Consider the following 44,937-nt stretch of genomic DNA (forward strand, 5'->3'; position numbering starts at 1 on the left):
CTTCTTGAAGGGCTCACCCAGAGGCGCAGGCTTGTTCCTATCGTCGGTCTAGCCAGATGCATTCTTTATCGGCGCTTGGGTGAAAGGAGGAGGGGCGAAATCTCCCACGGATCTGTACTGCGCTAACAGTCAGAATCGAGCCTTGTCCCTCCTCCTCCCTTCAAGTCCTAGCATACAAGCGAGCCTGCTCGCGATGGGGGCGACTCGGTCCTTGGGTTAACCGAAGCGGTAAATGTCCATGCCCAGCGCACCCATGGTGAACCCTTGGTGAGCAACGCTGAACTGCCCCCCGGCAGCGCGGGCAAAATACAACGGCAACAAGTGCTCATCACTCGGATGATTGCGTACAGCGTTTGGCGCCTGCGCGCGATAGTCGTGCAGCGCGGCTTCGTCATTCGCTGCGAGTTTCTCGATCATCCAGTCGCGAAATGCCTGGGCCCAGGGCTCAACGCTCTCGGGGCCGGCATGCCAGTCCAGTTCCCGCAGGTTGTGGGTTATGCTGCCGGAGCCGATCAGCAGGACGCCATGGTCGCGCAGGCTGGCCAGCGCGTGGCCAACACGGGTCTGCAGGGCGGGACCGCCACGGGTGGGCAGCGAAACCTGGACAATCGGGATGTCTGCTTGTGGGTACATCAGCGATAAAGGCACCCAGACGCCATGGTCGAAAGGCCGATTGCTGTCGATACGTGCTGGAAAGCCAGCGGTTTTCAATAACTCGACAACCTCTGCGGCGAGTCGTGGGTCGCCGGGAGCCGGGTACTGGACTTCGAACAGGGCTTTGGGAAAACCACCGAAGTCATGCCAGGTTTCCGGTTGTGGATTGCCGCTGACCAACAGCTCATTGCTTTCCCAGTGCGCAGACACAATCACGATGGCTTTTGGCTTCGGTATCTCGGCGGCCAGGCGGGCGAGTGCCGGCCCGCTGGCACCGGGTTCCAGGGCGAGCATGGGGGAGCCGTGGGATATGTACAGGCTGGGGAACATGAATGAGCTCCTGAGAGTTAAGATGCAACATCTTCAGTCAGATCATTAATCTAAATCTAATATAAGTTTTAGGGTGTTTTGATCGAATTTTCGGGGTTAATTATGCAGCCTGAGTTTTGGCACAAGAAATGGGCGGCGAACCAGATCGGCTTTCACCTGCCGCAGGTGAACCCTCATCTGAAGCGGTTCTGGCCAGCGTTAATCCTTGAAGAAGGCGCACGCGTGTTGGTGCCGTTATGTGGAAAAAGCCTGGATTTGCTATGGCTCGCCCATCAAGGCCATGAGGTCTTGGGGGTCGAACTGTCGGAAAAAGCCGTCGAGGAGTTTTTCAGCGAACATGGCTTTGATCCGGCCGTCAGCGAGCAGGGGCCGTTCAAGGTTTATCGGGCAGGTTCCATTGAACTGTGGTGCGGCGATTTCTTCGAGCTGACGGCAGGCGATGTGGCTGATTGTTCTGCACTTTATGATCGCGCGGCGTTGATCGCGCTGCCGGCGGAAATGCGAGAGCGCTACGCCGCCCATTTGAAGCGGATACTGCCGAGGGAGTCCCATGGCCTGGTAATTACCCTGGACTATGACCAGGCACAAATGCCCGGCCCGCCGTTTGCTGTACTCGATGATGAGGTGCGGCGGTTGTTCGGGGATTCATGGGCGCTGAAGATCCTGGAAGATCAGGATGTGTTGAGCGAGAGCGGGAAGTTTCTGGAGGCGGGTGTCACGCGGCTGGAGGAGCGGGTGTATCTGGTTTCCAGTCGGTAGGAACGGTTAGCTGCACTGGCCCCTTCGCGAGCAAGCTGCCCGCGAAGAGGCCCTAAAAAACACCGAAACATTCCAGCAGACAAAAAAGGCCCGCATCGCTGCGGGCCTTTTGCTTTGCTGTGGAGTGTATTAGCCCCGGCGACGAGCCAGAGCATCGATACGCTCTTCCAGCGGCGGGTGGCTCATGAACATGCGGGCAAACCCTTGCTTGATGCCACCGTTGATACCGAAGGCGTTCAGGGTGTCAGGCATGTGCACCGGCAGCCCTTGTTCTGCCCGCAGGCGTTGCAGGGCGCCAATCATCGCGGCGGTGCCGGCCAGGTTTGCGCCAGCTTCGTCGGCACGGAACTCGCGCTTGCGCGAGAACCACATGACGATGGCGCTGGCCAGGATGCCCAGAACCAGTTCGGCGAAGATGGTCGCTACGTAGTAGGCAATGCCCTGGCCTTCTTCGTTCTTGAAGATCACCTTGTCGACGAAATTGCCGATGATTCGTGCGAAGAACATCACGAAGGTGTTCACCACGCCCTGGATCAGCGCCAGGGTAACCATGTCGCCATTGGCTACGTGGCCGATTTCGTGGGCCAGGACGGCTTTCACTTCATCCGGCGAGAAGCGCTCGAGCAACCCTTGGCTGACCGCGACCAAAGCGTCGTTCTTGTTCCAGCCGGTGGCGAAAGCATTCGCCTCGTAGGCCGGGAAGATACCGACTTCGGGCATCTTGATCCCGGCTTCGCGGGACAGTTGCTCGACGGTTTGCAGCAGCCATTGCTCGTGACGGGTGCGTGGCTGGGTGATGATCTGGGTGCTGGTGCTCATCTTCGCCATCCACTTGGAGATGAACAGCGAGAACAGCGAACCGGCGAAACCAAAGACCGCACAGAAGATCAGCAGCTGATTGAGGTTGAGGTCAACCCCATTGGCCGCCATGAACCCGTTGAAGCCGAAAAGGCTCAGGGTGATGCTGGCAATCAGCACGACCGCCAGGTTAGTGGCCAAGAACAGCAGGATGCGCATCATGGTTGTAGAAATCTCCTCATGCTAAAGATGTAGCGTACTGCGGGGTATATAAGGTGCTGCACCGGGGTATTCAACTGGGTGACTATTTCAAACTGTGTCCTACGGCAACAGTCTAGCTGCTTGCAGGGCATTTCCGACGAGTATGCGGGAAGAGTTTGTCAGTCAATTCATGTCGAAGGCCCCGCCTTTGTTAGGCGCGAGCAGGCAAGACGCTGTCTGGTAGCGACAAAGCGACGGCCAGTGGCGCATTGCAAACAAATGTTGCGGGATGAATCATCGCGCGACGTTCGAGAACGTCGCACGGTGACGGATCGCTTACTGGCGGTAGGACTTGAGGAAGCCGCCGATGCGTCCGATGGCCATCTCCAGGTCATCGACACGGGGCAGGGTCACGACGCGGAAGTGGTCTGGCCATGGCCAGTTGAACGCGGTGCCTTGAACCACCAGCAGCTTTTCGGAGAGCAGCAGGTCGAGAACGAACTTTTCGTCGTTATGGATCGGACAGACCTTGGGGTCGATCCGCGGGAATGCATACAGTGCCCCCATCGGCTTGACGCAGCTCACGCCCGGAATGTCGTTGAGCAACTCCCAGGTGCGGTTGCGTTGCTCCAGCAAGCGGCCCTGCGGCAGCACCAGGTCATTGATGCTCTGATAGCCACCCAGGGCGGTCTGGATCGCATGCTGGCTCGGCACGTTGGCGCACAGGCGCATGTTCGCCAGCATGTCGATGCCTTCGATGTAGCTCTGGGCGTGGTGTTTCGGGCCGGAAATGGCGATCCAGCCGGAACGGAAACCGGCGACGCGATAGGACTTGGACAGACCGTTGAAAGTCAGGCACAGCAGGTCCGGCGCCAGGGAGGCGGTGCAGATGTGCACGGCGTCGTCGTAGAGGATCTTGTCGTAGATCTCGTCGGAGAACACCACCAGATTGTGCTGGCGGGCGAGTTCCAGCATGCCCAGCAGCACTTCCTTCGAATACACCGCGCCGGTCGGGTTGTTCGGGTTGATGATCACCAGGGCCTTGGTGTTCGGGGTGATCTTGGCCTTGATGTCGGCCAGGTCCGGCCACCAGTTGGCTTGCTCGTCGCACAGGTAATGCACCGGATTGCCGCCGGACAGGCTCACGGCAGCGGTCCACAGCGGATAGTCCGGCGCCGGCACCAGTACTTCGTCGCCATTGTTGAGCAGGGCCTGCATCGACATCACGATCAGTTCGGAAACGCCGTTGCCCAGGTAGATGTCTTCAATGCCGACGCCTTCTACCTGCTTTTGCTGGTAATACTGCATCACGGCCTTGCGCGCACTGAACAGACCCTTGGAGTCGCTATAGCCCTGGGCGGTCGGCAGGTTGCGGATCACGTCCTGGAGGATTTCATCCGGTGCTTCGAACCCAAAAGGCGCCGGGTTGCCGATGTTCAGCTTGAGGATGCGATGGCCTTCCTCTTCCAGGCGTTTGGCGTGCTTGAGCACCGGGCCGCGAATGTCGTAGCAGACGTTGGCGAGCTTGTTCGATTTGCTGACCTGCATGGCGATGTGTTCCCGAAAATGAACGATCCAGACGGCGTTTGGGCAACCGTGCTGGGAATCCTGCGTATTCACACAGGCCTGACGCCTTGAGATGCAGCACCCATATTTCCGTTTGAATGCGCGTGGTCTGGCTGCCAGACTGGCGTTTGACGAGGCGCAATCATACGTGCCGCCCGATCCGTGGAAAAGGTACAGATCGGGCTTTTTCAGCCGCTGAGGTGTGATCATGGAAAAGTTGGAAAAAACCCTGGAAGAATGGAAGGCGATGCTCGATCCAGAGCAGTACAACGTGTGCCGCCTCAAAGGCACCGAACGTCCGTTTTCCGGCAAATACAACGCCACCAAGACCGACGGTGTCTACCACTGCATCTGCTGTAACGAGCCGCTGTTCGACTCCAGGACCAAGTTCGATTCCGGCTGCGGCTGGCCGAGTTTCTATGCGCCGATCGGCGACAGCGCCATGACCGAAATCCGTGATGCCAGCCACGGCATGATCCGCACCGAAGTGGTCTGCGCCAAATGCGACGCGCATCTGGGGCATGTATTCCCTGATGGTCCGCCGCCGACGGGCCTGCGTTATTGCATCAATTCGGTGTGCCTGGACCTGGTACCGCGCGAGTAAGTCCCCGAAGCGATCCGATGATCGCTTTCCCGATATTTAAATTGCACACAATTCAATTGCTCGCTATTTTGTTATCTCTGCCATTCACTTGGAACCTCAAACATGAGCGACAACCTGCTGAGCATCCCTTGCACCACCATCAAGGGTGAGCAAAAGACCCTGGCGGATTTCGCCGGCAAAGCCGTGCTGGTGGTCAACACGGCCAGCAAATGCGGTTTCACTCCGCAGTACAAAGGCCTGGAAGAGCTGTGGCAGACCTACAAGGACCAGGGCCTGGTGGTGCTCGGTTTTCCCTGCAACCAGTTCGGCAAGCAAGAACCGGGCAACGAAGGGGCGATCTCCGAATTCTGCGAGCTGAACTTCGGTGTCAGCTTCCCGCTGTTCAAAAAGATCGACGTCAATGGTGCCGACGCCCATCCGTTGTTCGTGCAATTGAAAAAGCGCGCACCGGGGGTGCTGGGTTCCCAGGGCATCAAGTGGAATTTCACCAAGTTCCTGATTGGCAAGGACGGGCAACTGGTCAAGCGCTTCGCCCCGGCGACCAAGCCGCAGGACCTGACCCGCGAGATCGAAGCCCTGCTCAAATGAACACCTTGTCAGTCGATTCCCTGAAGCTCGACAGCCAGCTGTGTTTCAAGCTGTACGCGGCTTCCCGGGCGGTGATTCGCGCCTACAAGCCAATGCTCGATCAGTTGGGCCTGACTTACCCTCAGTACCTGGCGATGCTGGTGTTGTGGGAGTGGCAGGAAGCGGCCCCGGAGCAACCGACCGTCAAGGCATTGGGCGAGCGTTTGGCCCTGGATTCCGGCACGCTGACACCCTTGCTCAAGCGCCTCGAACAACTGCAACTGGTGCAACGTCAGCGTTCAGCGCGCGATGAGCGTGAAGTGCACCTGAGCCTGTCGCCAGCCGGCACGGCCTTGCGCGATCAGGTCGGGCCCCTCAAGGCGCGCCTGTTGTGCGACAGCGGGGTCGATCTGAATCGTCTCAACGACTTGCGCGATGGCCTCGATCATCTGTTGGGACAGATCAAGGCACTGTCGTAACGGGGATCCATAAGTCCAGCAGGGCGGCCAGTTCTTCGCGCCGGAAAGGTTTGGCCAGGTAGTCGCTCATGCCCGCGGCACGACAGCGTTCGCGCTCCTCCGACATGGCGTTGGCCGTCAGGGCGACGACGGGCAGTTGGGGCCAGCGTCCGCTACGGCGGATTTGCCGGCTGGCTTCATAGCCGTCCATCACCGGCATGTTGCAGTCCATCAGCACCAGGTCGAAATCCCGTTGCTCGAGTTGATCCAGGGCCTCTCCACCATGAGCCGCGGTGGTGACCTCGCAGCCGAGTTTGCCGAGCATGCCCTTGGCCACCAACTGGTTGACCGGATTATCTTCCACCAGCAGCACGCGCCCGCGGCGTTGCGGGCATTGCGTGTCGAGTCGGGCCTCGTTGATCGGGTGGGTTTGCGGTTGCAGGATTCGCCGCAACGTCTGAAGCAGCGTATTGCGGGCCAAAGGGCGGGCCTGTTGTTGCAAGGGGGCGAGGGCGTTGGCCTCTTCGCTGGGCATGAAATTGCCATAAGCGGTGATCAGCAGGATCGGCGCGCTGAGGGTGGGGCGCAAAATGAACAGGCATTCAGGGCAGTCGGTGATGAGCACGTCGGCTGCCAGGCCAAGCAGTGGGTCATCCATGGAGCGCCGTTCATAGTCCAGCCCCCAGCCAGGCAACAGACTGTTGAGCAGTTCGCCCAGCCCGCTGCTGGCGGCCGTGATGGCAATGACTTTGCCCTTGAGCGAAACAGCAGTTGCACGGGTATGGCTGGGCAATGGCAAATCCGCGCAGAACTGGCTGCCAAAACCCGGCTCGGAGCTGATCGTCAGGCGCCCTTGCATGGCCTCGCAAAGGTTGTAGGTCAGGGCCAGGCCCAGCCCGGTGCCGCCAAACTGGCGGGTAATACCGACACCGGCCTGGGTGAAGGGCTGCAAGATTTTGACCTGGGCATCCTGTGGGATGCCGATGCCGGTGTCGCACACTTCGATTCTGACGCCGTCGCCGAACGTCGACAGGCGCACGTCGACCCGCCCGAAACGGGTGAATTTGAGGGCGTTGGACAGCAGATTACTGACGATCTGCCGCACCCGGGTCGGGTCACCGAGCACCAGTGCCGGGAAATGCGGATCGATCAGGCAGGTCAGTTCGACGCTGGGGGCGGCGTTCTGCGACAACAGGTTGGCGGTGTCTTCGATCAGCGAACCGAGGTCGAAGGGGATGTGTTCGAGTTCGAGTTGGCCGGCATCGAACTTCGACAAGTCGAGAATATCGTTGAGCAGTTCCACCAGCACTTTGCCCGAGTCATGGGCGATCGACAGTTGCTGCTGTTGTTCGGCATTCAGCGGCCCGTCGAGGGACAACGCGATCATCCCGAGCAAGCCATTGAGGGGGGTGCGGATTTCATGGCTCATGTTGGCCAGGAACACCGAGCGGGCTTCGGCCATGTCGAGGGCGGTACTGCGGGCGGCTTCCAGTTCCTCGTTGGATTGGCTCAGTCGGGCATTGATCGCCTTGAGTTCGGCAGTGCGGGCCGAGACGATGTTTTCCAGTTGGCCGAGGTACTCGGTCAGGCGGTTTTCCGCGTTGCGCCGCTGCTGGATTTCGGTGGTGATGTTCTTGAATTGCTGGTTGGCAACCTTGACCAGCACTCCGATCTCATCGTTGGCGTGCCCGGTGGGACACTCCAGTGAGGTCGGCTCGGTGCTGCTCGGGTCGCGACCGCTGAGTTCACGGATGACCCGCACCAGGGGTTTGGTCAGCATCACATAGAACAGTGCCAGCAGGATGCCGGACAGCAGCAGGCTGCGGGCGAACCCATTGAGCAGGGTCACTTCGGCCCGGCGCAGGAACCGGTCGCCGAAGGCGTAAGTGTCGACGTTAAGCCGCAGCGTACCCAGGGATTCGTTGGGTAAATGATCCAGGTAAAGTCGGTCTTCGAACTGTCGATTGGCGCCGAACAGGAAGTCACTGAGCATCCGGTAACCGTTTTCCACACCGGGTCGCTTGACGTTGGCCAGCACAATGCCGTTGTTGTCGGTCAGTTTCGCGCCAATGATCGCTGGCGAGCGCAGCAGGCCCTGGGTCAGTTCCTTGGCGAGTTCGGCGTCGATGTTGTAGGCGATTCGCGAGGCCGGATTGTGGCTGATTTCCAGTAATGAAAGGATTTCACGATTGATGGAGGCGTCTTCACTGGCATAATCGATGCCTATTTGCAGCAGGCTGAGCAGCGTGCCCAGAATGAAACCGACCAGCACGGTAAGCCGGGCTTGCTTGAATGACAGCCGGTTGGTGAATTTGATATCCATGGGGGGGTGAACCACTTCTGTTTCCTTTCGCTGCTCAAGCATAGCCGATCATGCCTGCCTACTGATGTTCTCGCGAGGCCTGTACTGCGGGGGCAGCCGCTTGTCTGACGCTGTGTTTCGTCGCTGTATCACCATCATTACTGTGAACGTGCCCGAGGAGAAGTCGTGGATTCCCGATTGAATGCTTTTCTTGAACGCGCCGATGCCGTTCTGGCCCGCATCGAGCCGTTGCTGCCGGCACCGCGGCCAGCCATCGACTGGACGCAATGCCTGGCCGCGCGCTGGCAGCGTGAGTCGCGCGGCGGTTATCTGATGCCGCTGGAGGTCAGCCTCGACATGCGTTTATCGGACCTGATCGGCGTCGACCGGCAAGTCGAGCAGCTTGGGCGCAATACCCGGCAGTTCCTCGACGGCATGCCGGCCAACCACGCCTTGCTCTGGGGCTCGCGCGGCACCGGCAAGTCATCGCTGGTGCGCGCCTTGTTGGCCGAGCACGCTCAAGCCGGTTTACGCCTGATCGAGATTGAGCGTGATCACCTGGCAGACCTGCCGCGAGTGGTCGAACAGATCGGCAAACTGCCCCAGCGTTTCGTGCTGTTTTGCGACGACCTCTCGTTCGAGTCGGGCGAGGGTGATTACCGAGTGCTCAAAAGCGTCCTTGATGGCTCGCTGGAACAGGCGCCGGACAACGTTTTGCTGTACGCCACTTCCAACCGTCGCCACCTGGTGCCGGAAATGGAAAGTGACAACGAAAACTGGAAACGGGTCGACGGCGAACTGCATCCGAGCGAGGCGGTTGAAGACAAGATCGCGCTGTCGGACCGCTTCGGCCTGTGGCTGTCATTCTATCCGTTTACCCAGGAACATTTCCTCAACGTCGTCGAGCACTGGATCGGCCAGTTGGCCGGCAAGGCCGGACTGGCGTGGCAGCGCAACGAAGAACTGGACATTCTGGCGGTACGCTGGGCCACCGGCCGAGGCAATCGCAATGGACGTTGCGCCTATCAATTTGCCCGTTATTGGGTCGGGCTGAAGCTGTTGGAGCACAAGGCATGATCGATTTACAAAAAAGCGGCCAGGGCCTCGAAGGCTACGGCATGCTGCACGCGCAGCTTGAGTCCTTGTTGGCGGACGAGCGGGATTTTATCGCCAATGCCGCGCAGTTCTCAGCGTTTCTGTTCAATCAGCTCGATGACTTGAATTGGGCCGGTTTCTACCTCAACCGTAATGAAGAGCTGGTGCTGGGCCCGTTTCAGGGGCAGATCGCTTGCGTGCGAATTCCGTTCGGCCGTGGCGTATGCGGGACGGCGGCAGCCACCTTGCAGACCCAGCTAGTCGAAGATGTGCATGCGTTCCCTGGTCACATTGCCTGTGACAGCGCCTCGAACAGCGAACTGGTGGTGCCGCTGGTCAAGGACGGCCGATTGATCGGAGTGCTCGACCTCGACAGTCCGAAGCTCGCCCGCTTCACTGCGCAGGACCAGGCCGGAATCGAACAGCTGGCGGCGATTTTCCTGCGCCTGACTGACTGCTGATCAAGACGCCAGGCTGGCCTTGGCCAGCAAGCCCGATGTGGTGCATCGGGCGTTAGGGTGAAACAGGTGTAAACCTATTTCAGGACTAGACACGTTACCGCCCAGGGCAATGGCCTGCCAGTAGCTGATCCAGACATCGCGCTTGCGGGTTTCTCCATGACGGTCAACACACTACCGAGGGTCCGAGCATAGTTAAGGCTCTTTCACTTTGCCTTCGTCGTAATGCTCGATCTGACGTAGTAACGCGCCCTCCAGCTCAAGCATGGCGCGCTCCATGGAATTGCAGCATCCAGCTACTTTTTCGCGATCGAAATCCTCATGGCAGGCTGCTTCGAGCGCCTCGCAGCAGTCGATCAAGCGGGAGGCCTGCACTATCCGGGCTGCGCCCTTGATTTTGTGGGCAATGTCCTGCAACGCCTGCTTATCCCCGGAGCTGGATAGTGGCAACAGTGTTTGCAGATCCTGGCGGTTGCTACTCACCAACTCGTTGAGCAATCGCCGGTTCAACATCGGGTTGCCTCCGGTCATCAGTTTCAACCCGTGCAGGCTGAACGCCGGGGTTGCATGGGTGGGTTCAATGCCTTCCACCCATTGACTCAAGGCACCGAGGCTGAGGGGTTTGAACAGGCAGTCGTCCATTCCGGCCTGTTTGCAGCGTTGTATTTCTTCCGGTTGGGCGTTGGCGGTAAAGCCGAAAACGGTGCAGGGAGGACGATGGTTTTGTCGTTCATGCTGGCGAATGGCACGGGCCAGCTCGTAACCGTTCATGACCGGCATGTTGCAATCTGCGATCACCAGATCAAACGGTTGGTCTTTCCATGCCTGAAATCCCTCCTGCCCATCGGCCGCGACGGTAAATCGATGTCCAAGAAACTCCAGTTGCTGGCACGTGAGCAAACGATTGGCCGAGTGATCATCGACTACCAGAACATTCAATGGGGTTGTGGCGACGACGATTTGCGCCTCCGCCACCTGGGCTGACTGTTGCAGCGGCAACGTTTCCAGCTGCAGCAACACCTCCACCTGAGTGCCGACGCCCGGCTCGCTGCGCAATTGCAGACTGCCGCCCATCATCTCGCAGAGGTTGTGGCTGATCACCAGTCCCAGCCCTGCGCCCCCCCTGGCCGATTGTATGGCGTTGTCGGCCTGAGCGAAGGGTTCGAACAGGCGTTGTTGATCCTGTTCGCTGATCCCGATACCACTGTCGTGAACCTGCACCCGCATTTGTACGCGCTCAGGTTGCGTTGCCGGGTGCAGGTCGACAATGACCCGGACCTGGCCTTGCTCGGTAAACTTGATGGCATTGCTGACCAGATTGGACAGCACTTGCTTGAAGCGCAATGGGTCCAGCAACACATCGAAGGTCGGGTTGGCCGATGAAAACTCCAGCACCAGCTCGAGTTCTTTCTGTCGGGCCAGGCCTTCGAAAATCCGCACGACCGAGGCCACAAGTTCACCCGGATTAACGCGCTCCGGGCTCAGGCTCAAGCGTCCTGATTCGATTCTGGCAATGTCGAGAATATCGCCGATCAGTTCCAGCAAGCCTTTCGCCGAGTTGTACGCGACATCGATGGCCGGACGCTCCGGGTGCTGATGATCAAGACGCTTGAGTGCCAGTTCAAGCATGCCAATGATTGCATTCATCGGTGTGCGGATCTCATGGCTCATCGTGGCCAGAAACGTGCTTTTGGCCCGATTGGCGTTATCGGCGCGCTCTTTCGCGCAACGCAGATCATCGAGCAGTTGCCGCCGTTCGCTGATGTCGATCCAGCCACCGATAATGCCTTGCACTTTTGCGCTGGAATCCCGATAGGGAAGAATCCAGTGATAGATCGTCAGCCGCCGGCCACCAATGTGCAGCTCGCGATCGACAATCAACGGTCTGCCCTCGGCCACCACACGCTGGTAGTCAGCCTGGTACTCCCGGGCTTCGAACACATTGCTCATCGATCCCTGCATGACGCTTTTGCCAATGACATCTTCACGCCTGGCGCAGAACGCTTGCAGGTAACTGTCGTTGCAACTTTGCAGCAGCCCCTGGCGATCACGTACGTAGATCGGATGGGGCGTGCCATTGACCAGCGATCGCATGAACTCGAACTGATCGTTCAACGCACGCTCGGCGGCCTTGCGCTGCTTGATCTGGCGTCGCATGTAGTCGTTCCACGCAATGGAAATCAGCAATAGCACGCCTGCACCGATGACAATTTGGTAGAACAGCCTTTGATAGTTGCGCCAGGTACTTTGCGAGGACGCCGAATAGCCGCGCCAGCGACTGTTGATGATGCCCAGTTCCTCCGGCGAGATGCTCAATAACGCTTTGTCGAGAATCGCATTCAGCTCTTTGGCGCCCCGAGCGGTGGCAAGGGAAAACGCCGCCTGCTCGGTGCCGATGGTGGTGCTGATTTGCAATGTGTGCTCGAACAGCCGCGAGGAAATGAAGTAATTGGCAATGACCAGTGAGTTCACCGCGCCCTCGGCCTGGCCTTCGGCGAGTGACTCTACGGCGCTGAATGTGTCCGGGGTTTCGATCAACTTGATCCGGGGAAACTCTTTGCGCAGGTAGTCCATGAGTGGATTGCCGCGGGCAATGGCCAGACGCTTGTCCTGTAACTGCGCGAGGTTGGTCGGGCTGTCGGCGGCTTTGCGGGTCAGCAGGACGTAGGAATTTTCCAGAAAGGGGCGGGTAAAGTTCAGTTGGGTTTGACGTTGGGCGCTGGGAAGCAACGCGGCGATCACATCGGCCTTGTTGTCCTTGATCTGTTTGATCATTTCGTCATCGCTTCGACTGCGCCGGATGTCAAAGCGCAAGCCGGTGCGCAGCCTGATCAGCTCAAGCAAATCCGCGGTGACCCCGCGAAAGTTGCCATTGCTATCGAAAAACGTCAGTGGCGCAAAGGCTTCGTTGACGACGACGCGCACAATCGGGTGGTGTGCCAGCCAGCGTTCTTCCCGGTCAGTGAGTTGCAGCTTTTGATCGGTCAGCAGAATGTCGCTACCGGCGCTCCAGCGTTTGGCGATGTTTTCTCGTTCACTGGAAGGGATGGCCGTGATCATCGCGTTGATGATGCCGAGCAGTTCGGGGTTGTTCCTGTTAACGGCGAAGCTGAAACCATAGGCTTCATGTTTGCCGAAGTTGGCCATGCGGATGTTGTTCAAGTACCCCTTGTTGATCATGTAGTGAGTTGAAATGGTGTCACCGAGAAAAACGTCCGCCTGATCGAAAGCAACGGCATTGATCGCATTCTGGTAGGACGGATAGGACGTGATGATCGCCTTCGGGTACAACGCCCTGACTTCCGCCAGCGGCAAGTAGTGATACACCATGCTCAGGCGCAATCCGGCCAAGCCATTGGTGAGGGATCGGGTTTCCCCTTCGCGGGTCACCAATACGGGTTGGTCGACGGCATAGGGTATGGACAGTGCAATGTCGGTATTGTCAGCTTCGAATCCATTGGCGGTGCCAAGCAGATCGACTTCGCCGTTCTTCAGCGCAGCGATCGCGGCCCCTCGGGAATCGAAACGCTGAACCGTGACGGGCAAACCGGTTACTTTTCCCAGGAGACCAGCGTAATCGGCGGTAAACCCTTCATAGTCCTGACCACTGGTGGTCAGGTCGAAAGGGGGATAGTCCGGGGCCGACGTACCGAGCCTTAGTTGATTTTTATTTTTTAGCCATTGTCGCTGGGATTCATCCAGCCGAACCTCCAGTGACCCGGCGTTAGAGCGGCTGAGCAGCGTGTAGTGTTCATTGCCCAGTGCCCCGAACAACGAGGTGCTCACGCATAGACCTGCGGTCACTTGAATCAGATAGACCTTCAAACGGCTGGGCATCGAGGTTCTCACACTAGCGCGTTACGTTTTGCCATCTCGATCAGTTCAACCAGGGATTTGGCTTTGAGTTTCTGCATGAGGCGCTTTTTGTAGGTGCTCACGGTTTTGTTGCTCAGAAACATGCCCTTGGCAATTTCCTTGTTTGTGCGACCTTGGGCAAAAAGTTGCAAGACCATCAGCTCCCGGTCGTTTACCGATTTGAACAGTTCCAGTTCGATACAGCGTGTTTCATCTCCGCGGACGGGGTTCAAAGCCTCGCTCGGGAAATAGTTGTAACCTGCAAATACCGCTTTTATGGCGCTGACCAGTTCACTGATGTCCTCTTGTTTGCAGACATAGCCCGATGCACCGGATTGCATGCAACGAATACCGAAAAGTGTCGGGCATTGTGCTGTCAGTACCAGCGTTTTAAGGGGGGTACTCATTGCGTTGAATCGTGATAGCACTTCCAGGCCATCCAGTTTTGGAATGCTGATGTCGAGAATGACAAGGTCCGGCATGCATTCGCGAACCATCTGCATGGCGTCGACCCCATTGTCAGTTTCGCCGACGACTTTGTAACCTTCATGTTCCAGTAACATTCGAACGGCAAGGCGGATAACCGGGTGATCATCGACAATAAAAACGGAGTTCATAATCAAGTCCCATGCGAGCTCAAATAAAGCGCGCACCATAGCTCAGATACTTGAAGGGACGCATGAACTGACCGAGCTGTAGCGGCAATATAGGAGAAATCCTACAAGTAAAAAAGAATGGGACTACGTGTTAACTAGGTTTCTTATTAGGAAAGCTGAAAAAGCCTAATGCTTTGGTGCACTTTAAAAGGAAGTTTCTTGTAAGTTTTTCGCTGTGTGTTTGTCGGATTTTATATGTGTTTTTTCGATAGTGATGCCGAGGTCAATAAGCCTCTAAATTCAAATTGTTTCAATGGTTTTATCAAGTAACCCAATAATGGCAGCGCGTGTTCAATGGCCGTTTTTTCAAGTTCATCCAGTTCAGAGGTCGTCAGGCTACTCAGAATGATCGCCTGCCTGATCAGCCCTCTCTGGCTGGCGAACCGGACCAGATCGAGTCCCGTCAGATCGGGCAGGCATTGATCGCATAAAAGGATGTCGAACGGTTGATCGGCCCCGAGCATTTGCTGCATGGCGCTTTTGGCGCTGTCGGTGGTAGTCAGTCGGGTGAAGCCATAACTTTCCAGCAGGTATTGAGTGGCTATTAGTTGGAAGGGGTGGTCTTCCACCACGAGGATGCGTAGATCGTCTTCGGCCATGGGGAGCACTTCATCTGTCGAACAGAAGGGAGGGCGATTGTTTCGCGAGAGTACCGGGCAAGCGATCAGTTTGCTCGCCATGTGCTGTAGGGCGATTCGACGAAACTTGAGTGCTGTTGGAAGTTGAAGGGGGGATCAGCCATAACGAATGCCGTAATGGCTGATCAATCGATACACCTCAGTGGCTGGCGCGGCCGGTCATTTCCAAGGCCATGTCACTGGCATAGCTGTCGGTCATGCCGGCGATGAAATCAATCATGCGCAAAAACGAAGTGTGCAATGGGCCGTGTGGATCGGGTGCATTGTTACCCAGCAGGTCAAGGATGCGGCGGCTCTTGAATGACGGGGTCCGACCGTTGTGCTGCTCCAGTGCTGCACCGCAAAAGGCATTGAGCAGGATTTCCAACGTGGTGTAGGCGCCGATCTCGTGCAGGGTCTTGCGCTTGTCCTGGAAGATTTTCTTGCGAGCCATGTCCTTGGCATTCAGCACGCAACGCTTGGCGGGACCGTGCATGTGTTCCACCAGATCGCCGGGCAGTGTACCGGCCAACAGCGCCTCTTGTTGCTCGACGAAGGCGCGGGCCGCGGCATTGGTCAAGTGCTCGATGGCTTTGCCGCGCAGGATCGCCAGTTTGCGTCGACGTGAATCGCCGGGACCGAGCTGGCGGTAGGTCTCCGGCAAGTCATCGCCCACCAGTCCCAGCAGCAGGGACTCGACTTCGGCGTATTCCAGCAACTCCATTTCCAGGCCGTCTTCCAGGTCGATCAGCGCATAGCAGATGTCGTCGGCGGCCTCCATCAGGTACACCAGCGGATGCCGCGCCCAGCGTTGCTCCTCCAGTTGCGGCAGGCCGAGTTTATGGGCGATCTGCTCCAGCAGCGGCAGCTCGCTCTGATAACACCCGAACTTGTGTTTCTTGTATCCCAGCGAGTCGGCGTGCCTGGCCGTCCATGGATACTTCAGGTACGTGCCCAGCGTTGCATAGGTCAGTCGGGTGCCGCCGTCGAACTGGTGATACTCCAGTTGAGTGAGAACCCGAAAGCCTTGGGCATTGCCTTCGAAATTCAGGAAGTCATTGCGCTCGGCTTCACTCATTGCATCCAGCCAGCCACGGCCGGCGGCTTGCTGGAACCAGTGACGGATCGCGTCTTCACCAGAATGGCCGAAAGGCGGGTTGCCGATGTCGTGTGCCAGGCAAGCCGATTGCACCACCATCCCCAGGTCGCCGGGTTCGCACCAGTCGGGCAGGGCGCTGCGGATGGTTTCGCCGACCCGCATGCCCAGTGAGCGACCCACGCAGCTGACTTCCAGTGAGTGGGTCAGGCGCGTATGAATGTGATCATTGCTGGACACCGGATGGACCTGGGTCTTGCGCCCGAGGCGACGGAAAGCCCCCGAGAAAATGATGCGGTCGTGGTCTTTGTGAAAAGGGCTGCGGCCGAGCTCTTCAGGGCTGTGCAGAGGTTTTCCAAGGCGTTCGCGGGTAAGCAGGGTGTGCCAATCCAAGGCGGGGTCTCTCCGTCAGGTGACTGATGGCCTAGCTTCCCGGTTCGCGCCATGACCTGCAAGCGGAACTACAACCTGGCGGCGTCGATATCGAGGCCTCCTTGCAAGATTTTTTTTGGAGGGTGCCTGTTGACCGGGTAGGCGCACAGGATTGCCCCCCTCGATAGAGGGGGGCATCCCGTCGACATGACAAGAATACAGCCAGAAAAAGCTGATCAGTCTTTGCGTGAGGAGCCCTGCATGATCAGTTTGATCAGCGGCCCCAGTGTGGTGCCGAGGCGGATCAGCCGGGTCAGGCTGCTGAGGCCACCACCGTTCTTCGCACCCTTGCCGGTCAGAAAGCCCAGCAAGGTGACAGCGGCCACGCCCCAGAGTGGCGCGTGTTTGATGCCGAAGCCGTCCTGCAGGTTTTGCGTCATCCCGCGCACCCGTTGCAAAGGTTGCAGCAGTTGCGCGGATTCGTGGCGGATTTCCTGACGATGCATTTCCATGCGCAGGCGGATCAGGGCCTTGCGCATTTCCGCGCGCGAGCTGTTGTGTGGCAGTTCAGGCAGGCTCATGGCAGCAGGCGCTCCCGATCGTTGGCCAGCTCTTCCAGGGTGCCATGGAAGGGCGAGGACTCATCGAAAATCGCCGCTCTCAAGCGCATTCCACAGAATATGGCGGCGAGGGAGTAGAACACACAGAGCCCGATGATGGCGGTCAGGCGATACGTGTCCCAGAACAGGATAAGCACCAGCGTCGACAAACCCACCAACAGCAGCAACGCAAACACCAGGGCCAGGCCGGCAAACAGCAACAGGCTGACGGTGCGGGCTTTTTGTTCCTGCAATTCGATGCCGAACAGTTCGACATGGCTGTGCAGCAACCCAAGGAAGGCAGCACCCAGGCGCCGCGATGAGGAGCTTGCTCCCGTTACAGACGGGCCAGATTCACCGATCGCCATATCAGCGCCGGCTGGCCAGCAGGCCGATCAGGAAGCCCACTCCGGCCGCGATCCCGACGGATTGCCAAGGGTTGGCCTGGACATAGTCTTCCGTGGCGGTGACAGCAGCCTTGCCGTGTTCGCGCAGGGAGTCTTCGGTCAGTTTCAGGGTTTCACGGGCACGCAAGAGACTGTCGTGAATCTGCTCGCGTAATTCGTCGGCCTGATCGCCGGCCAGGTTCGCGGTGTGCTCCAGCAAGCGTTCGGTGTCACTGACCAGTGTCTGAAAGTCGTTCATCAGGATTTCTTGAGCAGTCTTTGCCTGGGTGCGGGCCATGGGTGATCTCCATAAGTGGCTTTCTGATGCGTTCGAGTATGAGCCTTCGGCGAAGGTTCAGTACAAATGACTGGTACAACTTTTGCTGGGTCGTGGTGCGCCGGTCCGCACCATTGCGCTATTGCCGGGCATGATTTCAGTAAAACCGTAGGACCAACAATCAAAAACTCGCGTAAACGTCCGGGGCGCGTTTTTCCTGGGCGGCGTCCGTGCGCCAAAGTGGTTCAACGAGATCAGTGCGCTGATGCGTTGAAGCTGCAACTTGGTGCATGGGCAGTCATCGCGAACTGCTTTGGTGCTTTTTTTCTGCCATAAGGTCTGCCCATTCCATGGAAAATCTGCAAAGCGCTGTGGACACCCTGGTCCATAGCTCCAACACGCTGTTCATTCTGATCGGTGCGGTCATGGTTCTGGCCATGCACGCCGGTTTCGCCTTTCTTGAAGTCGGAACCGTGCGACAGAAAAACCAGGTCAATGCCTTGTCGAAAATCCTCAGCGACTTCGCTGTTTCGACACTGGCCTACTTCTTTATAGGCTATTGGATTTCTTATGGCGTGACGTTCATGCAGCCCGCGGCCGTGCTCAATGCCGACCATGGCTATGGACTGGTGAAGTTTTTCTTCCTGCTGACCTTTGCCGCGGCGATCCCGGCGATCATTTCCGGAGGGATCGCCGAGCGTGCCCGGTTTGTTCCCCAGCTGTGTGCAACCGCGTTGATCGTCGCGTTCATCTATCCGTTCTTCGAAGGCATTGTCTGGAACGGCAACCTGGGTTTGCAAGCCTGGTTGCTGGAGCGCTTCGGCGCCGGTTTCCATGATTTCGCAGGCTCAGTGGTGGTGCATGCCATGGGCGGTTGGCTGGCACTGGCGGCGGTGCTGTTGCTCGGGCCGCGTAATGGCCGCTATCGCGACGGTCGGCTGGTCGCGTTCGCGCCATCGAGCATCCCGTTTCTGGCGTTGGGCTCGTGGATCCTGATCGTCGGCTGGTTCGGCTTCAACGTCATGAGCGCGCAAACCCTGCAAGGTGTCAGCGGACTGGTGGCGGTGAACTCGTTGATGGCTATGGTTGGCGGTACGGTGGCGGCACTGATAGTCGGGCGCAATGACCCCGGCTTTCTGCATAACGGCCCGTTGGCGGGGCTCGTGGCAATCTGTGCCGGTTCCGACCTGATGCATCCTGTGGGGGCGCTGGTCACCGGTGCCGTCGCGGGGGCGCTGTTTGTCTGGTGCTTTACCGCGGCCCAAGGCAAATGGCGCATCGACGATGTGTTGGGTGTGTGGCCGCTGCATGGCTTGTGCGGCGTGTGGGGCGGCATCGCCTGCGGCATTTTCGGCCAGAGCGCTTTGGGCGGGCTGGGCGGGGTCAGTCTGATCAGCCAGTTGATCGGCACTGCGCTGGGCATCACTGTGGCACTGACCGGCGGATTTGCGGTGTATGGCGTGATCAAGGCGCTGCATGGATTGCGCCTGAGTCAGGAAGAGGAGTATTACGGCGCGGACCTGTCGATCCACAAGATCGGTGCCGTGAGTCAGGACTGACAAGGGTCTCTTTATCGTCGGTGGCATCAGGGCAGGGGACTCAATGGCTCGACGGTTTTTTGGGGCAGGCCTAGAATGGTCACTTAATTTTCTGGTTGAGCGCTCATGCTTCCCGAATGTCAGCTGTTCGGCACCCCTGGATGCCATCTCTGTGAAGTAGCCGAAGCCATGTTGATGGAGTTCGTCGAGCGCGGCCTGCTGGTGGAACTGGTGGACATCACTGAGGATGAAACATGGTACGCAGCCTACAGCCTGCGTATTCCGGTGTTGCGACGAGTCGATACCGGTGCTGAACTGGGCTGGCCGTTCAGTACCGATCAGGTGGTGGCGTTCCTGCGTTGAGTGGCTCTTGCGCTGGCGGTATGTCCCGCCTGTCGAACTTTGCGATTGATCCCCTTGGCTTATTCGGTGTTGATCGGATACTGTATGCGTATACAGTTATTCGCGGTGCCTGCCTTGCCGTTCCTGATTTTCGGGAGTGAGCAGGCAAGCCCGGGCGTCAGAGGGATGAATCGTGGTCAATGTCGAACAGTTGAAGAACAGCGTGAACCGGATGTCTGCAGACGTCGTGCGCGAGGCTGTCCTTGAGTTGCGTCTGGATGGTCTGGTGACCGAGGGGAAAACGCCCTTCAACAAAACGCATTTCAATACCTGTTTCGCAGAAATCGAAGCCTTGTTTCAACGCGCGGGTTATCACCGGCAACTCGATGTCGTGGGTTATCAGGGATTGTTGTACGCCCTCTACGACCCCGCTCGCTGGGAGGCGGTCGATGTACTGCGCTGGCTCAAGGAGTACACCGAAGCGGCGGCGCGCACACAGATCCCGGCTTGAGGAATCTTCTCTAGGTTCCTTCCCCCCTGCTGTTGGATAATGCCGCCCTGCACTGAGGGTTAGAGCTTTCGTATGTCCACTTCATCTTTTTCCGCGGCACACAGTCAGGCCAGTACGCTCTACTTGCCACCTGGCCCGTGGCAGACCGTTGTCGATTGCCTGTGTGAGCATTTCAGCGCCATCAGTCGTGAACAATGGCTGGACAGAATAGCCCGTGGCCGGGTCCTCGATGGGCAGGGCATGCCGATTGCCCTCGATCTGGCCTACAGGGAAGGTTTGCGGATTCATTATTTTCGCGAAGTGCCGGATGAAAAGCCGATCCCGGTGATCGAGTCGATCCTGTACGCGGACGAGCATCTGGTGGTGGCCGACAAACCGCATTTCCTGCCCGTGACGCCGGCTGGCGAATACGTCGAACAGACGCTGCTCAGGCGCTTGATCCGTCGCCTGGACAATCCGCACCTGGTGCCATTGCATCGTATCGACCGGCATACCGCAGGGTTGGTGCTGTTTTCCGCCAATCCGCAGAGTCGTTCGGCTTATCAGTCGTTGTTTCCAACCCGGCAGATCGAAAAGCGCTACGAGGCCATCGCGGCGCCGTTGCCTGACCTGGCTTTCCCGTTGGTGCATAAAAGCCGACTGGTCGATGGCGAACCGTTCTTTCGCATGCAGGAGGGCTCGGGAGCCAGCAACACGGAGACTGCGGTCGAAGTCAGGGAGAAACGGGGGGATCTCTGGCGTTATGGCCTTTACCCGGTGACGGGCAAGAAACATCAGCTGCGGGTACATATGGCAGCGTTGGGTGCCGCTATCTGCAACGACCCGTTTTACCCCGAGGTGCTCAAGGATGCACAGGATGACTACGCCAATCCTTTGAAACTGCTGGCTCAGGGTCTGAAATTTATCGATCCGGTCACAGGCCAGGCGCGAGAGTTCGAGAGTGAAATCACCCTGAAATGGTGATCAAGAAGCGACCCTGAAGTGCTTTTCTTCAGGCATGAAAAAGCCCGCATCAAGCGGGCTTTTCTGTATCCGGCGGCGCCAGGATTACAGCTCTTTAACTGTACGAACCTGGTCTTTGTTGATGCGGGTCTGTTTGCCGTCGAGCTGTTCGAATTCGTAGAAACCGGAATCCTTGTCGAACTGTGGCGTGTCGACGGCCTGGATTTCGCGACCGTCATTCAAGGTGATCACCGTAGGCGATGCACAACCGGCGAGAGTGGCGAGGCCGAGTGCGAGCATGAAAGTGGCGAGGGTCCGTTGAGTCATGTGTGTGTCTCCGAATAAGAAATCTTTGGTTACTGAGTTTGAGACGTGAACCGTCCGTGCAAGTTCCTGATTAATCTCAGTCTGACACAGTGTCATGACCGCCTAACAGTTCCGGCGTGTTGAGGTTGGCCAGCCGAGGGTCTTTGTCGGGGCATTGCAGCGCGGTCGCACCGAGCTTGCGCATCAACCGGCCAGGGCTGCGCTCACCTTCGTTCCAGGCATTTTCAATTGCTGCCCTGTGTAGCACAGGAATCACGCACAACAACGGTTCCCAGTGGTCATCATGCCGCACCATCAGCGGCTTGTCCGGATGCAGGTTGGCGGCCTCGCGCATATTGTCGATCAGCGCCGCATCAATGCCCGGAACGTCACATGGCAAGACCAGCAGATGGCTATGGCGAGCAGCTTTCAGGCCTGCGCGAATACCGGCCAGCGGCCCGGGGAAGTCACCTTCATCATCGTGGACCAACTGGTCGGCGTAGGGTGCGTACTTCTCAAGGTTGCGATTGCAGGAGATGATCAGGTCATCGCTCAGCGGGCGGGTCTTGCGATGCAGATGCGCAATCAGGGGTTCGCCGTGCCAGTCCAGCAACCCTTTGTCTCGACCACCCATACGTTGGCCGCGACCGCCCGCCAGGAGCAGAATGGAGCAGGGTGGCAATTGTGAATTCGTGGTCATGGCAGGCCTCCATGGGGGCGGCGAAAAAACGGAGCGCTGTGATATAACACCGGGCTGTTTCTCCTACAACTGGACGAGCCTATGAAAGCCAAGGCTGATGTACCTTTCGCACCGCTGAATATTGCAGTGCTGACTGTCAGCGATACCCGCACACTGGAAACCGACACCTCAGGTCAGGTCTTTGTCGACGGCTTGACCGCCGCCGGTCATTACCTGGCAGCCCGGGTGTTGCTCAAAGATGACCTCTACAAAATTCGCGCGCAAGTCGCCAACTGGATTGCCGACGATGTCGTGCAGGTGGTGCTGATCACCGGCGGCACCGGTTTTACCGGGCGTGACAGCACGCCGGAAGCCGTCGGCTGCCTGCTGGACAAACAGGTTGATGGATTTGGTGAACTGTTCCGCCAGATCTCGGTTGCCGATATCGGCACCTCGACCGTTCAGTCCCGGGCGTTGGCCGGTCTGGCCAACGGCACGCTGGTTTGCTGCTTGCCAGGCTCGACCAATGCCGTGCGCACCGGTTGGGACGGCATACTGGCCGAGCAGCTGGATTCGCGGCATCGCCCGTGCAATTTCGTGCCTCACTTGAAACAGGCTGCGCCTTGTGAATCCCGTGGGTAAGCCTGGCAAGTCAGGCAGTCTGATGCCTGTCGAGCAGGCGTTGGCGCGCCTGCTGGAAATGGCCGAGGCCTCAAGGATTGTCGAGCGTGAACGCTTGCCGTTGGCGCAGGTACAGGGCCGTGTATTGGCTGAAGATCTGGTGTCGACGCTTGATCTGCCGCCCTGGCCCAACAGTGCCATGGACGGTTATGCCTTGCGCATGGCTGACTGGACGGGAGAGCCGTTGGTGGTCAGTCAGAAGGTGTTTGCCGGCCAGGCTCCCGATCCGTTGCAGCCAGGAACCTGTGCGCGCATTTTCACCGGGGCGCCTGTTCCCGCTGGTGCCGATTGCGTCGAGATGCAGGAAAACGCCGAGGTTCAGGCCGATGAGCGAGTCCGTTTCACTCAAGCCTTGACCCCAGGCCAGAACATCCGTCCACAAGGCCAGGAAACCACCGTCGGCGAGTTGATTCTGCCGGCAGGTACACGGCTGGGGCCGATCGAGCAAGGATTGGCTGCCTCCTTGGGATGCGCTGAGCTCGAGGTGGTTCGCAAGGTGCGTGTGGCGGTGCTGTCTACCGGCGACGAATTGATTGAGCCGGGGCAGACACTGGGCCCGGGACAGATCTACAACAGCAACCGGGTGTTGTTGTGTAGCTGGTTGCAGCGTTTGGGTTGTGAGGTCGTCGACGCGGGAATTCTGCCGGACAATCTGGAAACCACTCGCTCCCGATTGGGTGAGTTGAAGGATGTCGATCTGATCCTCTCGACCGGTGGCGTATCGGTAGGGGAAGCCGATTTTCTGGGCATCGCCTTGCGCGAAGAGGGCGAATTGACGCTGTGGAAACTCGCCATCAAGCCCGGTAAACCGCTGACGTTCGGGCATTTTCGCGGTGTACCTGTGATTGGCTTACCAGGCAATCCGGCATCGACCCTCGTGACCTTTGCGTTGTTGACCAGGCCCTATCTTTTGCGCCGTCAGGGTGTGCAAGACGTTGAGCCGCTGAAGGTGCAGGTGCCGGCAGGGTTTGACTGGCTCCAACCCGGCAATCGGCGTGAGTATTTGCGCGCACGGCTGGAAAACGGCAGGGCGACGATCTACAAAAACCAGAGTTCCGGTGTGCTTCGCAGCGCTGCATGGGCTGATGGACTGGTAGAAGTCCTGGAAGGTCGCACGCTGGTTCAGGGCGAAATCGTTTACTTCATTCCGTTGAGCGAAGTCCTGAGCTGATAGCTACAACGGCTTAGTCACACAAGACCCGGTTGATTGAACCGGGTCTTGTGTTAATGGCAACTCAATGCGCCAGAAGCAATGAAATAACCTGCTCGAAACGGCTATTGGCAATCCAGCCAAGGAGGCCGAGGATCACCACTGTTCCACCGGCGGAATAGGCAAGCCTGTGTTTGATGGATTTGACGTCACCCCGGACTTCGTCCATGTCTCTGCGTATGTGCTTGAGGTGTGTTTCCAGCTCGGTGACGCGAGGTTCCATATCGACTTCTCCCGTGGTTTTTGTGCTGTTGCTGCATTCAGCTCAATGGCCTGCATTTTTATTATCTATGAGCGGCAAGACCGAAATGGCCGGTGATGCGAGGTTTTGGCATTGCATGGCACGTCCTTGTGATGTGCTGCAGCCCAAGGTCTACCAATTCGGATTTGTGGTCAATTGAGCCGATTCCTCACGTTTTGTAAGAAAAATCCTGCCGTGTGGGTGGGGATCAAGACTGTCCGACTGGAAGTAATTCGTTTTCTTGCGACTTTTAACGGGGGGCTTCTGGCGTCGACAGCATGTTTATTCGTGCGCGCCTGCCCTGGAAGGGGACAACCTGCGGTTCTCGGTGCGGCCAGCGGCGTTACTCGTGCATCTGCCTGACGATTCGCCGCTGTTACGTGTTGGAGAAGTGCCTAGTCATCAAGGCTGATGATTTTTTCACGCACGGCAAACAGCACCAGGCCGGCCACATCGTAGATCTGCAAGCGCTTCATGATCTGCGAACGGTGGGTTTCGACGGTCTTGACGCTCAGCCCCAGGCCGTTGGCGATCTCTCGAGTGGATTTTCCGCGAACGATCAATCGCAGGATTTCCAGCTGACGTGCCGTCAGGTTGTGCGAGTCGGCAGGTTCGGGTTGGTGCTTCTGGTTTCGGGTCAGCGCCTGATTGATCACCGTGTGGGCAATGGCCGGGCTCAGATAGCGCTCATTGTTGCGCAAGGCCTCCAGTGCGTGTTCGAGTTCGGTGGCCGTGGTGTCCTTGAGCAGGTAGCCATGGGCTCCGGACTCCAGCGCCTGCATGATCAGGGCCGGGTCGGTGTGCATCGAGAGGATCAGGACCTTGCTCTGCGGGCGCACTCGCTTGAGCTGCTGCAAGGCTTCGAGGCCGCCGGTCTGGCGCATCGAAATATCCAGCAGGACAATATCCGGGGACAGGTGCCCAACCATTTCCAGCAACTGCGAGCCGTCACTGGCCTCACCGATGACGGCATAGCCGGGCAGATCCATTACCAGGGCGCGCACGCCAGCCCTGATCAGCGAGTGGTCATCCACCAGTAGTAAATTACAAGTCAATGCATAACCTTATTCGAACTGGCCCGTTCGAGCGCACGGGGCGCCCAGGGAAAAAGAGCTTCGATTTGAGTGCCTTTGCCCGGCTCGCTGGTAACGCTCAATGTGCCGCCCAGTTGATCGACCCGTTCCGACATCCCGGCCATACCGCGTTGCCCTTCACGACCTGGGTCTGTTGTGGGCGCAAAGCCCTGACCGTCATCGCTGATCTGCAACTTCAGGCCTTGGGGCCGGCGCTGCAGGCACACCAGCAGATTTTTGGCCTGGGCATGTCGCAGGATGTTGGTGACCGCTTCCTGGGTGATGCGGAAAGCCGCCACGGCCATTTCCTCCGGTATGCCGGTCAGGCGCTGCTGGCATTCCAGGCTCCAGTGCACCGGGGTGTTGGCCAGGGTCTTGAGCAGGTGTGCCCGCAGACTGGCTTCCAGCCCGAGGCTGGTCAACTGCCGGGGATTGAGAATGGCGGATACGTCACGAACTTTGGCCAGGGTTTCTTCCAGCGTGTCGCAGAGGACCGAGCATTGCTCCTGGAGTTCTTCGGGCATCCGGCGTTTGAGCCAGTCACTTTGCAGTTTGGCGGCGGTCAGCAATTGACCGATGTCGTCATGCAGTTCCCGGCTCAGCCGGTGACGCTCGTTTTCCTGAACCTGCAACAGCCGGTCGGCCAGTTCCTGAGGCTGGAATTTGATGGATTTGCGCGAGAGGCAGTACTGCACGGCAACACTGGCCAGCGCTGCAACGCTGAGCACCAGCAACGACAGGGGCAACGGGATGGACAAGCCATAGACCAGTAGACTGCCGAGGGTCGAGCAGGCGCATAGCAACAGCGTGAATGTGCGTGCATATGCTCGGGAAGGTGGCCACATGGCGATTGACTTGAGGCTGGCGTGCATAGCGGATGGAGCCAATGGATGTTCGCTGCGGGCTGACCGGTCATGCTGGCTGACAGGCCCCTGTTTTTAATGTGGAGCGCCGACTTCAACGGGATGTACTTTTTGCTGGAGAGTTCAGCTCCGAACCGGAGCGAGCTGTATCCGGCTGCATTCACACTGCCATTAATTGGCGTCAACTAACAGGCGGCATAGTAGCACTTAAGATACCGTTGGTCGCGTCCGTATGTATGTCCGAAAAGTCAGGAGTCCAGTCGTCTGGACGACGGTTCCATAATGAAACAAGTTGGTTGTTGCCGTCGCAAAATGCCGATTGCCCCTGGGTTTTGTTGTTGATACCAGGCAATGCCCTGGTCAAGACCAGCGCGCAATTGTCGAAGGGCAATAGTGGTTGTTAATAGATGTCGCTTATAGCTATGAAATATTCATCTGCGACATGTGCGCACTCAAGTTACAGCGCGGTATTGATAACCAGAACACGTCATACGGCATGGTTTGGCAAGTTCAGGCCTGTCGTTCCGAATAGGATACGAGGGTGAACGGCCTGGAATTGACCGGTGGTCGAAATCGGCTTTGCCCGACCTGAAAGGCAAAGGCTTCGATCAGGGTGACCTGCTCGCTGTCGTCGAGACTGAGCTGTCCGGTGGTCTGGTCGATGAGTTCGAGTTGCCAGGCAATCAGGGTCAGGCAGTCTTTCAGGGCACTCAGCGCCTCGTCGTGCAGGCTCATGGTGTTCTGGGCGTGGTTCAGCAGGCCATGAATATGCAGAGAAAATTCTGACACGGCCGCCAACGCCAGGGCATCGGCCTTGTTGGCCAGCTTGAGCAGTATGCTGAGCATGCAGTCGATGGCGTCCTTGTCATTGCTGATCAACTGCAGATGACTCAGGCATTCCTCGGTTTTAGCCAGGAGTGTTTCAGCTTCGACGAGAAACTCGGGGAGCCGCTGGGCCCACTCTTTACGGTCGTTCGGCATACTTATCTCCACAACGTCATTTCAAATGAGGGGATATCGTGTGTGTCGACAAGGGCGGTCGGGACCCCGGCATTGCCGAGTCGTCGGGTGAACGAACTGCGGCTGGCCCGGAAGCAGGCTGGGGAACACGAGAGGGTGGTTGGCCACTTACTTGCGATCGCACACAAAAGCCTGACTCCGTTCATGCAATGAGAATGGCGTCACATTAATGGCTATTGGATATTGCGAACATCAGGTTGCACCTGATTGTTGATAGGGGAATCCCTTACACAGGGGAACCTTTCGCACGAACAAGGGGCGCGTGGCGCAGAAGTGCAGCAGATGTAATCACAGCGCCAGTAAAGCATGATGTCAATATGACATCAATGCCCGGCGTGGCATTTTAGAGAGGGTCAAGCTTCGGCAAAAACAGCCGATAACCTTTCTTAAGTGAATTCATCCGAACAAGACCAGGAGTCATTGATGGCCGGCATTCTCGACACGGTAGACCAACGCACGCAACTGGTGGGTGAGAATCGCCTGGAAATCCTCATGTTCCGGCTCGCTGGACAGCAATTGTTCGCGATCAACGTCTTTAAAGTACAGGAAGTCCTGCAACTGCCAAAGTTGACGCTGATGCCGCAGCGCCATCCTTTTGTGTGCGGCGTGGTCAACCTGCGTGGCCAGACCCTGCCGGTGATCGACCTGTCCCAGGCCATTGGCATGCGCCCGTTGGTGCCGGGGCCTGGCAGCACGATTATCGTCACCGAATACAACCGTTCGGTTCAGGCCTTCCTGGTCGGTGGTGTGGACCGGATCGTCAACATGAACTGGGAAGCCATCCTGCCGCCTCCGGGCAGCGCCGGTCGCGAGCACTACCTGACGGCCATCAGCAAGGTCGATGATCAACTGGTGGAAATCATCGACGTCGAAAAGGTCCTGGCCGAAATCGTCCCGTACAACGCCAAAGTCTCCCGCGATAAGCTCGAAGATCCGGTGCTGGAACGTGCCCATGGCCGTGAGGTGCTGCTGGTGGATGACTCGAATGTGGCCCTGGCGCAATTGCGCGATACCCTGGGACAGCTGGGCGTGAAGATGCACATCGCCAGCGACGGGTTGAAGGCCTTGAACATGCTCAAGGCCTGGGCCGATACCGGCGTACACATGACCGACAAACTGCTGATGGTCTTCACCGATGCGGAAATGCCGGAAATGGATGGCTATCGCCTGACCACCGAGATTCGCAACGACCCGCGCCTGCGTGGCTTGTACGTGGTGCTGCACACCTCGCTGTCCGGCAGCTTCAACGACTCGATGGTGAAAAAGGTCGGCTGCGACAATTTCCTCTCCAAATTCCAGCCGGACAAACTCGTCGACGTGGTGCGCCAGCGCCTGATGTTAGACGAAGTACCGGCCTAAGCAGGTCTGCACAACTGTGGGAGCGGGCTTGCTCGCGAAGGCGTCGGCACATCCAAGACTGATGTGACTGATACACCATCGCGAGCAAGCTCGCTCCTACAGGTTTTTGGTCTTTGATTCAGCCTTCAAGCTCGTATAGGGTGGCTTTTTTAGCCTACCAGGGAGCTGGCCATGTTGCGTCTGAGCGCGCTGTATCGTTATCCGTTGAAGTCCGCCAAGGCCGAGACCTTGCAAGCGATCGGTCTCGATAAACTCGGGCTGGACGGCGATCGCCGCTGGATGCTGGTGGACGAGGCCAGCGGGCGCTTCCTGACCCAGCGTGCGGTGGCGCAGATGAGCCAGTTGTCGGCTTTGTGGAATGCCGAAGGCGGCTTGACCCTCAGCGCGCCCGGCCATTCGCCGCTCGACATAGCTTTGCCTGGTAACGATGCACAACTGCGAGGCGTGACGATCTGGCGCGATACCTTGCGAGTCCCCGATACAGGCGATGAAGCAGGGGCCTGGGTCAGCCAGTTCATCGGAAAACCGACACGCCTGGTGCAAGTGCCGCTGGATCGGGCACGGATGACGGAGGCCGGCTACGGCAAGGATGACGATCAGGTGGCGTTCGCCGATGGCTATCCGCTGTTGCTGATTGGCCAGGCCTCTCTCGAGGACTTGTCGCAACGGGTCGGGCGTCCGTTGGAGATGCTGCGTTTCCGGCCGAATCTGGTGATCGAAGGCAGTGCAGCGTTCGCCGAGGACGGCTGGAAGCGTATCCGCATCGGCGAGGTCGAGTTCCGCGTGGTCAAGTCCTGTTCGCGCTGCATCCTGACCACCATCGACCCGCAAACCGGGGAGCGCAGCGACGACCGCGAACCCTTGGCCACTTTGCAGAAATACCGTTCCCAGGCGGACGGCGCAATGTTCGGCCAGAACCTGGTCAACGACGGCAACGGTCGACTCGAAGTCGGCATGCCGGTGGAGATCCTCGAGTAATTTTGCGCAGAATAAAAAATGCCCGTGTCGAAAAACACGGGCATTTTTTATTGCGGCGACTTTTTTGGTTGAGGCCCCGCAGGCTTAGCCGCGGTATTCGCACAGGTAAGCGGTGTCGACGGCAACTTTCAGTTGGAACTTGCTGTTGGCCGGCACGTTGAACTGGCTGCCGGCGGCGAAGGTTTCCCAGTCGCTGCTGTCGGGCAGTTTGACGGTCAATGCGCCGCTGACCACGTGCATGATTTCACGCTGGCTGGTGCCGAATTCGTACTCGCCCGGAGCCATGACGCCGATGGTCGCTGGACCTTCTGCGGTGCCAAAGGCGATCGACTTGACGGTGCCGTCGAAGTACTCGTTGACTTTAAACATGGGCGATTCCTCGAAAAGGGCTAAAAAGGGCCGGCCAGTATGCACAAGGCCCTGAGTGTCGTCACCTGTCTAAAGCGGAAGAACCAGCGGCAGCAGGCGTGCGGTATTGCGCGCATCTTCCAGCGCCCGGTGTTGCTGGCCGGTGAACTGCAGGCCGGCCAGTTGCAGGGCACCGTTGAGCCCCAGCGGGCGTTCCAGGCGTCGGGCCTTGGCAAAGCGCTGTTTGAGGTTCATGTGCGGCACGTTGGCCAGCATGCTGGCGAGTCCCAACTGCTGCCAATCCTGGAGCAGTTGTTTGCGATCGTAATCGCCCCAGCTGGCCCAGCCTTCAAGTCGTGTGTGGTGTTGGCCGAGCCAGCGTTCAAACGCCGGCCAGACTTCGCCCAGCGGTTGCGCGGCATCGATGTTGGCTTGGGTGATGTGCGTCAGCTCGCGGCAAAACGGCGTCAGCAACGGCCGCCGCAAAGGCCGGACGAAGCGCTGGAACTGGTCCAGTTCGCGTCCCTTGCGATCCACCAGGGTGGCGCCGATTTCAATGATTTCCATATCCGTTACGGGCCAACCCCCCTCATCGGTGGTGGCCTCCAGATCAATAACCAGCCAGTGAGGCATTGCAGGTTTCCTGGTATCCGCGTCCTGATAGGCTTTGAGCGTAGCCAAACCCGGCGGTTCCGCCTAGCGGCTTATTCGACCTCCAACAGAATCTGCCGGTTTTTCACCTGATCCCCGATTTTGACTTGCAAGCGTTTCAGAACACCGTCGATGCCCGACTTCAATGGGTGCTCCATTTTCATCGCCTCCAGTACCACCAGCAGTTGGCCCTTGGTCACCTGGCTGCCTTCGTTGACCAGGACGTCGACAATCGCGCCGTCCATCGGCGCCTTGAGGGTGCCAGAGCTGACACTGGCCTGGCCGGTAACTTGCGCCTGGGTGCGATCCACGAACTGCAGACTGCCCGGCCGGGTAAACAGCCAGAGACGCCCGGCCTCCAGGCGATAAGCGTGGCGTTGGCGAACGCCTTCGATTTCGAGGGTGGCCCAGCGTCCGTCGCTGTGGATGATCTTCAGTTCGAGGCTGCGCTCGGCGACCTGAATGCGCAACGGCTGGCCCGGGATCGCCTGCAACGCTACCGGCCAGTCCTGATCTTCAAGGCCGATGCGATAGTGCAGCGGCACGCTGGCGTTGTTGCGCCAACCGCAAAGTGGGGCCGGGTGAGCCTGTGCCGCAGCCTGATAGAACAGGGCGGCGGCGATGGCCAAGTGGTGTGCGCCTGGGGTTTCGGGATGCAGGCAGGCGTGGTCGGCGAAATGCTGCGCGATGAAACCGGTACTGAAATCACCGCTGGCGAACTGAGGGTGTTCCAGCAGGCTGGCAAGCAGGCGTTGATTGCTTTGCAGCCCCAGCAGCACGCTGTCTTGTACGGCCCGCAGCAGTTTGCGCCGGGCTTCTTCGCGGGTGGCACCGTGGGCGATGAGCTTGCCGAGCATCGGGTCGTAGAAAGGACTGATGACCTGGCCTTCGATCAGGCCGTGGTCGATCCGTACGCCGTCCTGTAACGCCGGCTCCCAGGCCACGACGCGCCCGGTTTGCGGCAGGAAACCCTGGGCCGGGTCTTCGGCATACAAGCGCACTTCCATGGCGTGGCCCGTGAGTTGCACCTGTTCCTGGCGCAGCGGCAATGGTTGCCCCTCGGCGATGCTCAACTGCCAGGCCACCAGGTCCAGCCCGGTGATCAGTTCGGTCACCGGGTGCTCCACTTGCAGTCGGGTGTTCATCTCCAGGAAATAGAACTGCCCGCGCGCATCCAGCAAAAACTCCACGGTGCCCGCACCGACGTACTTCACCGCTCGCCCGGCCTTGAGCGCCGCTTCGCCCATGGCTTGGCGCAGCTCAGCGGTCATCACCGGGCAGGGGGCTTCCTCAATGACTTTCTGATGCCGGCGCTGCACCGAACAATCGCGCTCGCCGAGGTAAATCAGGTTGCCATGCCGGTCACCGAACAACTGGATCTCGACGTGACGGGGTTCGACCAGTGCCTGTTCGAGGATCAGTTCGTCGCTGCCAAAACCGTTCAGGGCTTCGGAGCGCGCGGTGCGAATCTGTTCCAGTAAATCGCTGGCGTCGTGCACCAGGCGCATGCCGCGTCCACCGCCGCCAGCGCTGGCCTTGATCATCAACGGATAGCCGATGCGCTCGGCTTCGCGGCTCAGGGTGGCGTCGTCCTGCCCAGCGCCTTGATAACCGTTGATGCACGGCACACCGGCTTCGATCATGGCGATCTTCGACAGGCGCTTGCTGCCCATCAGTTCGATGGCCTCGGGGCTGGGGCCGATGAAGGTGATGCCGGCGTCGCGGCAGGCGAGGGCAAACCCGGCGTTTTCCGAAAGGAAACCGTAGCCCGGATGGATTGCATCCGCGCCCGTGCGCCGAGCCGCGTCGAGGATGGCCGGGATGTTCAAATAAGACTGTTGCACCGGGGCCGGACCGATGTTGACCGCCTCGTCGGCCATCTGCACGTGCAGTGCATCGGCGTCGGCGTCGCTGAACACGGCGACCGTGCGATAGCCCAGCGCCTGGGCCGTGCGCTGGATGCGGCAGGCGATTTCACCGCGGTTGGCGATGAGGATTTTTTTGAGTCCGGGCATGGGTTGTTCCCTTGGTTTTGCGATGTCTGTTCGGGCCTCTTCGCGAGCAAGCCCGCTCCCACAGGGGAATGCATTCCAGTGTGGGAGCGGGCTTGCTCCGGGCGGCGTTCCGACGAAGCTTTTAAATGGCCCACCCCGGTTTGCGCTTTTGCACGAAGGCCATCGTTCCCTCGATGCCTTCGGCTCCGGTCACTGCCTCGCTGAACCATTCAGCCGCTTGATCAAGCAACTCATCCGACGGCTGTCCGGCACTGGCCAGCAACAGTTTTTTGGTCATCGCATTCGCCCCCGGCGCACAACACAACACATGGGCCAACACCTCATCGAGACGTTCGGCCAGGGCCTGCGGATCATGCTCGACAAAATGCACCAGCCCCATGCGCCGTGCCTGGTGACCATCAAAACGCGCCGCCGTCAGGGCCAGGCGCCGGGCCTGGGTCAAGCCGATGCGTTGCACCACGAACGGCGCGATCTGCGCAGGCAACAGGCCGAGGCTGGTTTCCGGCAGGCCGAATTGCGCCTGGTGATCGGCCAGGGCGATATCGCTGACACAGGCCAGGCCGAGACCTCCGCCGAGCACCGCCCCCTGCAGCACCGTGATCACCACTTGCGGTGCGTGTTGCACCTCTTGCAATAGCGCGCCGAACACCCGGTTCAAATCCCGGTGCGCAGTTGGGCCTTGAGCGCGGGCGTTGGCCATGTCCTTGAGGTCGCCGCCGGCACAGAAGTGCCCACCGACGCCGCCGATCACCAGTGCGCGAACGCCTGGTTTATCGCGTACCGCGGTCAGCACCGAGCGCAATTCGGCGACCATTTGCAAGCTCATCGCATTGCGGCATTCCGGGCGGTTGAGGGTGATGTGCAGCACGCCGTTGTGCAGTTCCAGCAGCAAAGTCTGGCAAACCGGCAGGTTGTTCATTTCTTTTTCCCCGGCAGAATGCCCATCAGTTTGCAGATGATCCCCAGCATGATTTCGTCGGCGCCGCCGCCGATCGACACCAGCCGTACATCGCGGTAAGCCCGGGCCACCGGGTTGTCCCACATGAAGCCCATGCCGCCCCAGTATTGCAGGCAACTGTCACTGACTTCGCGGCCCAGCCGCCCGGCCTTGAGCTTGGCCATGGAGGCCAGGCGCGTGACGTCCTGGCCTTTGACGTATTGCTCGGTGGCTTGATAAACCAGCGCCCGCAGGCATTCGATTTCGGTTTGCAGTTCAGCGAGGCGGAAGTGGATCACCTGATTGTCGATCAGCGCGTTGCCGAAGGTTTTGCGCTCCTTGCAGTATTCGATGGTGCTGTCGACGCAGTACTCCAGGCCCTTGATCATGTTGGCCGCGCCGAACAGGCGTTCCTCCTGGAACTGCAGCATCTGCATCATGAACCCCGCACCTTCGTGGCCGATGCGGTTGCGCTGCGGTACGCGCACGTTGTCGAAAAATACCTGGGCGGTTTCCGAGCTGCGCATGCCGAGCTTGTCCAGGTGCGAGCTCAAGCTGATGCCCGGCGTGTTCATCGGCACCATGATCAGCGACTTGTTGATGTGCGGTTTGTCGTCCGAGGTGTTGGCCAGCAGGCAGATGAAGTCGGCGCTCGGCGAGTTGGTGATCCACATCTTGCTGCCGTTGATCACGTAATCGTCGCCGTCCTTGCGCGCCGTGGTTTTCAGCCCGGCGACGTCGGAGCCGGCGCCGACTTCGGAGACGCCGATGCAGCCGACCTGCTCACCGCTGATGGCCGGGCGCAGGAATTCTTCGCGCAGCTCATCGGAACCGAATCGGGCCAACGCCGGGGTGCACATGTCGGTCTGCACGCCGATGGACATCGGTATGCCGCCGCAATGAATGGTGCCGAACTCTTCGGCGGCGACGATCGAATAGCTGTAGTCGAGCCCCATGCCGCCGAATTTTTCCGGTTTGGAAATGCCCAGCAAGCCAAGATCGCCGGCCTTGCGGAAGATGTCGTGGATGGGGAAGCGCCCGGCCTTTTCCCATTCCTCGACGTGCGGGTTGATCTCGTGCTCGACGAATTGGCGCACGGTGCGGCGCAGTGCTTCGTGTTCCTGGGTGAAGATCATTTTTATTGTTCTCCTTGAGCCGGCCTAGAGCCGGGCTACGCCAAAACTGTTGGCTTGCAATGGCCGCACCTGGGCCTCGTGACAGATATCCAGCAGGTAACCAAGCAAGGTCCGGGTATCGCGCGGGTCGATCAAACCGTCGTCCCAGAGGTTGGCGCTGCCGTAGAGCGCCGTGGCCTGGCTGTCGAGTTTCTGCGCGGTGACCTGTTCGAGCATGTCGAGCATTTTCGGATCGGGCACCAGGCCGTCCTTGGCCTGTTTGGCCTCAGTGACGATGCGCAGCACTTTGCCGGCTTGCGCGCCGCCCATCACGGCGGTGCGGCTGTTGGGCCAGGCGAAGATGAAGCGCGGGTCGAGACCGCGCCCGCACATCGCATAGTTGCCAGCGCCGTAGGAACCGCCGACGACGATGGTCAGCTTCGGCACCCGGGCGTTGGCCACCGCTTGAATCATCTTCGCGCCGTGCTTGATCACGCCTTGCTGTTCCGATTCGGTGCCGACCATGAACCCGGTGGTGTTGTGGAAAAACAGCAGCGGCGTCTGGCTCTGGTCGCACAGCTGGATGAACTGGGCCGCCTTGCTCGCGCCTTTTGGCGTGATCGGGCCGTTGTTGCCGATGAAGCCACAGGCGCGGCCCTGAATTTTCAGATGACCGCACACAGTCTGCTGATCGAACTCGCCCTTGAATTCAAGAAAGTTCGAAGCGTCGGCGAGACGGGCGATGATTTCGCGCACGTCGTAGGGCTTTTTCGGGTCATCCGGGATCAGGCCCAGCAGTTCGTCGATGGGGTAGAGCGGTTCCTCCCAGTGACGTTCGGGTAGTGGAGGCAACTGCTCGTTCCACGGCAGCAAGGCGACGATCTCGCGCACCTGACGCACGCCATCGGCGTCGTTTTCAGCCAGGTATTCGGCGGTGCCGGCGGTTTGTGCGTGCATCTCGGCGCCGCCCAGCTCTTCATCGGTGGCGACTTCGCCGGTGGCGGCCTTGAGCAGTGGCGGGCCGGCGAGAAACAGCTTGGCCTTGCCGCGTACCACCACCACGTAATCCGACAAACCCGGTTGATAGGCGCCACCCGCCGTGGCCGAGCCGTGCACCACGGTGATCTGCGGCAACCCCATGGCCGACATCCGGGCCTGATTGGCAAAGCTGCGCGCGCCCTCGACGAAAATCTCCGCGGCGTAATTGAGGTTGGCACCGCCGCTTTCGGCGAGGGTGATCACCGGCAGTTTGTTTTCCATGGCGATCTGTTGCAGGCGCAGGGATTTCTTCAAGCCGCTGGGGGAGATGGTCCCGCCCCTGATCGCGCTGTTGTTCGCCACCACCAGCACGCGCACGCCGGACACGTAGCCGATCCCGGCGATCAAACCACCACCGGCGGAACTGCCATCCTTGTCGTCGTGCAATTTGTAACCGGCCAGGCTGGCCAGTTCGAGAAACGGCGCGCCGGGGTCCAGCAGCAGATTGAGGCGCTCGCGAGGCAGCAATTGGCCGCGTTTTTCGAACTTCGGCTTGGCTTCGGCCGCCTTGTTCAGCAGGTTCTGTTCGAGCACGCGAACTTGCTCGATGGCGCTCAGCATCGCCGCACGGTTCCTGGCGAACGGTTCGCTGTGGGGATCGAGTTGCGACTGAATCACCGGCATGGGTTATTCCTTGTCCTTCAACACGTCGGGAAGGTACGCACGGTGAAAACCGTTGTACGACTCGCTGTTGGTCGCCTTGTGGATTGGCCAGGCGCGGCCGCCGAGGCTGGCGGCGCCGTCGATGCGCAAGGTGCTGCCGCTGACGAACGCCGCTGCAGGGCTGAGCAGGAAAACAATCGCCGCGCTGACTTCCGATTCGGTGCCGATGCGCTTGAGCGGCACGTGTTCGCGCAGGGTCGGGATCACGGCCTTGAAGGCGCCTTCGTAGGTGTCCATGCCGCTGGAGGCAATCCACCCCGGCGCCACGGCGTTGACCCGCACCCCGGCATGACCCCATTCGTAGGCGGCGGTCTTGGTCAGGTTGTCCATGCCCGAACGTGCCGCGCCGGAGTGGCCCATACCGGGCATGCCGCCCCACATGTCGGCGAGCATGTTGACGATGGCGCCGCCGTGCTTGCTCATGGACTGGTTGAACACTTCCCGGGCCATCAGGAAACCGCCCACCAGATTGGTGCGCATCACGGTTTCGAAACCCTTCTGATTGATCGAGGCCAAGGGTGACGGGTACTGCCCGCCTGCGTTGTTGACCAGGCCATGAATGGGGCCATGCTTGCGGATCAATTCGCTGACCAGGTGCTGCACCAATTCTTCCTCGCGGATGTCGCAAACCGCCCAATCGGCCTTGCCGCCGTCCTCGGCGATCTCCGCCGCAACGGTTTTGAGCTTGTCGGCCCTGCGTCCGACAAGCAGCACATGGGCACCGAGGGCCGCCAGTTCGTGGGCGGTGCAGCGGCCGATGCCAGTGCCGCCCCCGGTGACGATGATGTTTTGACCGGCAAACAAATCGGCTTTGAAAATCGAATCGTAGGCCATGGCGGCAATCCTCTAGTTGAACTGGTCGGCGATGCGCTGCGGCACCGGGATCTGGATTTCCAGCAGCTGCTGGGCGAAGGCCTTGCCTTGCGGATCGATGCGCAGGCTGGCGACACCGCCGCCGCCGAGGGCGTTTTCCAGCAGGAAATTCAGGCTGTGGCTGGCGGGCAAGTACCAGCGTTCAACCCGCCCGTGGATAGGATCGAGGACGTGGCCCATCCAGTCGACGATCACTTCCGGGGTCAAGGCTTCGGCAATCCATGGCAGGAATTCGGGCGCGCGGGCTATGACGCCGATGTTGCTGTGGTTGCCCTTGTCGCCAGAGCGGGCGACCGCCAGTTTGACCAGGGCCACGCTGGCGTCGGCCAGGCCAACCGGTTTCGGTGGCGCGAGCGGGGCTGGCAGGTCCAGCGGGTCGAGCACATCGAGGGCGGGCAGGGCACACGGGTGGCGCTGGCCCATGAAATCAATGTCCAGCGTGCAGGCGGTTTTGTCGATGAGGAACGAGAACAGCCGGATCAGCGTATACACCGTCGGCCGGCCACCGACAATGCCGGTCAGCCCCGGCGCCATGCCGGTGGCGGCCTGGGCTATTTCCCGGGAGAACACGATCAAAGCTTGCTTGTCCGGATGGCGCACCGCGAGTTTGATCACCACTTCGCGACTATCCTGACGCTGGCCGTGGGGGCCGTAGGTGGCCTCGCTGCCCAGCAACTCGATACTCACGTCGCTGTACGGCGCCCAGCCGCGTTGGCGGAACATTTCCGAGGTCTTGTTGGTGATCGCATCACCGACCCGCCGGGCCTTGTCGACGGCATCGATACCGGCGATCAGGCAACTGGCGGTGCAGCGAAAACCATCGGGGTACGTGGCGCTGACCTTGTATTGAGCGGTTGGCGGCAGGCCTTTGGCGCCGTGCACTTGCACCGCGTTCTTGCCTTGTTGCAGCAGTTTGACCTGAGTGAAATCGCACACCACGTCGGGCAGCAGATACGCCCGCGGGTCACCGATTTCATACAGCATCTGTTCGCCCACCGTCAGCGGCGTGACCAGCCCGCCCGTACCTTCAGGTTTGCTGACGATGAACTGGCTGTCGGCGCTGACTTCGACGATGGGAAATCCGATGTGTTCGTAGTCGGGCACGTCGCGCCAGTCGGTGAAGTTGCCGCCCGTGCACTGGGCGCCGCATTCGATGATGTGCCCGGCCAATGCCGCCTGGGCGAGCTTGTCGTAGTCGTGCCACGACCAGCCGAACTCATGCACCAGCGCGGCGCTGACCACCGCACTGTCGACCACGCGTCCGGTGATCACGATGTCCGCCCCCAGGCGCAAGGCTTCGACAATGCCGGGTGCGCCGAGGTAGGCATTGGTCGAGACGCACATCGATGGCAGGGGCGCGCCGCTGAACATTTCATGAATGCCCAGGTTGCCCAGCTGTTTGAATTGCGGCTGCAGGTCATCACCCAGCAGCACGGCGATCTTCAGCGCCACCCCGGCCTTGTCGCAGGCTGCTTGCAGGGCGGCGGCGCAGGCTTGGGGATTGACCCCGCCAGCATTACTGATGACCCGGATGTTTTGCTGCGCGAGCTGCGGCAGCAAGGGCGCAAGCACTTCGATGAAGTCGCCCGCATAGCCGGCCCGGGGATCTTTCATCCGTGCGCCGGCCATGATCGACAGGGTGATCTCGGCCAGGTAATCGAAGACCAGATAGTCCAGATGCCCGTGTTCCACCAGTTGCGCGGCAGCGGTCGAGGTGTCGCCCCAGAAGGCGCTGGCGCAACCGATGCGAATTGTTTTAGGCGCAGTCCATTCCATAGCCACCTCCAACCGAAGTGCGTCGACATTACCAAGCAAGCGCTTGGTTTGTAAATGACTTGATTATCTTCTGCCCAAGCGCTTGCTTGGTTGCATCCATGCGCTTAAATTGCCCGCGCAACCCCGCTGTTTTCGGGGGGATCGGCGTTATTGATTGAACGACTGTAGGAGAGAACGGGTGGACGAGCAAAAAGCCCTGAAGGTGATGCGCCAATTGGTCGACGACGGCCAATTGACCGACCCGGACAGCGCCCGTGGCAAGCTGCTGCAAGTGGCGGCCCACCTGTTCCGCAATAAAGGCTATGAACGCACGACCGTGCGCGATCTGGCCGGCGCCGTGGGCATTCAGTCCGGGAGTATTTTCCATCACTTCAAAAGCAAGGACGAAATCCTGCGCGCCGTGATGGAAGAAACCATACGCTACAACACCGCGTTGATGCGCGCGGCCATCGCCGAGGCTGGCAATGTGCGCGAGCAGGTGCTGGCGCTGATCCGCTGTGAATTGCAGTCGATCATGGGCGGGAGCGGCGAGGCCATGGCCGTGCTGGTCTACGAATGGCGCTCGCTGTCCGAAGACGGCCAGGTCAAGGTCCTGGCGCTGCGGGACGTCTACGAAGACATCTGGCTGCAAGTACTGGGCGAAGCCAAGACCGCTGGTTTTATCCGCGGCGATGTGTTCATCACCCGACGCTTCCTGACTGGCGCATTGTCCTGGACCACCACCTGGTTTCGCGCCGGCGGCAGCATGAGCCTTGATCAATTGGCCGATGAGGCGTTGATTCTGGTGCTGGAAGACCGGCAATAAGTTAGTGTTGGCCAGCATTGAACTGGCTAACTGGAAGAAACCGCCTAGCTTGAATGCATTGATGCTGTTTTATTGAGGAGTGGGGTCGTTTTGATGGGTTCGCCAATTCGGTCAGCTTCGCGGCTGTTACTGTCGATGTTTGCGGCGTCAACGATGATGCCGTCCCAGGCTGCGCAACTGGTGCGTATTGGTGCCGCGCACTTTCCGCCTTACACCGTGCGCCCGGAATCCGGGGCCGATACCGGGTTGCTGCCGCAACTGGTCGAGGCCCTGAATGCATCGCAAAGTGACTACCAGTTTGTCCTGGTGCCCACTTCCATTCCCCGGCGCTTCGGTGACTTCAAGCAGGGCCGGGTCGACATGGCCATCTTCGAAAATCCCGCCTGGGGTTGGGAAGAGATCCCTCACACGGCCGTCGACATGGGGCTGGAAGACGCCGAGATTTTTGTTGCGCAACGCCTGCCCGATCGACAGCAAAGCTATTTTGCCGACCTGAACGGCAAGCGCCTGGCACTGTTCAGCGGCTATCACTACGAGTTCGCCAACTTCAATGCCGACCCCCAGTACCTCGCGAAAAACTACAACGCCACACTGACCTATTCCCACGACAGCAATCTGCTGATGGTATTGCGCGACCGGGCCGACATTGCCCTGGTCACGCGCTCCTACCTGAGCGACTACTTCTTGCGCAATAAAAAAGTCGCCGATGAATTGCTGGTGTCCCAGCGCGTCGACCAGATCTATCACCACTACGCCATTCTGCGTCCGACCGCGCCCATCAGCGGCGAGGCCTTCGGCAAGTTGTTGCAAGGCTTGCGGGACAACGGCCAGATGCTGAGGATTTTCGATCCGTATAAGATTGCGCTGGTGCCGACGATACGGGAATAAGGCGACATTGCAGGATGGATACGTTTTTGACCGCGCCATTCGTCGAACAAGTTCTTTTTCTAGAGCAAAACTGTCAACTTTGACAGTAGCCACAACCTTCTTGCCGAAGATTAGATAGCCGTATGGTCCCGTGTGGAAGCGGGGGGCGGTTAATCCTCTATCTGCAAGGAAGATTCGACATGGCAAAAAAATTGTCTAAAAGAGTTCCCAAGGAACCGCGTTCCGTTGCGGAGTTACCCATTCCGATAGTTGCGCATGCCTCTTCCAATAGCACGCTCGATCCCATGCTGGTGCTGCAAGGTGCCAAGGTAACGGTTGCATTTGAGGGGATGAGTCGTGACCACAAGATTCAATTGTATTGGGTCGGTCCGCCAGGTCCAGGCCAGCCGACGCTACCCGTCCGGGATGGCAGTGACAGCGGCAGCATCGATATTGAGATCGACGTCTCTGTGGTCGGTGCCTGTATCGGCAGGACCGTGCCTATCAGGTACACCGCTACACATAATGGTAAGACTGAAACGTCCCTGACGCTTGAGTTGACGGTGCAGCAAATGGAATCGAAAGATTTGCCGGCACCGGAGTTTCTCGATGTGTCGACTGAACATGGCGCTCGTTGGCTGGACATGCGCAAATTCGCCGGCGATGTCAGGCTTCATCTGAATCCCTGGCCGCTTATGGCGCAGGGCCAGCGGCTGTGGATTCTAGCGGTCGGCAATGAACACCATGTCGGCAACTACAGGTTCCAGTGGGTGCTGGAAAATCATCGGGTGACTCCGCTGGACATTCGACTGGGTTTCAGGGACGTGTTGTCCCGCCTTTGGGCGGGGGGGAATGAAGACTACTCTTCAATAACCTTGCAAGCGGCTGTCACTTTCGACGCTGCCCTAGGTGAGCCGCCAGCAGATCCGACGGTTTCCTTGCTCCCGGCAAATGCCCTTGAGCTCAGGTTCACTACTGAAAACCTGCGAGTGGGTGAACCGGAACTGCACTTGCTAGCGCCGAGCGTGCTGGAGGCCACGGAATGCGGAGCAGAGGGGTGCCTGCTAAACCCCATCAACGCAAAAGACGGCGCGACGATTCACGTGGCTTACGAGGGGATGGCACAGACCGACTGGGTGTGTGCCTATTTCGAGGGGACTGCTGGTGCCGGGACTCCGTCGCTGGCTTGTAAGTACGGATCGAACAATGGTTTTGTCGATTTCCAGGTACCGGCTTCGGCGATCAGTGCCAACTTGTGTAAATCGGTCACTGTGCGCTACACGGTCTTGCGTGAAACATTGTGGTCATCTCTGCCGTTAACTCTCAAGGTGCTCAATCTCACTGATTTGCCCACGCCTGAGGTGACCCAAGTCACTGGGGGCGAGTTGGATCTCAGAACGTTCTCGGGAAACGCCGAATGCACAGTGGCCCCGTGGTGGTTTATCGCCGGAGGCCAGCCGACCTGGTTATGGGTAACAGGCGAATTGGAAGATGGCACGCCTTACAGCTTCGATGTCTTGATGGGGCAAGGGCTTCCCGCGTCGGGTGAGGATGACGGTGTCATCAGTTGCTTGCCGCGTCATGAGTTGGAAAAACTGGCGGATTGCAGCAAGTTCCAGGTGCGGTTCGCGGTCAACTTCAATGGCCAGATCGATCATTCCAGTGCGGTCGAGTTCCCGCTGCGGGAGCTGAGGGTGCATCAGCAAGACCTGAACCTGATCCCGCCGATAGTACTTGAGGCGGCGAGGAATTTCCTCAACCCGGAAAACGCGAGAGAAGGCGTCACTGTGCAAGTGGAGTATGACCGTATCAGTCCTCGCCACACGATTCAGCTTCACTGGGTACGGCCGGATGGAACGAGTTTGCCGATCGAGGCCAAACTGGGTAATGGCGTGCCAGGTTATGTTGAGTTCAAGGTGCCGCTCAATGAGGTGATCGCTTGTATCGGCAAGACCGTGTCCCTTCGTTACACCGTGACAAGTCAATGCAAGCAGGCCTCCTCTTTGGATCTCAACCTGAACGTTCTCGTGCCTAGAAACTGGCCGAAATTAGTCTTGATTCAGGCGACCAATAGCATTTTGGACTTAAGTAACTTTATCGGTGATGCCACGGTCAAGGTCAAACCATGGGCCCCGTGGATGGTAGAAGGTCAAAGGATCTGGTTGATCGGCACGGGCACCCATAAGAACGGTGCGGTTCATACGTTTGAGGTCATTAGCGGGGATGCTGTGACTGCAGATGAAGTGATGGATGGTTTAGTCAAAACAGTGAAACGTACTGATCTTGATGTGTTGTTGGATAACAGTGACTTGAGGTTTACTTGTTGTGTTTCATTGGATGGCAGTCTTGTTAGAACTGAAGCAGTTGTATTGCCTATTTTGCATTTGACTGTTCGGGCGGTGCCTGAAATTCATTACGAAAATTTTGATGGTCAGCCCAATCAGTTTATCAGTGGTGGGCAGAGCATTGATAACCCCGATTTAAAGATGAGGATAAGGCTATTGGCGGGTTCGGATGGAAGGGCTGGGATCATGACATTTGGGCACCCTGTTTCAGGTATGTTATCCGGACCCGCAATTGTAATGTCCTATACGTTAGATCACGCCATTCCGGAACAGCGTTTGTGGTTGGATTTCCGAGTGCCGTATCGACGTGTCAGGTTTGCCTATACTTATAATCATCGGCCCACGAGAGTCATATTTTATGATGAGTCTTATAATGTAATAGATGAATTACTTTTTCAGGGGCAAATTAGTGGTGGGCTGCTGCACAATTGGGTTGATGTGTCTGCTCCTGTCGGAAAGTGCATTTTGTTCATTGAGTTAGTGCAAATGGACTATTCCTTTCTGGATTATTTCACCCTGTGGAAATGATGTGAGTTTTTTCACTCTGTTACATGAGTAATGATAAGTGCTCCCCCTAACCGCAAGCCCTCAGTTTTTCGGTTTGCGGATTAGGGGTATTGATAAGGTGCTCTTTGCTTCAGTCTTCAGATTGTCGCTCTGAAATGGGCTTGTCATGGTAGTGCGTTCGGTCTTTCACTCCGTTGTGATTGCAATTGGCAATCTGGATGGACGATTAAATTTCCAACGGTGATCTACGTCTATTGTTGAACTGTCGATGATTATCGTGAGCCCAATCTGAATGACCTGACCGCCCTGGCCTTACCGACCGGCGGCCGTCTTGTAGCCGATGAAACTGAAAGCCGGCTGAGCTTCAACCTTGAAGGTCAACCGCTGATTCAACTGCGGCTGACCCGCGATCCGGAACTGCGGTTGCAAGTAGAGTAAGGTTTCGGCCGTCTTGACCGCCACACAATCTGGGCTGTCTGCTACTGGCTGTTAGCCCGTGATCCTGCCTGCCAGCGCTTGACCTGGCAACTCGATGAAGCCCCAACCGAGGCATTGCTCAGCGGTTTGCTGATCCCGACGGAAACGGCCGGTCAATACCGTTGCGAACGCACGCTGTTCTGGCAGTTGCCACAGCCCTGGCTGACGCAGGCGTCGAGCAGCTATCCGCAGCAAATGGTCATCAGTGGCGGCAAGCGTCATCCATTGCGACCGATCAAACCGCGAGGTGAAGTTTACCGGCGTTTTGATGCGCGCCTGGGGATGTGGATTTCCCTGCGCACGCTGGACATCGAGCAAGACCTGGCACGCTTCAACCGTTGGCAGAACAGCCCGCGTGTCGCGAGTTTCTGGCAGGAGGAGGGTAGCCTCGACCAGCATCGCCAATACCTGAGCAAACTCGAAGCCGACCCGCACACACTGACGCTGATCGGTTGTTTCGACGATCAGCCATTCGCTTATTTCGAAGCCTACTGGGCCAGGGAAGATCGCATCGCACCCTTCTACGAGGCCAGCGATTACGACCGTGGCATTCACATGCTGGTGGGTGAAGAACATCACCGTGGTCCGCACAAGGTGGCGAGCTGGTTATCGGCGCTGGTGCATTACCTGTTTCTCGATGATCCGCGCACCCGGCGCGTGGTTGCCGAGCCGCGTGCCGATAACGCGAAGATGATCGGATACATGCAGGAGCAGTGCTTTCACTGCGAGAAAGAGTTCGACTTCCCGCACAAGCGCGCGGCCCTGATGGTGTTGGGGCGGGAGCGGTTTTTTGATCGGTGCAGACTGGCTTGAGGCTTGAGACTCAAGATTCGTTGCGGTCTTGAGTCAGCCTTCGCGAGCAAGCCCGCTCCCACATTTGTCCTGTGTTCGCAGGACCCTGTGGGAGATTCTATGGTTGAGGGAAAGCCCTCAACCTGCTTTTGGTTGGTATTCGCTCTGCCCTTTCAGCAGTGCAAATACGATCCGGGCAAGTTTGCGGGCCAGTATCACCAGTGCCTGCGTAGTGCTGAACCCTTTGGCTCTTTGCTCTTCATAAAAGCCTTTCCAGGCGGCTGTGCGGCTGGCCGACATGGCGGCGTTGTGCAGCAGTCGACGCGCTTCCGGGT

41 protein-coding genes and 4 pseudogenes are annotated in these 44,937 nt (G+C 58.7%); 19 read left to right on the plus strand and 26 right to left on the minus strand.

All coding sequences use genetic code 11. From position 1 onward, the window contains the following. Positions 1 to 216: 216 nt before the first annotated feature. A complete protein-coding gene (locus AC1DVE_RS27000; RefSeq protein ID WP_223533581.1) occupies positions 217 to 984 on the minus strand; it encodes a DODA-type extradiol aromatic ring-opening family dioxygenase in 768 nt (255 codons plus the stop codon). A gap of 102 nt (positions 985 to 1,086) precedes the next feature. On the opposite strand from AC1DVE_RS27000, the gene AC1DVE_RS27005 reads away from it, so the two are divergent. After that, complete coding sequence (locus AC1DVE_RS27005) at positions 1,087 to 1,743, plus strand: thiopurine S-methyltransferase (protein WP_223456289.1); 657 nt, start codon at positions 1,087 to 1,089, stop codon at positions 1,741 to 1,743. Positions 1,744 to 1,872: 129 nt separating this feature from the next. Here AC1DVE_RS27005 and htpX read toward each other — a convergent pair whose 3' ends face one another. Both htpX and AC1DVE_RS27015 read right to left on the minus strand, forming a co-directional pair. Then, a complete protein-coding gene (htpX, locus tag AC1DVE_RS27010) occupies positions 1,873 to 2,763 on the minus strand; it encodes a protease HtpX (RefSeq protein ID WP_007973520.1) in 891 nt (296 codons plus the stop codon). A 315-nt stretch (positions 2,764 to 3,078) separates the two neighbouring features. After that, the gene (locus tag AC1DVE_RS27015; RefSeq protein ID WP_007973513.1) at positions 3,079 to 4,290 is read right to left on the minus strand and encodes a pyridoxal phosphate-dependent aminotransferase; all 1,212 of its coding nucleotides are present in this window, start codon (positions 4,288 to 4,290) and stop codon (positions 3,079 to 3,081) included. Between the two features lie 226 nt (positions 4,291 to 4,516). Here AC1DVE_RS27015 and msrB point away from each other — a divergent pair, with 226 nt between their 5' ends. The 3 genes from msrB (at position 4,517) to AC1DVE_RS27030 (ending at position 5,958) form a co-directional block, all read left to right on the plus strand. Beyond that, positions 4,517 to 4,912, plus strand: a complete 396-nt coding sequence (msrB, locus tag AC1DVE_RS27020; RefSeq protein ID WP_223456290.1) for a peptide-methionine (R)-S-oxide reductase MsrB — start codon at positions 4,517 to 4,519, stop codon at positions 4,910 to 4,912. Between the two features lie 102 nt (positions 4,913 to 5,014). Next, the gene (locus tag AC1DVE_RS27025; protein ID WP_056727098.1) at positions 5,015 to 5,500 is read left to right on the plus strand and encodes a glutathione peroxidase; all 486 of its coding nucleotides are present in this window, start codon (positions 5,015 to 5,017) and stop codon (positions 5,498 to 5,500) included. Then, positions 5,497 to 5,958 carry a MarR family winged helix-turn-helix transcriptional regulator gene (locus AC1DVE_RS27030; RefSeq protein WP_046043405.1) on the plus strand — a complete coding sequence of 154 codons (462 nt, stop codon included), beginning with the start codon at positions 5,497 to 5,499 and terminating at the stop codon, positions 5,956 to 5,958. Before AC1DVE_RS27025 ends, AC1DVE_RS27030 begins: the two co-directional genes overlap by 4 nt. Here AC1DVE_RS27030 and AC1DVE_RS27035 read toward each other — a convergent pair. Then, entirely contained in the window at positions 5,942 to 8,302 is a 2,361-nt protein-coding gene (locus AC1DVE_RS27035; protein WP_223456291.1) for a hybrid sensor histidine kinase/response regulator, read from the minus strand. The genes AC1DVE_RS27030 and AC1DVE_RS27035 overlap by 17 nt on opposite strands. Positions 8,303 to 8,425: 123 nt before the next feature. Between AC1DVE_RS27035 and AC1DVE_RS27040 the strand changes: the two genes are divergently transcribed. Then, positions 8,426 to 9,316, plus strand: a complete 891-nt coding sequence (locus AC1DVE_RS27040) for an ATP-binding protein (RefSeq protein WP_223456292.1) — start codon at positions 8,426 to 8,428, stop codon at positions 9,314 to 9,316. Next, the gene (locus tag AC1DVE_RS27045) at positions 9,313 to 9,795 is read left to right on the plus strand and encodes a GAF domain-containing protein (protein ID WP_008002666.1); all 483 of its coding nucleotides are present in this window, start codon (positions 9,313 to 9,315) and stop codon (positions 9,793 to 9,795) included. The genes AC1DVE_RS27040 and AC1DVE_RS27045 overlap by 4 nt, the downstream gene beginning before the upstream one ends. 192 nt (positions 9,796 to 9,987) lie before the next feature. Here the strand turns inward: AC1DVE_RS27045 and AC1DVE_RS27050 are convergent, their stop codons facing one another. The 7 genes from AC1DVE_RS27050 to AC1DVE_RS27080 form a co-directional block, all read right to left on the minus strand. Next, complete coding sequence (locus AC1DVE_RS27050; RefSeq protein ID WP_223533579.1) at positions 9,988 to 13,629, minus strand: transporter substrate-binding domain-containing protein; 3,642 nt, start codon at positions 13,627 to 13,629, stop codon at positions 9,988 to 9,990. Positions 13,630 to 13,637: 8 nt separating this feature from the next. Further along, a complete protein-coding gene (locus AC1DVE_RS27055; protein WP_008002663.1) occupies positions 13,638 to 14,264 on the minus strand; it encodes a response regulator transcription factor in 627 nt (208 codons plus the stop codon). Between the two features lie 230 nt (positions 14,265 to 14,494). Continuing rightward, positions 14,495 to 14,902 carry a response regulator gene (locus AC1DVE_RS27060; protein ID WP_223456294.1) on the minus strand — a complete coding sequence of 136 codons (408 nt, stop codon included), beginning with the start codon at positions 14,900 to 14,902 and terminating at the stop codon, positions 14,495 to 14,497. 178 nt (positions 14,903 to 15,080) lie between these two features. Continuing rightward, on the minus strand, positions 15,081 to 16,409 hold the full coding sequence (locus AC1DVE_RS27065) for a deoxyguanosinetriphosphate triphosphohydrolase (protein WP_223456295.1): 1,329 nt from the start codon (positions 16,407 to 16,409) through the stop codon (positions 15,081 to 15,083). Between the two features lie 215 nt (positions 16,410 to 16,624). Further along, the gene (locus AC1DVE_RS27070; RefSeq protein WP_095944931.1) at positions 16,625 to 16,969 is read right to left on the minus strand and encodes a hypothetical protein; all 345 of its coding nucleotides are present in this window, start codon (positions 16,967 to 16,969) and stop codon (positions 16,625 to 16,627) included. Further along, positions 16,966 to 17,355, minus strand: coding sequence for a phage holin family protein (locus AC1DVE_RS27075; RefSeq protein WP_223533578.1), 390 nt, complete (start codon positions 17,353 to 17,355; stop codon positions 16,966 to 16,968). The genes AC1DVE_RS27070 and AC1DVE_RS27075 overlap by 4 nt, the downstream gene beginning before the upstream one ends. 1 nt (position 17,356) lies before the next feature. Continuing rightward, positions 17,357 to 17,671, minus strand: coding sequence for an ElaB/YgaM/YqjD family protein (locus AC1DVE_RS27080; RefSeq protein ID WP_223456297.1), 315 nt, complete (start codon positions 17,669 to 17,671; stop codon positions 17,357 to 17,359). A gap of 329 nt (positions 17,672 to 18,000) precedes the next feature. Here AC1DVE_RS27080 and AC1DVE_RS27085 point away from each other — a divergent pair, with 329 nt between their 5' ends. The 4 genes from AC1DVE_RS27085 to AC1DVE_RS27100 all read left to right on the plus strand — a co-directional run bounded on the left by AC1DVE_RS27085 (position 18,001) and on the right by AC1DVE_RS27100 (position 21,004). Continuing rightward, entirely contained in the window at positions 18,001 to 19,209 is a 1,209-nt protein-coding gene (locus AC1DVE_RS27085) for an ammonium transporter (protein WP_477784342.1), read from the plus strand. 105 nt (positions 19,210 to 19,314) lie between these two features. Then, on the plus strand, positions 19,315 to 19,551 hold the full coding sequence (locus AC1DVE_RS27090) for a glutaredoxin family protein (RefSeq protein ID WP_223456917.1): 237 nt from the start codon (positions 19,315 to 19,317) through the stop codon (positions 19,549 to 19,551). A gap of 172 nt (positions 19,552 to 19,723) precedes the next feature. Continuing rightward, positions 19,724 to 20,041 carry a hypothetical protein gene (locus AC1DVE_RS27095; RefSeq protein ID WP_008020364.1) on the plus strand — a complete coding sequence of 106 codons (318 nt, stop codon included), beginning with the start codon at positions 19,724 to 19,726 and terminating at the stop codon, positions 20,039 to 20,041. 72 nt (positions 20,042 to 20,113) lie between these two features. Next, on the plus strand, positions 20,114 to 21,004 hold the full coding sequence (locus AC1DVE_RS27100; RefSeq protein WP_223456915.1) for a pseudouridine synthase: 891 nt from the start codon (positions 20,114 to 20,116) through the stop codon (positions 21,002 to 21,004). 84 nt (positions 21,005 to 21,088) lie between these two features. Here AC1DVE_RS27100 and AC1DVE_RS27105 read toward each other — a convergent pair whose 3' ends face one another. Then, the gene (locus AC1DVE_RS27105; protein WP_007994800.1) at positions 21,089 to 21,310 is read right to left on the minus strand and encodes a YgdI/YgdR family lipoprotein; all 222 of its coding nucleotides are present in this window, start codon (positions 21,308 to 21,310) and stop codon (positions 21,089 to 21,091) included. A gap of 76 nt (positions 21,311 to 21,386) precedes the next feature. After that, complete coding sequence (mobA, locus tag AC1DVE_RS27110) at positions 21,387 to 21,989, minus strand: molybdenum cofactor guanylyltransferase MobA (protein ID WP_223456913.1); 603 nt, start codon at positions 21,987 to 21,989, stop codon at positions 21,387 to 21,389. Between the two features lie 81 nt (positions 21,990 to 22,070). Between mobA and moaB the strand changes: the two genes are divergently transcribed. Next, positions 22,071 to 22,610, plus strand: coding sequence for a molybdenum cofactor biosynthesis protein B (gene moaB, locus AC1DVE_RS27115; RefSeq protein WP_223456911.1), 540 nt, complete (start codon positions 22,071 to 22,073; stop codon positions 22,608 to 22,610). Continuing rightward, complete coding sequence (locus AC1DVE_RS27120) at positions 22,594 to 23,820, plus strand: molybdopterin molybdotransferase MoeA (RefSeq protein ID WP_223456909.1); 1,227 nt, start codon at positions 22,594 to 22,596, stop codon at positions 23,818 to 23,820. The genes moaB and AC1DVE_RS27120 overlap by 17 nt, the downstream gene beginning before the upstream one ends. A 64-nt stretch (positions 23,821 to 23,884) precedes the next feature. Here the strand turns inward: AC1DVE_RS27120 and AC1DVE_RS27125 are convergent. Continuing rightward, a pseudogene (locus AC1DVE_RS27125) lies at positions 23,885 to 24,199 on the minus strand (hypothetical protein). Between the two features lie 167 nt (positions 24,200 to 24,366). Here AC1DVE_RS27125 and AC1DVE_RS27130 point away from each other — a divergent pair. Next, positions 24,367 to 24,512 (plus strand): annotated as a pseudogene (locus tag AC1DVE_RS27130) (lipid kinase YegS); the annotation flags it as partial. On the opposite strand, the gene AC1DVE_RS27135 reads toward AC1DVE_RS27130, so the two are convergent. The 3 genes from AC1DVE_RS27135 to AC1DVE_RS27145 all read right to left on the minus strand — a co-directional run bounded on the left by AC1DVE_RS27135 (position 24,496) and on the right by AC1DVE_RS27145 (position 27,017). After that, positions 24,496 to 25,155, minus strand: coding sequence for a response regulator (locus AC1DVE_RS27135; RefSeq protein WP_223536615.1), 660 nt, complete (start codon positions 25,153 to 25,155; stop codon positions 24,496 to 24,498). The pseudogene AC1DVE_RS27130 and the gene AC1DVE_RS27135 overlap by 17 nt on opposite strands. Further along, a complete protein-coding gene (locus tag AC1DVE_RS27140; protein WP_223456919.1) occupies positions 25,152 to 26,045 on the minus strand; it encodes a sensor histidine kinase in 894 nt (297 codons plus the stop codon). The genes AC1DVE_RS27135 and AC1DVE_RS27140 overlap by 4 nt, the downstream gene beginning before the upstream one ends. A gap of 501 nt (positions 26,046 to 26,546) precedes the next feature. Next, positions 26,547 to 27,017, minus strand: coding sequence for a hypothetical protein (locus tag AC1DVE_RS27145; protein ID WP_150726326.1), 471 nt, complete (start codon positions 27,015 to 27,017; stop codon positions 26,547 to 26,549). A 462-nt stretch (positions 27,018 to 27,479) separates the two neighbouring features. On the opposite strand from AC1DVE_RS27145, the gene AC1DVE_RS27150 reads away from it, so the two are divergent. Beyond that, on the plus strand, positions 27,480 to 28,415 hold the full coding sequence (locus AC1DVE_RS27150; protein WP_223533341.1) for a chemotaxis protein CheV: 936 nt from the start codon (positions 27,480 to 27,482) through the stop codon (positions 28,413 to 28,415). 171 nt (positions 28,416 to 28,586) lie between these two features. Next, on the plus strand, positions 28,587 to 29,393 hold the full coding sequence (locus tag AC1DVE_RS27155) for an MOSC domain-containing protein (RefSeq protein WP_223456902.1): 807 nt from the start codon (positions 28,587 to 28,589) through the stop codon (positions 29,391 to 29,393). Between the two features lie 84 nt (positions 29,394 to 29,477). Here the strand turns inward: AC1DVE_RS27155 and ppnP are convergent, their stop codons facing one another. The 8 genes from ppnP to AC1DVE_RS27195 form a co-directional block, all read right to left on the minus strand. Next, the gene (gene ppnP, locus AC1DVE_RS27160; RefSeq protein WP_007940055.1) at positions 29,478 to 29,762 is read right to left on the minus strand and encodes a pyrimidine/purine nucleoside phosphorylase; all 285 of its coding nucleotides are present in this window, start codon (positions 29,760 to 29,762) and stop codon (positions 29,478 to 29,480) included. A gap of 69 nt (positions 29,763 to 29,831) precedes the next feature. Beyond that, on the minus strand, positions 29,832 to 30,374 hold the full coding sequence (locus tag AC1DVE_RS27165) for a 3'-5' exonuclease (protein ID WP_223456895.1): 543 nt from the start codon (positions 30,372 to 30,374) through the stop codon (positions 29,832 to 29,834). Positions 30,375 to 30,445: 71 nt separating this feature from the next. Continuing rightward, a complete protein-coding gene (locus AC1DVE_RS27170) occupies positions 30,446 to 32,407 on the minus strand; it encodes an acetyl/propionyl/methylcrotonyl-CoA carboxylase subunit alpha (protein ID WP_477784343.1) in 1,962 nt (653 codons plus the stop codon). 121 nt (positions 32,408 to 32,528) lie between these two features. Beyond that, positions 32,529 to 33,326, minus strand: coding sequence for an enoyl-CoA hydratase/isomerase family protein (locus tag AC1DVE_RS27175; protein ID WP_223533339.1), 798 nt, complete (start codon positions 33,324 to 33,326; stop codon positions 32,529 to 32,531). Continuing rightward, complete coding sequence (gene atuD / locus AC1DVE_RS27180) at positions 33,323 to 34,480, minus strand: citronellyl-CoA dehydrogenase (RefSeq protein ID WP_015094073.1); 1,158 nt, start codon at positions 34,478 to 34,480, stop codon at positions 33,323 to 33,325. Before atuD ends, AC1DVE_RS27175 begins: the two co-directional genes overlap by 4 nt. Positions 34,481 to 34,504: 24 nt before the next feature. Continuing rightward, on the minus strand, positions 34,505 to 36,121 hold the full coding sequence (gene atuC, locus AC1DVE_RS27185; RefSeq protein ID WP_223456888.1) for a geranyl-CoA carboxylase subunit beta: 1,617 nt from the start codon (positions 36,119 to 36,121) through the stop codon (positions 34,505 to 34,507). A gap of 3 nt (positions 36,122 to 36,124) precedes the next feature. After that, entirely contained in the window at positions 36,125 to 36,994 is an 870-nt protein-coding gene (locus AC1DVE_RS27190) for an SDR family oxidoreductase (RefSeq protein ID WP_223456886.1), read from the minus strand. A gap of 12 nt (positions 36,995 to 37,006) precedes the next feature. Next, entirely contained in the window at positions 37,007 to 38,809 is a 1,803-nt protein-coding gene (locus AC1DVE_RS27195) for an acyclic terpene utilization AtuA family protein (RefSeq protein ID WP_223456884.1), read from the minus strand. A 178-nt stretch (positions 38,810 to 38,987) separates the two neighbouring features. On the opposite strand from AC1DVE_RS27195, the gene AC1DVE_RS27200 reads away from it, so the two are divergent. The 4 genes and pseudogenes from AC1DVE_RS27200 (at position 38,988) to AC1DVE_RS27215 (ending at position 44,623) form a co-directional block, all read left to right on the plus strand. After that, the gene (locus tag AC1DVE_RS27200) at positions 38,988 to 39,614 is read left to right on the plus strand and encodes a TetR/AcrR family transcriptional regulator (RefSeq protein ID WP_223456883.1); all 627 of its coding nucleotides are present in this window, start codon (positions 38,988 to 38,990) and stop codon (positions 39,612 to 39,614) included. A gap of 93 nt (positions 39,615 to 39,707) precedes the next feature. Next, entirely contained in the window at positions 39,708 to 40,502 is a 795-nt protein-coding gene (locus tag AC1DVE_RS27205; protein WP_223456881.1) for a substrate-binding periplasmic protein, read from the plus strand. Between the two features lie 179 nt (positions 40,503 to 40,681). Then, positions 40,682 to 43,354, plus strand: a complete 2,673-nt coding sequence (locus AC1DVE_RS27210; protein ID WP_223456879.1) for a hypothetical protein — start codon at positions 40,682 to 40,684, stop codon at positions 43,352 to 43,354. A gap of 267 nt (positions 43,355 to 43,621) precedes the next feature. After that, a pseudogene (locus AC1DVE_RS27215) lies at positions 43,622 to 44,623 on the plus strand (GNAT family N-acetyltransferase). Between the two features lie 117 nt (positions 44,624 to 44,740). Here the strand turns inward: AC1DVE_RS27215 and AC1DVE_RS27220 are convergent. Then, positions 44,741 to 44,937 (minus strand): annotated as a pseudogene (locus AC1DVE_RS27220) (IS110 family transposase); the annotation flags it as partial.

This window comes from Pseudomonas sp. P4_B4 (assembly GCF_056402255.1).

Excerpts from the sequence above, each read along its gene's own strand:
- AC1DVE_RS27000 (WP_223533581.1), bottom strand. The coding sequence starts at position 984 with ATGTTCCCCAGCCTGTACATATCCCACGGCTCCCCCATGCTCGCCCTG.
- AC1DVE_RS27005 (WP_223456289.1), top strand. The coding sequence starts at position 1,087 with ATGCAGCCTGAGTTTTGGCACAAGAAATGGGCGGCGAACCAGATCGGC.
- htpX (WP_007973520.1), bottom strand. The coding sequence starts at position 2,763 with ATGATGCGCATCCTGCTGTTCTTGGCCACTAACCTGGCGGTCGTGCTG.
- AC1DVE_RS27015 (WP_007973513.1), bottom strand. The coding sequence starts at position 4,290 with ATGCAGGTCAGCAAATCGAACAAGCTCGCCAACGTCTGCTACGACATT.
- msrB (WP_223456290.1), top strand. The coding sequence starts at position 4,517 with ATGGAAAAGTTGGAAAAAACCCTGGAAGAATGGAAGGCGATGCTCGAT.
- AC1DVE_RS27025 (WP_056727098.1), top strand. The coding sequence starts at position 5,015 with ATGAGCGACAACCTGCTGAGCATCCCTTGCACCACCATCAAGGGTGAG.
- AC1DVE_RS27030 (WP_046043405.1), top strand. The coding sequence starts at position 5,497 with ATGAACACCTTGTCAGTCGATTCCCTGAAGCTCGACAGCCAGCTGTGT.
- AC1DVE_RS27035 (WP_223456291.1), bottom strand. The coding sequence starts at position 8,302 with ATGCTTGAGCAGCGAAAGGAAACAGAAGTGGTTCACCCCCCCATGGAT.
- AC1DVE_RS27045 (WP_008002666.1), top strand. The coding sequence starts at position 9,313 with ATGATCGATTTACAAAAAAGCGGCCAGGGCCTCGAAGGCTACGGCATG.
- AC1DVE_RS27050 (WP_223533579.1), bottom strand. The coding sequence starts at position 13,629 with ATGCCCAGCCGTTTGAAGGTCTATCTGATTCAAGTGACCGCAGGTCTA.
- AC1DVE_RS27055 (WP_008002663.1), bottom strand. The coding sequence starts at position 14,264 with ATGAACTCCGTTTTTATTGTCGATGATCACCCGGTTATCCGCCTTGCC.
- AC1DVE_RS27060 (WP_223456294.1), bottom strand. The coding sequence starts at position 14,902 with ATGGCCGAAGACGATCTACGCATCCTCGTGGTGGAAGACCACCCCTTC.
- AC1DVE_RS27070 (WP_095944931.1), bottom strand. The coding sequence starts at position 16,969 with ATGAGCCTGCCTGAACTGCCACACAACAGCTCGCGCGCGGAAATGCGC.
- AC1DVE_RS27075 (WP_223533578.1), bottom strand. The coding sequence starts at position 17,355 with ATGGCGATCGGTGAATCTGGCCCGTCTGTAACGGGAGCAAGCTCCTCA.
- AC1DVE_RS27080 (WP_223456297.1), bottom strand. The coding sequence starts at position 17,671 with ATGGCCCGCACCCAGGCAAAGACTGCTCAAGAAATCCTGATGAACGAC.
- AC1DVE_RS27085 (WP_477784342.1), top strand. The coding sequence starts at position 18,001 with ATGGAAAATCTGCAAAGCGCTGTGGACACCCTGGTCCATAGCTCCAAC.
- AC1DVE_RS27090 (WP_223456917.1), top strand. The coding sequence starts at position 19,315 with ATGCTTCCCGAATGTCAGCTGTTCGGCACCCCTGGATGCCATCTCTGT.
- AC1DVE_RS27100 (WP_223456915.1), top strand. The coding sequence starts at position 20,114 with ATGTCCACTTCATCTTTTTCCGCGGCACACAGTCAGGCCAGTACGCTC.
- AC1DVE_RS27105 (WP_007994800.1), bottom strand. The coding sequence starts at position 21,310 with ATGACTCAACGGACCCTCGCCACTTTCATGCTCGCACTCGGCCTCGCC.
- mobA (WP_223456913.1), bottom strand. The coding sequence starts at position 21,989 with ATGACCACGAATTCACAATTGCCACCCTGCTCCATTCTGCTCCTGGCG.
- moaB (WP_223456911.1), top strand. The coding sequence starts at position 22,071 with ATGAAAGCCAAGGCTGATGTACCTTTCGCACCGCTGAATATTGCAGTG.
- AC1DVE_RS27140 (WP_223456919.1), bottom strand. The coding sequence starts at position 26,045 with ATGCACGCCAGCCTCAAGTCAATCGCCATGTGGCCACCTTCCCGAGCA.
- AC1DVE_RS27145 (WP_150726326.1), bottom strand. The coding sequence starts at position 27,017 with ATGCCGAACGACCGTAAAGAGTGGGCCCAGCGGCTCCCCGAGTTTCTC.
- AC1DVE_RS27150 (WP_223533341.1), top strand. The coding sequence starts at position 27,480 with ATGGCCGGCATTCTCGACACGGTAGACCAACGCACGCAACTGGTGGGT.
- AC1DVE_RS27155 (WP_223456902.1), top strand. The coding sequence starts at position 28,587 with ATGTTGCGTCTGAGCGCGCTGTATCGTTATCCGTTGAAGTCCGCCAAG.
- ppnP (WP_007940055.1), bottom strand. The coding sequence starts at position 29,762 with ATGTTTAAAGTCAACGAGTACTTCGACGGCACCGTCAAGTCGATCGCC.
- AC1DVE_RS27165 (WP_223456895.1), bottom strand. The coding sequence starts at position 30,374 with ATGCCTCACTGGCTGGTTATTGATCTGGAGGCCACCACCGATGAGGGG.
- AC1DVE_RS27170 (WP_477784343.1), bottom strand. The coding sequence starts at position 32,407 with ATGCCCGGACTCAAAAAAATCCTCATCGCCAACCGCGGTGAAATCGCC.
- AC1DVE_RS27175 (WP_223533339.1), bottom strand. The coding sequence starts at position 33,326 with ATGAACAACCTGCCGGTTTGCCAGACTTTGCTGCTGGAACTGCACAAC.
- atuD (WP_015094073.1), bottom strand. The coding sequence starts at position 34,480 with ATGATCTTCACCCAGGAACACGAAGCACTGCGCCGCACCGTGCGCCAA.
- atuC (WP_223456888.1), bottom strand. The coding sequence starts at position 36,121 with ATGCCGGTGATTCAGTCGCAACTCGATCCCCACAGCGAACCGTTCGCC.
- AC1DVE_RS27190 (WP_223456886.1), bottom strand. The coding sequence starts at position 36,994 with ATGGCCTACGATTCGATTTTCAAAGCCGATTTGTTTGCCGGTCAAAAC.
- AC1DVE_RS27195 (WP_223456884.1), bottom strand. The coding sequence starts at position 38,809 with ATGGAATGGACTGCGCCTAAAACAATTCGCATCGGTTGCGCCAGCGCC.
- AC1DVE_RS27205 (WP_223456881.1), top strand. The coding sequence starts at position 39,708 with ATGGGTTCGCCAATTCGGTCAGCTTCGCGGCTGTTACTGTCGATGTTT.
- AC1DVE_RS27210 (WP_223456879.1), top strand. The coding sequence starts at position 40,682 with ATGGCAAAAAAATTGTCTAAAAGAGTTCCCAAGGAACCGCGTTCCGTT.